Below are 55,572 nucleotides of genomic sequence, written 5' to 3' on the forward strand. Positions count from 1 at the left end.
GCCGGCTTCCAGAAAGCGCTCGACGCTGCCGTCGGCGCTGGTGGTGTCGTGAAGGCAGGCGGTTCGCGCGTCGACATCTTCGGCGAGTACGCCTACTACGTCCAGCCGACGGTGGTGACGATGCCTGCGCAGACGGACATCGTGCGTCACGAGACGTTCGCGCCGATTCTGTACGTTCTCACCTACGAGACGCTCGACGAGGCCATCGCGCTGCACAACGATGTGCCACAGGGTCTTTCGTCGTCGATCTTCACGACGGATCTGCGTGAGGCCGAGCGGTTCCTGTCCGCCGCCGGATCCGACTGCGGCATCGCCAACGTCAACATCGGACCGTCGGGAGCGGAGATCGGCGGCGCGTTCGGCGGCGAGAAGGAAACCGGTGGCGGACGCGAATCCGGTTCGGACGCCTGGAAGTCCTACATGCGACGGGCAACCAACACTGTGAACTACTCCAACGAGCTGCCTCTCGCGCAGGGAGTCGAGTTCACCTGAGCAGGCCGTTCACCAAATCGTCGACGATGTCGTCGGTCGAGGTCTCCGGGTCGATCGGGTAGGTCAGTCGGTCGAACAGGAGACCGTCTATCGCGTAGTGGAACAACGCGATCTCCTTGGCGCCGCCGGGAAGTCCCGCGGCAAGGTTGAATTCGACGTCGCCGCGGAAGTTCGACCGTTGCCACGTGCCGAGAACGGCGCCGATCTCCGGCCGTCTCGACGCCTCGAGTCGCAGTTCGAACAACGCCAGCGTCACTTCTCGGTTGGTCAGGAGCCGCGCGACGATGTCGCGGGTGTACTCAGCGAACAGTTCCGCGCTCGGAGCTTTGGCGGCGAGCGGGGCATGCACGTCGGGATCCGGGGCGAGCCGTTCGCCGATGCGCTCGATCAATCCGGCGATGACATCTTCGCGCGTCTTGAAATAGTTCGACGTGGTGCCTTTCGGTACTCCTGCCTGCACATCGATGGCACGGTGGGTGAGTCCGCGTGCGCCTTCGGCGGCCAGGATCGAAATGCCGGCGTCGGCGAGATCGGATCTGCGTTGCGAATTGCGAGCCATGGAAAAAGACTAGCGCAACCACGACAGGTGTCGTACTCTCTGATTCGAACCACTACATCCGTCGTGATTGGAGATTCTCATGCGTGAACTGGTCTATTACGTAGCCGCCAGCCTCGACGGCTTCATCGCCGCCCCGGACGACACGTTCGATGCTTTCCCCCAGACGGGCGATCACATCGACATGATCCTGCGCGAGTACACCGACACGATCCCGACGCTCGGCCTTCGCGCCACCGGACTGACGCCGCCTCTGACGAGGTTCGACACGGTGATGATGGGATGGGGAACCTATGCGGCCGAGGGTGAACACCGGCGCGGCGGACCGTACGAGCATCTGAAGCAGTACGTGTTCTCTCGCAACCACACCGCCGACGATGCGGTGCCGGAGGTGACCGTGACGGACGAGGATCCGGTTGCCCTTGCGCTGGAGCTGAAGCAGCAGAGCGGATCGGACATCTGGTTGGCCGGTGGAGGGGTCTTCGCGTCCGCACTCGTCGACGAGATCGACCGGATCATCCTCAAGATCAACCCGATTCTGCTGGGATCGGGCAAGCGGCTCTTCGCCGACCGCGACTATTCGGTTGCGGACTTGAATCTCGTCGCCAGCACGCCGTATCGATCCGGGGTGGTCATCAACGAGTACACGCTCGACCGATCCTCGTAGGTCACACCAGGATGCTGTGCGCGCGCAGCCGTTCGACGATGTCCGGCGGTGGCCAGGCGGGAACGCGATAGCGAGCCGGGTCCAGGCCTGCCATCGGTTGGACACCACTGATGGACGCCACGTCGGCGAACTGGACGAAGAACGGCTCGACGCCCTCGCGGCAGAACGCCACGAGGTCGGTCTCCGGCAACGTGCAGTCCACCTCGTCGGCCCAGATGGTGACCGTACGGGGACCGAACGGAGTCGACTTGACGGTGACCGTGCCGATCTCGGAGTGCACACGATCCAGCTCGTACTGACGCTGTAGCCAGTCCGACTGTGCTGCATATTCTTTCGAGATGTGCACGCAACGGGCCCGTGCGCTGCCGGGATTGTCCGGCGCCGTGACGTCGAGCGTCACCACAGCACCCGAGTCGTCGACGGTGTACGCCTGCGGAGACAGGAACCGCGACGTGTGCAGATACTGCTCCTCGGCCAGACGGAAATGCTTGGCCAGCAGGTCCTCGTCGTCGCTGGGCACGACGTAGAGCGTGTCCACCGTGGGGACGAACGCCACTGGTGCACAACCGAACCGCGACCTGTGCGACTCGAGCCACCCCGAATCCAACAGCCACGACGTGTAGTACTGCCCGCCGCGGTCGACCAACCGTTGAGTGGCGCGGCCCTTCGTGGGGTCGGCATACCGGGTGACGGTGGCCAGATTCGACCGGGCCGCGGCGAACACCGTCGACGGATCCACACCCCATGTCTCGATCGACTCCCACGACACGATCGAGCTGTGGAAGGGCATGTCCACCGCCACGAGCTCGTCGACCAACGGGAACACGCGCCGCGACAACAGCAAACCCGACGGTGCGCCCAACGTGTACGTCGATGGTTTCAACACCGGACGCAGCCTCGGCAGCGCCTCGTGCCAGTCACCGGGCCAGAAGTTCGACGACATCTTCGTCGATACGAAATGCGCGACATGCGACTCCAGCGCCAGATCCGACGCTCCCGCCGTGTCGTGGAACAGGTGATCGAGCGGAAGGACCGACGACTCGTCGTACCTCACCGCGAACGCCGACGAATCCAGCCGAGCCCCAGCTCCACCCTCGACCGTGACACGTTCGATCACCAGACGCGCCAAACGCTGCCTCGGATCCTCGATCTCCCCCATCCCCGGAATGGTAACGCGGCATCGTCGTATTGGGGACACTCATCCGTCTGCGGGGGATTCGCCCGGGGGCCCGATGGTCGTGGCGCGGCGCTCTCGACGCTCAGGCACGGGTTGTTGCAGGCATGGGTGTGAGCGGCACAGGTGGTGGTTGTGCTGCTCACGGGTGGGTGTTCGATTCGATGGTCCCGGGGGTCCGGGGCTATCCGGTCCGGGTCTCGGGGTCGGGATCGTCTGATGGGTAGAGGTATTCCTGCGGGTGGTGGTAGTGGTTGACGAGCCCGTTGCGTCGGGGGTCGACGGATTCTGGTGGATGCCAGGCGGTGCGGCCGGGTTGGGGATGATCGGGTCCGGTGGTGGTGGTCGCCCACTGATTCGGTCCGTCGCCGACGAGGGGGTGATGGCAGTCGCACCCGAAGGTCAGGTCGTCGATGTCGGTGTTGCCGCCATCGGCCCATTCGTCGATGTGGTGGACCTGGCTCCAGGTGGCGGGGCGCGTGCAATTGGGGAAACTGCAGCCGCGGTCGCGTGCGATGAGGACGATGCGTTGATCGGCCGAGGCGAGCCGTTTCCCGCGCCCGAGGTAGAGGGCGCGTCCGTCGTCGTCGAAGACCGCGAGGTAATGGTGGGCGTGGGCGGCCATGCGGATGGCATCGCGAATCGAGACCAGCGATCCGGTGCCGGTGACGGCATGCCCGGACGCGGTGGCCAGATCGGAGGCGGACATCGAAATCACCGCGGTGACCGGAAGTCCGCGATGAGTTCCGAGGGTGCCGGCTGCGAGGGTCTGACGGAACACCGCTTTGACGGCATCGTGGTTGCGTTGGCCCTGGGTGCGCAGGTCCCGGCCGGCGCGTGCCTCCAACTCCGCGCCAGCAGCAGTCTCCTCGGGACCGAACAGCGTCAGCGGACCCGGCGACCCCACAGAAGCCGTACCCGACCTGGCAGCAGCAGTACCCGCCCCAGGATCACCTGATCCCGCCGTACCGAAACTCGTGGCGTCGCAATCCTGCTCGTCCGCGCCGTCACCGTCCGGGTTCGGTTCGTTCTGCCCATCACCGTCGGCGCTGTCGGCGCTGTCGGTGCTGTCGGGGGTGGTGCCGGGGTAGGCGGTGCTCAGGTCGGTGTCGTGGACGGGTTTGGGTTCGTCGGGGTTCAGCACTCCCTTGCGGGCGAGTTTGGCGAGAACCGGCTCCAGATAGGCACGGAACTCAGCGTCGATGACACCGGCCATCTTCGAGGTCCCGTCGACCTCCTGCGGCCCGAGCCGAACAAAGCATTTCCTCGCGATGTCCTTCTTGTCCCGCAGTTCCCCATCCGGATCCAACAACGCCGTCAACCGGTGCGCCGCGACCGTCAACTGCTCCGGCGAGACCTGTTTCGCCAAGTCCACCAACAAGATCTCCGACTGCACCAACGACTCGTGATCGATCCCGGCGGGCAGGGTGTCGAAGAACTTCTCGATCACCCGCACATGCGCAGCATCGAGATGACCCTCGCACTGCGCTCGCGCAGTCACCGGCAACAACGCATCGAGCTGCTCCCCGGTCAATGACCGCCGCCGCGCCAATTTCCCCGCGATCTTGATGCGTCTACCCGCGACTGCGGAATCGATCCGCAACAAACACGCCAACCGCGACGGATTCGACCGCTCCGGCAGCACCGCCAACCCGTCACCGTCCACCAACTCCGTCAACCACGTGTGCGACGTCCCGTACATCGCCCGCGACACCGACTCCATCCGCACCAACACCGCACGCCGATCCGCATCACCGACAACCCGACCATCCAACGACGCCTCCGCAACCGCACCCCACGCGGACTCCATCTCCTCCACCGCAGCACGCAACGCAGGGTCCTCGATCGGCAACACACCACGCGCCGTGTCGACCCGAAGGTCCCCGGCTACATCGTCGACGCTCTCCCCCAAAAGCATGGCTCCATCATAACCCGAAAACCACTAATTGTCGAACATATATTCGAATCACATTGTATGCCAATTCGCTCCGTGGAACTGGTGACCGCCCGACGGGTGCTCCACGATGCGAGCGGACGGCAACAACGCCGCGTTCGACGCCAGGTGCTCGAACGGAACCACCTCGTCGTCGCGGCAATGATGAAGCGCCAGAGAGGTAGTGGGCTCGGGTCCGTCGAACGCGTATTCGGGAACGTCCCACCCGCCGACCCCCCAATCCGGCATGGCCAGAAGGGTGGCCGGCTCATGGAAGCCCCACTGCCGCTCCGCGAGGACGCGTAGTAATACGGACGCACCGAACGAGTGCGCCACGAGGATGTCGGACGGGTCCAGCGATTCCAATCGAGCTCGCAGTGGACGCGCCCATGCTTCGAAAGACATGTCCTCGTCGGAGAACTCGGGCATGTCCACGTCGACACTCGACGCCCCCGCAAGGGCGTCGGCCATCGATCTGTCCTCCAGGAAACCACCGGCGCCGTGTACGAACAACAGTGTCGTCATGCGCTCGATTCTGCCCCGAAACCGGGCGTGCCGTCAGCTCCCCACGTAGGCAGCCAGGTGCTGCCCGGTGAGCGTCGAACCGTCGGCGACGAGATCAGCAGGCGTTCCCTCGAACACGACGCGGCCGCCGTCGTGGCCTGCACCGGGGCCGAGGTCGATGATCCAGTCGGCGTGGGCCATCACGGCCTGGTGATGTTCGATGACGATGACGGATTTACCGGACTCGACCAGGCGATCGAGCAGTCCGAGCAATTGCTCGACGTCGGCGAGGTGTAGTCCTGTTGTCGGCTCGTCGAGGACGTAGATTCCGCCCTTGTCGGCCATGTGGACTGCCAGCTTGAGGCGTTGGCGTTCACCGCCGGACAGGGTCGTCAGGGGCTGGCCGAGCTTGATGTAGCCCAGGCCGACGTCGGCGAGCCGGACCAGAATCTTGTGAGCAGCAAGCAGTTTCACCTCGTTGCCGAAGAAGTCCTCGGCCTGCGCCACGGACATGGCGAGCACTTTGCTGATGTTCTTACCGCCGAGGTGATATTCGAGCACCGACGCCTGGAACCGCTTTCCTTCGCACTCCTCGCACATCGTGGCGACGCCCGCCATCATCGCGAGATCCGAGTAGATGACGCCGTTGCCGTTGCAGACCTGGCACGCACCCTCCGAATTGGCCGAGAATAGAGCAGGTTTGACGCCGTTCTCCTTCGCGAACGCTTTGCGGATCGGCTCGAGCAGGCCGGTGTACGTCGCAGGATTGCTGCGACGGGACCCGCGGATGGCACCTTGGTCGACCGCGACGACGTCGTCGAGTTCGCCGAGCGAGCCGTGTATCAGTGAACTCTTGCCGGAGCCGGCTACGCCGGTCACGACGACCAGGATGCCCAGGGGCACGTCGACGTCGACGCTCTGCAAATTGTGCGAGTCCGCACCGCGGATCTCGATGACCTCGGAGTACTCGCGTACCGAATCCTTGACCGCCGCACGGTCGTCGAAGTGGTGGCCGGTGACGGTGTCGCTCGTGCGGAGGTCGTCGACGGACCCCTCGAAGCAGATCTGACCGCCGTTGGTCCCGGCGCCGGGGCCGATGTCGACGATGTGGTCCGCGATGACGATGGTTTCCGGCTTGTGCTCGACGACCAGAACCGTGTTCCCCTTGTCTCGCAACTGCAGAAGGAGCTGGTTCATGTTCTCGATGTCGTGGGGGTGTAGGCCTGTCGTCGGTTCGTCGAACACGTAGGTGACGTCGGTGAGCGACGATCCGAGATGGCGAATCATCTTGGTGCGCTGGGCCTCGCCGCCGGACAGGGTTCCGGCGGGCCGTTCCAGGGACAGGTAGCCCAGCCCGATCTGCACGAACGACTCCAACGTTTCCCGCAGAGATTCGAGCAGCGGCGCCACCGACGGCTCCTTCAGACCGCTGACCCAGGCGGCGAGGTCGCTGATCTGCATGGAACAGGCGTCGGCGATGGAGATTCCCTTGATCTTCGAGGACCGAGCGCCCTCGTTGAGGCGGGTACCGTCGCATTCGGGACAAGTCTGGAACGTCACGGCGCGTTCGACGAAGGCACGAATGTGCGGCTGCATCGCGTCGACGTCCTTGGACAGCATGGATTTCTGCATTTGCGGGACCAGCCCGAGGTAGGTGATGTTGATGCCCTCGACCTTGATCTTCGTCGGCTCGCGGTACAGAAGGTCGTTCAGTTCCTTCTTGTTGTACTTGGCAATCGGCTTGTCCGGGTCGAAGTATCCACTGCCACGAAAGATCCGGCCGTACCAGCCGTCCATGCTGTAGCCGGGGATGGTGATGGCGGACTCGTTGAGAGACTTGCTGTCGTCGTACAGAGCGGTCAGGTCGATGTCGCTGACCGATCCGCGCCCCTCGCAGCGCAGGCACATGCCGCCGGTGATCGAGAAGGTCCGTTTCTCGGTGGTCTGACGCCCGCCCTTCTCGACCTTCACCGCGCCCGCCCCGGACGCCGATGCGACGTTGAACGAAAATGCCTGAGCCGAACCGATGTAGGGCTTTCCGACGCGGCTGAACAGGATTCGCAGCATCGCATTCGCATCGGTGGCGGTGCCGACGGTCGAGTGCGGATTGGCACCCATTCGCTGCTGGTCGACGATGATGGCCGTTGTCAACCCGTCGAGCAGGTCCACGTCCGGCCGCGCGAGCGACGGCATGAACCCCTGCACGAACGCGCTGTACGTCTCGTTGATCATCCGCTGGGATTCCGCGGCGATCGTGGAGAACACCAACGACGACTTGCCGGACCCCGAAACGCCGGTGAACACCGTCAACCGGCGCTTGGGGATCTCGACGCTGATGTCACGGAGGTTGTTCACCCTCGCGCCCTGCACACGGATCAGATCGTGGCTGTCGGCCTTGTGGACCTCGGTCGTCGAACTGGCGCGTCGGGCCATCAGGACATCTCCGTTTCTCGGGGGGACTGGCATCCAATCATGCGAATTCAAGCATGTTCGTCAGCTGCGGGCCTGTTGGATACGCAGCAGATTCCCTGCAGGGTCGCGGACGGCGCAATCGCGAAGACCGTACGGCTGATCGATGGGCTCCTGCACGATGTCGGCGCCCCCGGCCTGCAATGCGTCGAACGTGGCATCCAGGTCGGGCGTCGCCAACTGCAGGCCCGCGTACGTGCCCTTCGCCATCATCTCCAGGATGGTTTTCTTCTCGTCGTCGGTGATGCCGGGATCGACCGCAGGTGGCGTCAGGACAATCGCCGTGTCCGGCTGTCCGACAGGCCCGACGGTGAGCCAGCGCATGCCGTCGTACCCGACATCCAGGCGCACCTCGAAACCGAGGAGATCGCGATAGAACCCCAGCGCCGCATCGGCATCGTCATGGGGAAGGAACGAGGAATGAATGGTGATGTTCATGTGGAAAGACGCTAGTAGGCCTCGGCGTCGGACACTTCTCGATTCCTGATCGGTCCGGACCTTTCCGGACAGTTCCCTTGGAAGACCGAAAGCGCCGTTCGGTCAGTCAGACTGACCGAACGGCGCTTTCGCTCCGAATGGGAAAGGGAGTACGACTACCCAGCCGGTACGACGGTGGTGGTGGGGACGGCTGTGGTGGTCGGGGCTGCTGAGGTGGCAGCGGGTGGGGTGGTGACGACCGAGCCGTCGACGACTGCGCCTGCGGCGTCGGGAGCGGGTACGAGAGGTACTGCGGTCAGGTTCGGATCGACGGGAGCGGCCGGGTCGACGATCGGGGCGGGAACGCCAACCTCCGGGACCACAGGTGCGACGTAGGGGGCGACGACGGGAGCAGCTGTGGAGGTGCTCGTCGGCGCGGTCGTGGTGGGGGTCGCGGTGGCGGACAGAACGGTCAGGCGGGCCTGCTCCTGAACTTCCTTGGACTTGATGGGCTTGCCGGCCTGGGCGTCCTTGGCGAGCTGGGTCAGCCATGCGGCTGCGTATTCGGCCGAGGTCAGCGGCTTGCCGTTGGCGTTGTCGGCGTCGCGCCAGTAGTCGAAGTGGTGTCCCGAGCCCGGTCCGAGGGTCTGACCGTACGGATCGTTCATCGCGACGGGGATGGTGTCGGTGTTGGATCCGATGAAGCCGATGATTTCCTTGGCGATCTTCGACGGCAGGTAGGCGAGGTTGACTGCGCTCTCGGCGGGCAGCGGTTCGCCGTTCTCGTCCGTTTCGGGCTTCGCGGCGACCTTGGTGGTCGGGTCGGCAGGCTTGTAGCCGGGCTCGGAGACCTTGATGAGCACGTCGAGGAATGTCTCGTCGCCGGCGAGCCAGTTGTCCTGGCTGGTGATGTCGGCGAAGGCGGCGACGGCGATCTTGCCGAGGACCATGGCGAGGTCGGCGCCGGTGGCGGGGGTCAGGGTGTTGTCGCGCTGGATGGCATCGACGTCGAGTTGGCGTCCGACGTTGGCGGCCAGGTGCAGCAGCGAGGTGTTCTTGGGCATCGCGCACGTCAGGTCGCCCTGCGAGCAGAACGAGGCGACGCGGCCCTCGAGTACGCCGAAGCTGCCCTGCGTGGACGGTAGAGCGCCGGCGCCGGCGGGGCCGGAGCCGTTCTGGTACTTGGTGTCGAAGCCGTCGGGGTTGGTGCCCGACGCGGAACCGGGGAATGCGGTCTCGCCGTCCTTGCGGCCTGCATCGGCGAGAATGACGACACCGACCACGTTGCCCGGGTCGACAATGCCGAACTTGCCGTTGGTGTCGGCCTGCTGGTTGCCGATCTCCATCGCTGCGCGACGCGTGACGTCGGCGCCTTCGCTGTAGCCGACGATGGCGAAGCGGGTCTTGGGGCACGACGCGGCGATGGCGTTCATGACCGTCTTGGTGTTCGCGACGCCGGTCTCGACCGAGGATTCGTAGGTGGCCATGTTGGCCGGGTACTCGATGTAGACGGCTGCGTAGGAGCCGTCCTTCACCTGGCCGTTGGGAGCGCCGACCATCTGGTCGATCCAGTCGCTCTCGAAGTCACCGGCGAGCGCTGCGGGCAGTCGCGTTCCGGTGGGGGTTTCGAGCATCTTGGTCTTGCCGGCCTCGGGCGAGTCGCCTCGGCCACCGACGGCGATGCTGACCATGTCGTAGCAGGTGGCGGTCGATGCGAGCTCGACCTCGGCGTCCGACGACGTCAGCTTGTCGGTGGTGAGGACGGCGGCACCGACGGCCAGGGCGCCCAGAGATACGAACGCAACGGCGCTGGTGACGAGCCGTCGACGATTCGCAGGTCTGCGATTCGAAACGCGTAGAGACATGGCTTCCCAATCAGTTGTTCCCCGAACCGATTACACCGCCGCTGCACTACGCGGTGGCTACACGGAAGTCGCCGCGGAGGTACCCCGCGTTACACCGTGACCGGATCGAGACCCCCCGATACCCTAGGGGGGTATGGTAGAACGGGTGAGACGAAAGAGGTGCTTCGCGTGAACACGACGATCAAACTGGCAGGCTTCGTACTCGGAATCACATTGGTGTTCTTTGCCGCATTCCTGATCGGCGGAGCGGTCGGCCCTGTCGGTGAGGCACCTACGAGTCACGAACACGCGCAGGTGGACCATGAGTGAGACGGAGTTGATTCTGGGCGGCATGACGTGCGCGTCGTGTGCCAACAGAATCGAGCGGAAACTCAACAAGCTCGACGGCGTGACCGCGACGGTGAACTACGCGACCGAGAAAGCGCGTGTTCGGTCCGACGGCGTGCCCGTCGAGGATCTGATCGGCGCTGTCGAGGCCGCGGGGTACACCGCGACACTCCCCGCTGCCGACCCGGACTCCACGCCCGAGACGGATCCGCTGAAGCAGCGTCTGATCGTCTCGGCGGTTCTGTCGGTGCCGGTGATCGCGATGGCGATGATTCCGGCTCTGCAGTTCACCAACTGGCAATGGTTGTCGCTGACGCTGGCGGCACCGGTCGTCGTGTGGGGTGCCTATCCCTTCCACAAGTCCGCGTGGACGAACCTGCGGCACGGCACATCGACCATGGACACCCTCGTGTCCATGGGAACGCTGGCTGCGCTGGGATGGTCGCTGTACGCACTGTTCTTCGGCGCCGCGGGCGTTCCCGGCATGAAGCACCCGTTCGAGCTCACCATCGACCGGATGGACGGCTCGGCCAACATCTATCTCGAGGTCGCAGCAGGCGTCACCACGTTCATTCTGGCCGGCCGGTACTTCGAGTCTCGGTCCAAGCGCCGGGCAGGTGCAGCGTTGCGCGCCCTGCTCGATCTCGGTGCCAAGGACGTGACGGTGCTGCGCGACGGCGTCGAGAAGCAGTTTCCCATCGACGATCTCGCGGTGGGCGACACGTTCGTGGTCCGGCCGGGCGAGAAGATCGCGACGGACGGAACCGTCGAATCCGGATCCTCCGCCGTCGACGCATCGATGGTGACCGGTGAGTCGGTTCCGGTGGAGGTGTCGCCGGGCGACACGGTCGTCGGTGCGACGGTGAACGTCGGCGGCCGGTTGGTCGTGACGGCCACCCGCGTCGGCTCGGACACCCAGCTGGCCCAGATGGCCAAGCTCGTCGAAGACGCGCAGACCGGGAAAGCGCAGGCGCAGAAGCTCGCCGACCGGATCTCGGGAATCTTCGTTCCGATCGTCATCGCGATCGCCGCCGGCACACTCGGATTCTGGCTCGGCACCGGCGGATCCGTCGCCGCGGCCTTCACGGCTACCGTCGCCGTTCTGATCATCGCGTGCCCGTGCGCGCTCGGCCTCGCGACGCCGACGGCACTGATGGTCGGGACCGGCCGCGCCGCGCAGCTGGGCATCTTGATCAAGGGACCGGAAATCCTGGAGTCCACCAAACGCATCGACACCGTCGTACTCGACAAGACCGGCACCGTCACCACCGGCCAGATGTCCTTGCTCTCGGTGACTCCCGAGAACGACGAGCTGCTTCTCGTGGCCGGGGCTCTGGAGGCAGGCTCGGAGCATCCCATCGGCAAAGCCATCGCCGACGCCGCCCGCCGCAGCGGCTCGGTGCCGGACGTCGAGAACTTCGCGGCCGTGCCCGGCCTCGGCGTGACGGGAATCGTCGACGGTCGGGCCGTGGTTCTGGGGCGTGCCTCGTTGCTGGCGGAGTGGTCCATGACCCTTCCCGCGGACCTTGCCGCGGCTTTCGCCGACGCCGAACGCGACGGCCGCACCGCTGTCGCGGTCGGGTGGGACGGACAGGCGCGCGGAGTGCTCGTCGTCGCCGACTCGGTGAAGCCCACGTCGAAGCAGGCGGTCGCGGAACTGCGTGAACTCGGACTGACCCCGGTGATGCTGACCGGTGACAACGAGGCGGCCGCGAGGAAGATCGCGGCCGACGTCGGGATCGAGGAAGTCTTCGCCGGAGTGCTCCCGCAGGGAAAGGTCGACGTCGTCGCGCAGCTGCAGTCCGAGGGCCGGGTCGTGGCGATGGTCGGTGACGGCATCAACGACGCCGCCGCGTTGGCCACCGCCGACCTGGGGCTGTCCTTGGGTACCGGCACCGACGTCGCCATCGAGGCAAGCGACCTGACGCTGGTGCGCGGGGACCTCCGAGCCGTCGGCGACGCCATCAGGTTGTCGCGAAAGACTCTCGCGACGATCAAGGGCAACCTGTTCTGGGCGTTCGCCTATAACGTCGCGGCCATTCCGCTGGCGGCTGCGGGCCTGCTCAACCCCATGCTTGCGGGTGCGGCAATGGCCTTCTCTTCGGTGTTCGTGGTGACCAACAGTCTGCGATTGCGGCGCTTCGCTCCCGCATGAGTCAAGATGGGGGCATGGCTGATGCAGTGGACGTACCGATCAGAGACGAGTCGATTCGGCTCGGGCAATTCCTGAAGCTCGCGAACCTGATCGAATCCGGCGCCGAAGCGAAGAGCTTCATCGCCGACGGGGTGGTCAGCGTCAACGGTGAGGTGGATCTTCGTCGCGGCCGGCAGCTGCATCAGGGCGACATCGTCTCGATCGAGGGAGGCCCGTCTGCTCGGGTCGTCAACGGTGGTGGCTGGTGAGCGTAGGCCGACGGGGTCTGCCCCGTGACCAGGTGCCCAGCGCGTTCGATCAGGACGCGAAATCGTACGACCGGCTCGTCGGAGCCAACCCCGGTTACCACGCGCATCTCGCGAAGTCGGCCGAGCGGCTGCGGCTTCCCGGGCTCGGCGCCGGTCTGCGTCTGCTCGACATAGGCTGCGGCACTGGTGCTTCCACAGCTGCGCTGCTGAAGGCCGCGCCTCATGCGGAGATCATCGCGGCCGATGCGTCGTCGGAGATGCTCGAGGTGGCGCGGAGCAAGCAGTGGCCACCGAACGTCACATTTGTTCACTCGCGGGTCGAGGACCTTGCCTCCCACGGCGTCGAAGGGCCCTTCGACGGGATTCTGGCGGCGTATCTGGTTCGGAACGTGGGTGATCCGGACGCCGTTCTCGGGTCGTTGCTGTCCCTGCTGAAGCCAGGATCGTCCATTGCGTTCCACGAGTACTCGGTCAAGGAGTCGCTGCGCGCGAAGATCGTCTGGACGCTGGTCTGCTGGGCCATCATCATCCCGCTCGGGTACGCCGCGACCCGCGACTTCACGCTCTACCGCCACCTGTGGCGCAGTGTCACCAGTTTCGACGGTGTCTCGGAATTCGCTCGACGCATGCAGCACGCAGGCTTCACCTCGCTCGACACCGAAACGATGACGGGGTGGCAGAACGGCATCGTGCACACCTTCCTGGGGGCGCGGCCACGTGATTGACAAGAAGAGCGTTCTGCATCCAGCGGCGCCGGGGTACGCGTCGGCGTCGTCGTTGGCGTCGGTTCCGCGCGTCGCGGTGGTCGGCGGCGGTATCGCCGGACTGTCGGCGGCAGCTGCTCTGGCGGAACGTGGTGTGTCCGTGGAGGTCTTCGAGAAGGAGAACTTCCTCGGCGGCCGCGTCGGCGGATGGTCCACCACGTTGGACGACGGTTCGACGGCCACCATGAGCAGAGGCTTCCACGCGTTCTTCCGGCAGTACTACAACCTCCGCAATGTGTTGAAGCGCACCGATCCGGGTCTGCAGCGCCTGCATGCCGTCGAGGACTACCCGCTGATCGACGCGGACGGCCGAATCGACGGATTCAAAGGCCTGCCGTCGACGCCGGGGTTGAACGCCGTCGCCTTCGTCGGGAAGAGTCCGACGTTCCGGTGGCGGGACCTCAAGGCGCTGAACGGTATTGCCGCGCTGCCGCTCATGACCGTGAGCGTTCCCGAGACGTACGAGCAGCTCGACGAGGTCCCGGCAGCAGAATTCCTGCGACGCATCAACTTCCCCGAGGCTGCACGGCACCTGGCCTTCGGAGTGTTCTCGCGGAGCTTCTTCGCCGATCCCGAGGAGATGTCGGCCGCCGAGCTGGCGATGATGTTCCACCTGTACTTCCTCGGCTCGTCCGAGGGGCTCGTGTTCGACGTGCCTACCGGCCCGTACCCGCAGACTCTGTGGGAACCGTTGGGCGAGTATCTGCGTGGGCTCGGAGTCGGTTTCCGGATGGGCACGTCGGTGTCGTCGATCGAACGCGGATTCTCCGTCGACGGCGAGAAGTTCGACGGTGTCGTCCTGGCTGCCGACATCAAGGGGCTGCAGAGTCTCGTCGGCTCACTCGGCACCGACGAATGGCGCGAGGATGTCGCAGCGTTGCAGAACACTCCGCCCTTCCTCGTACACCGAGTCTGGCTCGACAAGCCGGTCGACGCAGACCGTCCACCGTTCATCGGCACCGGTGGAATGCCGCCCATCGACAACATCAGCGTCCTCGAACGATTCGAGGACGAAGCAGCGGAGTGGGCCTCCCGCACCGGCGGATCCGTCGTCGAGTTGCACGCCTACGCAGCAACCGAATCCGAGGACGTCACGCGCGAACAGTTGATGGCGCGGATGCACGAGATCTATCCGGAAACCCGGGATGCCACCGTGATCGCGGCTCGGTCGGAATGGCGCAACGACTGTCCGTTGTTCGGCCTGGGTGATTTCGCCCGGAGGCCGACGGTGCGTACGCCCGAACCTGGACTCGTGCTGGCCGGCGACGGAATCCGCATCGACCTGCCGGTCGCCCTCATGGAACGCGCCGCAACCACCGGTCTGCACGCCGCCAACACCCTGCTGCAGAGCTGGGGCCTCGCCGGGCACGACATCTGGACCGTCCCGACCCGCGGGCGATACCGAGTTTTCGACAAAATCGCGCGCGTCGTCTGAGCGACGCTCAACGGCGAAGCGCCGCGACGTAGCGATCGGTGATCCGCTGCTGCGCCCAACGACCCACCGGACCGGCCAGCTGCGCGTACCAGGTCCCGGGCCGGGAGAAGGCTGTGATCACGACGTAGACATCGCCGGCGTCGAACTCGACCAGGAAAGACTCTTCGCCGCATTCGGGGTGGCCGCCCAAGGTGCCGTAGGCGAAGCCGATGCGGTCGGGCTCGTCCACAACGTAGACGACCTCACACCTGAACCCCGTGACCATCGACACCGTCGACCCGACTTCCACCCGACCACGAGACGGCTGCACCCGAGGCAACGATTGCCGGTGCATCTCCCAGGTCATCAGCGTGTCAGCTGCAGCGTCGAAGGCGGTGCGTCCCGAGCCGATCAGTTCACGTCGACGGACGTGGTGATAGCCGTCGGGCAAGATCCCGGAACGCGTGGCGCCGACCTCGTCGTAGTTCAGTCTTCCGTCAGAGCCCCTTCGACCGGAGCATGTAGCGACGCTCTGCGTAATCGAGGTCGTCTTTCCACAGCCTGGCGGCTGTCCAGCCCATCGGCGGACGCAACAACGGCGCCACGCGTCGGGCAATCCGGAAGCCCTTGCGGTCGGAACTGGCGACGGTGGCTTCGATGACGGCGGTGCGGGGCTTGCCGTCGGGGCCGGGGCCAATCGGGGTCGCGTGGGTTTCGACGACGCTGCCGGCGCCCTCGCCGTCGACGATGCGCATGACGATGGTGCGTGGGCCCGGGCAGACGAATTCGGCTGTCACCGGGACGCCGACGCCGCGGCTGACGCGGAAGGTGACGTCGACGAGGAAGCGGTCGTCCTCGTCGGGGACGTCGATGTCGGTGGGGGCGTCGAGTACGCGGAGCCGGGCGAACGAGTACGGGTGGAACCACGCACCGTGCCACGGGTCGAGTCGGTTGGCGACGACGTCGTCGGGCTCGCAGATGCCGGTCAGGGTGATCACGGCGTCGACGCTCGTGGCGGCGGGCGGCCGGACGGGTACGAGGGGCGCATCCGTGGGTTCTTCACCGCCGAGGTCGTCGAGGCGAACCCAGACGAGGATGCCGTCGTCGAAGGCAGGGAAGGGGCGCCAGCCGGGGCGTCCCTTCGGTCCGAGTGGCATGCCGTGCCAGAGGCAGATGAGGGTGTCGCACTCGATCTTCGCCTTGTCGAGCGGCGCACCGAGGTGCGGGCAGGATCCGGGTGCGATGTGGATGCCGCGGTTCTCGTCGCGCCAGGCCACCAGCTCCATTCCGTCGACTGTCCTGCCGAAAGGTTCCTTGGTCCCGACATCGCGGCTCGCGGCGAAGACGAACCAGTTACCCGACGGCCGGGTCTTGGCTCGCTTCAACGCCGATTCGATGACTTGGGGATTGGCACCCTTCCACGTGGGCTCTTGTTTTGCCCATGATTCGGAGGGAAGCGGCTGCAGCGGGAGGCTCTTGGGCCAGCGAGCGCGGACGACCATGACTCCAGTATGCCCGTGTGTAGTTGCGTGTACCTGGAGACGGCGTCCCGCGGGCGCCGTTGACAGTGTCCTGTCGTGGCCGTAGATTGACAGGACACTGTCAATCACGGAGGTAGTCATGCCGAAGAACATCGTTCTCTACGCGACCGACACGATGGCGGACTGGGAGTATTCGTATCTCGTCGCCGGCATTGCCATGGCCAACGAGCAGGGCGACGAGCGCTACCGCCTGCGGGTCCTGTCCGACGGTGGCGGACAGGTCACCAGCCTCGGCGGAATCAGGATCCTGCCCGACGGCGACCTCGCGGATCTCGACACGGCGGATGTCGCGGCGTTGATTCTTCCCGGCGGTGCCACGTGGGGTGAAGGACACGACAAGGTTCTGGGCCTGGCCGTGGACTTGCTGGACCGCGGCGTCACCGTCGGCGGCATCTGCGGTGCGACGCTGGGGCTCGCACGGTTCGGCGTGTTGAACTCCCGGCCGCACACGAGCAATGCTCCGGAATTCCTCACGGCAGCACAGCAGTACACCGGCACCGATCGGTACCGCGACGAGCGCACCGTCGCCGACGGCACTCTGATCACTGCTCCGGGAACGGCGCCGCTCGAGTTCGCCAAGGCTGTGTTCGAAGCGTTGGAACTGTTCCCGCAGAGCATCATCGACGCCTGGTACGGGCTCTACACGACCGGCGAGAAGAGGTACTACGAGCAGTTGGCCGGGGCATGACCAGAACTCCCGCCGGTGATGCGTTGACGTCCATCGTGCTTCCCGCCTTCGAGCTGAACGGTGAATTCCTCGCTGCTGCACAGGACATCGCAGCACCCGCAGGTCTGACGCCTGCCTGGTGGCAGGTATTGGGCGCGACCCTCGACGAACCTCTCGCCGTAGCCGAGATCGCCCGTCGCGTCGGCCTGGGGTTGGCACGCCAGAGTGTGCAACGCACCGCGGACATCCTCGTCGATAATGGATGGGCGGAATACGTCGACAATCCCCGGCATCGACGGGCGAAGCTGCTGCAGCCGACCGAGCGCGGGCGCGAGACGGTGGCCACGTTGCGAGACGATCAGCATGCCTGGGCGGACGCCGTCGGCGAGGAGGTCGGCGCCGACGAGATCGCGCGCGTCGCCGAGGGCATCGCCAGGATCATCGCTGCCTCGCGGCGCTACCGGGGAGTGAGCGACTCGTAGTACCCCTTCTGGGCGGGGTAGTACTCCTCGAATGTCGGTAGCTCGGCGCCTGTCCGTGATGCGATCAGCAGGTCGAGGTAGTACTCCCAGCCGGGCCCGATCTCACCGACTCCGTCGGTGCTCTCGCGATGGTGAATCAGGGTGACGGTGGTGATCGGACCATCCCCGGTCAGGACGAGTTCGAGCGCCCATCCGTCGGTGGTGGAGACCGCAAGTCGCCGCGGTGGCTCGCAGGCGTCGATGTTCATCTCCATCCACGGCTCGCCGTCTTCGAACACCATCTGGACGCGGATTCGATTGTCCGCGAGCCGCTCCCACGGTCCGAACCACAGGGCCGTCCGATCGGAAACGGTGGCGCTGCTCCACACGTCGTCGCGGCTGGACGTGATCTCGCGGATGATCTCCACGTCGACGCCCGATGCGGTGGCGCGGAGGAGGCCGGTGGGGGTGGGATTCATGGCGCCCATTATCACGCAACTCCGAACCATCGGAGCGTTGCTGTCGTCGCGGCAGCAGCCACGACGATCGTCACGAACGATGCTGTGCGCCAAGCAAGGACCGCGGCGACAAGCACTCCGGCCGGGCAGGCGAACCCGGCGAAACCGTAGTCCACGATCAGTGCGGACGTCGCGATCAACGCCACGAAGATGACGGCCACCGCGATGGACACCAGTCGCTCGACGCGGGGCGAGATCGTCGTTCGGCTGCGGAGGTACGGTCCGACGAGCCGAAACGCCAGGGTTCCCGCCGCGAGCCCGACCATGGGAAGCACGTAATTCATGCCGTTGCCTTCGTTGCGACGAACGCGGGCACCACCGCTGCCAGCGCGAGCAACACCGGCAGGCCCGGCGGCAGAATCAACGCCGCGGCTACGGCGATCACCGCGCCGAGCAGAGCGGTGTTCCTCGTGAGTGGATCGCGGAGTGCTGGAGCAACGAGCGCGATGAGCACCGCCGGAAACGCTGCGTCCAGTCCGAGAGCAGCGGTGTCGGTGATCCTGCCACCGAGAAATGCCCCACCCAGCACGCCGATGTTCCACGCGACGAACAGGCCGACGCCGCACAACCAGAACGTGGATCGTCGACGCTGGGGGTCGGGCTCGGCGGCCGCGAACGCCACGCTTTCGTCGGTCACGAGGTGCGCCCCCAGGATCTTGCGAGGCCAGGACACTCCACCCAACGAATCTCCGACGGAGTACCCGAGCGGAATCAGCCGTGCGTTCACCAGTAGTGCGCCGGCCATCGCGGCGAGCGGATTTCCCCCTGCTGCGAGCACTCCGACGACGATGAACTGGGCCGCACCGGCGAAGACCAGTACCGACATCGCCAGGGGAACCCACATCGGAAGGCCTGCGCCGACGGCGATGGCCCCGAACGACGCACCGACGAGGCCGTCGGCGAGGCAGACGAGACCGATGTCGCGGCGGGTTCGCCAGATCGAACGCATGGACAGAATAATGAACCCCGTGTGCTGTGTTCGTCAAGATGGACGCTTGTACCGATAGAGTGAACAACTATGTCCGCCCCGATCGCCGCCATCGCCGCGTCACTGCACCGCGAACGAACGAGGATGGGACTGTCGCTGGCCGAGCTCGCCCGACGCGCAGGAGTAGCCAAGTCGACCTTGTCCCAGCTCGAATCGGGAACAGGCAACCCCAGCGTGGAAACGCTGTGGGCGCTGAGCGTGGCACTGAACGTCCCGTTCGCTCGGCTGGTCGAGCCGGTGAAGCCACGCGTGCAGCTGATCCGAGCAGGTGACGGGCCGAAGTTCTCCTCCGACACAGCCGACTACGTAGCGACGCTGCTCGCCTCCTGCCCACCGAACGCACGCCGCGACATCTATTTCGTCAGCGCACAGATCGGCGAGCCTCGAAGGTCCGACCCACATTCACCCGGCGTCGTCGAGCACGTGATCCTGTCCGCCGGCCGAGCACTCGTGGGGCCCACCGACGAGCCCGTCGAGCTCCACCCGGGCGACTACATCAGCTACCCCGGCGACGCGCCCCACATCTTCGAAGCCATGAACGCCGACACCACAGCAGTTCTGGTGTCCGAGCACGTGTGAACAAAGAGCCGGCCGTCACAGCGTCTGCGACGGCCGGCTCATGGGGGCGCGGGATCAGACGACGGCCGTCTCCGATTCGTCGTGCTTCTGCATCGTGCTGTCCACCAGACGCCTACGTACGACGAACAGCAGGGCGACGGACATCGCCATGAAGCCGCCGACGACCCACAGTCCCGCCTTCGAACTTCCGGTCGTGTCGAGGAGCCAACCGGTCATGTACGGGGCGGCCAGCCCTGCGGAAGCGCCGATGGTGTTCACCAGAGCGATGCCCGCGGCAGCTCCGGCGCCGGTCAGGAAGGTGGTCGGCAGGTACCAGAAGATCGGGAGGGCAGAGAAGATACCGACAGCGGTGATCGTGATGACGACCATCGTCAGGAACGGCGAATTCATGTACATGGCTACCGGAACGCTGACTGTCGCAAGCGCGGTCGGTGCGATGAGGTGCCACATACGTTCGCGCAGACGGTCGGAGCGACGAGTCCACAGAATCATCGATACCGAGGCAATCAGGAACGGCACGGCGACGATCAAGCCGTTCTCGGCGATGGAGAACGTCGTGTCGAACTGCTGCGCGAATCCAGCCACGATCGTGGGCAGGAAGAAGCTGATGGCGAACAGACCGTAGCCGATGCCGAAGTACGTCAGTCCGAGAAGCCAGACTGTCGAGTTGCGCAGAGATTCGCGTACCGAGACGTGGCCGGTGGTTGCGGTCTGCGACTGTTCCGTCTCGATACGGCGGTCCAGCCAGTTGCGCTCGTCCGCGGTCAACCATTTGGCGTCCCGCGGGCGATCGGTGAGGTAGAACCACGCGGCGATGCCGAGCAGCACCGTCGGGATTCCCTCGACGAGGAACATCACCCGCCAACCCTCCAGTCCGAACAGACCGTGCCAGTACTGGATGATCGCGCCGGAAATCGGAGCGCCCAGCGCGCTCGACAGCGGCAGGGCGACCATGAACACACCGACCAGTCGAACTCGAACTGCACGCGGGAACCAGAACGTCAGGTAGAGCATGATGCCGGGGAAGAAGCCGGCCTCGGCGATACCGAGGGCGACGCGAGCGATGTTGAGCCAGGTCGCATTGGGAACGAACGCCATGAGGGCCGCGATCAGACCCCACGAGACGAGGATGCGAGCGATCCAACGCCTGGCGCCGAACTTGTGCAGTGCCAAGTTGCTCGGAACCTCGAGGAGTATGTAGCCGACGAAGAATAGACCGCTGGCCAAGCCGTACATCGTCTCGGTAAGGCCGAGGTCCTCGCTCATCGTCAGCTTCGCGAACGAGATGTTCGTACGGTCGATGTAGTTGAGGAAGTACGCGAGTCCGAGGAACGGGATCAGCCGCAGCGCAACCTTGCGCATGACGCGGTTGGCCATCTGATTCTCCGGCACCGACTCGTCGGGTAGGTGGGTGCGTGACGCCATTGCATCGCTCCAGTCTCGTTCTACGAAGCCCGTCGAATTGTGGCGGGCTCACACACCTTGCTCCCATAGTGACCTGTGTCACGACCGTTGCGTGACGAAGCTCGAGGGATCAGTTTCCTCTATTTGTCGAACCCTGGCACTCGGGGTTCGACGAAGTCGTGAGGGCTACGCTTTGCCCATGTCGCGAGACGCCGTTCAAGCAGTCGTCGACCGGTTCGCCGACGAGCTCGGCAGGTCGGTCGTGGTGAACGACCCGGAAGTCCGGATGCTGTTCGCGAGCCGCCACTTCGGCGACGAGGACCCGGTCCGAATCCGCGCGATGCTCAATCGGGACGCCGGGAGCGAGGCCATCGGGTTTCTACTGTCCAGCGGGATTGCCCAGTGGACTCGGCCAGGCCACGTCCCAGGGTCGGAGGCGCTCGGTCTGCACGCCCGTGTGGGAGTTCCGATTCGCTGGCGGGGTGAGATGCTCGGAATGATTCTGGTGATGGACGCCGGCAGCACCATCACCGACGAGGACCTCGGGCGCATTGCTGAGGTGGCTGCTGAAATCGCACCGCTGATGGTCGGTGATCGCACGCCCGAGGACTCGGCGCGCTCGGAAGCTCTCGTTGCTGATCTGCTCGGAACGGACGAGGCAGCCAGGGATGTGGCACTCGCCGAATCGACCGTCGCGGCCGGGTCTGTGCGGGTCGTCGCAATTTCGCTACGCAACGTCAAAGATGCCGAGCTGACGGCGATCGCCCTTCGTCACGCCCTGGTAGCCGCGCGTTCTCGAAGCCGTGGTGACGCGCTGCACAGCGTTGTCGGTGAGGTCGGTTACTTGGTGTACCTCTCGACGGCCGCGCGAGATCTGGAGACCGTTCTCGCCGAGACCAGGACGATGGCGCGCGACGCCGGGGACGTGGCGGGCAAGGGGGCGACAGTCCACGCTGGGGTCGGGGCTCCCGCTTCAGGACTGTCCGAAGCCTGGATTTCGGCGCGTCAGGCCGGACTGGCGGCGACGGTCGCGCGCCGCATCGGTGACGATCACGTCGTTGCATGGGAACGTGCAGGGGTCCTGGGAGTGCTCGCGAGGATTCCGTTCCCCGAACTCGACATCACAGCTGTACCGGACGAGCTGCGCCGTCTCGCAGAGGTCGATCGCTCGGGCCGGCTGATCGAGACGCTGCGCGCGTTTCTCGATCATGCGGGGTCCGGTCCGGGTGCGGCGGAGGCGCTGTTCATCCACCGCACGACGTTGTACTACCGTCTCGACCGGATCCGCGAGGCAGTCGGTGTCGACTTGGACGACGGAACGGTCAGGTTGCACCTACACCTCGGGTTGCGGGTGGCGGATTTGATGCGAGCCGAGGGAATCGACCCGTTCCCGGCGCTCACCGCGCGCTGAGTGCTCCTTCTGACAAGTGGCGGTGTGCCGGTACACCTTGCGGATAGAGAACCACCTTGCACGCGTTGCCAGTGAGCAATTCGATTGCGGTGTCCACCTTTTCGAGTTCCAGGCGGTGCGAGATCAGCGAGTCCAGATCGACTCCGCCAGAGGCGACCAAAGCGGTCAGCTCGGTCCAGGAATCCCAGATACGGCGCCCGAAACTGCCTTTGAGAGTGAGGCCGCGGCTGATGAGATGGCGAGTGGCGCTGACCTCCAGCGCCCGGTTCGTCAACCCGATGCTCATCACGGTGCCTTCTCGACGAGTCACCTCCAGTGCGGTCTCCAAGGCAGGCATTGCTCCTGAGCACTCGAGGACGAGGTCGACGCCCCCTGCCGCCCCGGTCAGATCCCGCACCCGATCGACGAGACCTTCGCCCGAGTTCACGAGTGTTGCGCCCAAGGACTCGGCCATCGCACCGCGGTGAGGATTGGGCTCGACCACCAACACCTCGGCGCCCTTCGCTCGCGCGATCTGAAGTGCGGCGAGCCCGATCGGCCCGGCTCCGCTGACCAGTACGTGCGCGCCGTCGAGGCTCATCCCACTGCGTTGGACGGCATGCATGGCACTGCCCGCGGGCTCGAGAAGTGCCGCCGCTTCGAGGCTCAGCTCGTCCGGTAGACGAAAGCAGGTCGACGCGGGCAGCACGACCTGTTCAGCGAACGCACCGTCGATCGTCAGACCCAGAAGGTCCATGCGGAGGCAGTTGTGCGCGTTTCCGCGAACACACTGGAAGCACTCCAAACACGCGACGTGAGTTTCGACGGCCACTCGGTCGCCGACCCTGAAACGTTGGACATCGGGAGCAACCTCGACGACGGTGCCTGCGCATTCGTGACCGGTGACGACGGGTAGACGAAGACCGAGATCTCTGACGGCTGGACCGTAGTCGAATGTTTCTCGGTCGGTACCGCATACCGATACCGCCCCCACCTCGATCCGTACCTGCCCTCGGCCGAGTTCGGGCTCGGGGTGGTCGGTCACCAGGTCGAAGCCTGGTGCAGGTTCGGTCTTGAGCACTGCGCGCACGTCATACCCCTCGTCGTGAATCGGTGTGGGCTCAGTGTGGGCGTGACGCCGATCACGGGGCATCGAGCGCGGAGTGAGGAATCGGGGCGCCGTTTCCTCCCGCTGTAGAAACGGCGAAATTCGACAACGGGAGGAATTCGGTGCTCGGCCTCTCGTCCGGCGGCGGTGCACCTGGCTCCGATTCGCGACGAACATGACAGGCATCGAGGACGTGACCTGCCTCACGCTCCGTACGCACCGCAACGAGAGGTTCCACCGTGACTGCACCGCACATCATCGGTTGGGCGCATACGCGCTTCGGAAAGAGTGAAAGTCCGGACGTCGAATCGCTGATCGCCGAGGTGTCCCTAGCCGCCATCCAGGACGCCGGTCTCGACGACGCGGATGTGGACATCGTCACGGTCGGAGTCTTCAACAACGGCTTCTCGCGTCAGGGATTCGAAGGCGCACTGGTCGGGGCAGGCCAACCCCGTCTCGCTCTCGTGCCGTCCACCCATGTCGAAAATGCTTGTGCAACGGGGTCTTCGGCGCTGTACACGGCACTCGACAGCCTCCAGGCCGGTCGCGGACGGGTGGCACTCGTCGTCGGCGCGGAGAAGATGACCGCCACCGCGAACGACACCGTCAACGACATCCTGCTGTCCGGTTCGCACCGGGCCACCGAGGAGCAAGCGGGCAGCTTCGCCGGAGTGTTCGCGGGCCTGGCCGACCAGTACGCCGACCGCTACGACGATCCGCGTGATGCAATGGCGCGGATCGCGGCCAAGAACCACCGCAACGGCGTCGACAACCCGTATGCGCACCTGCGACGCGACCTGGGATACGAGTTCTGCTCCACCGAGTCGTCCAAGAACCCAGCCGTGGTCGGACGACTACGACGCACCGACTGCTCGCTCGTCAGCGACGGCGCAGCGGCAATGATCGTGGCACTGCCAGAGGTGGCTTCCGCTGCCCGGCGGTCGGTGCGCATCATCGGCCGTGCGCATGCCAACGATCATCTGGCCATCGCACGGCGAGCGGATGCGCTGGCATTCGACGGCGCGGCGCGGGCGTTTCGCGGTGCACTGCTCGACGCGGGTGTCACTCTCGACGACCTGGATCTGTTGGAGACGCACGACTGCTTCACCATCGCCGAGCTTCTCCAATACGAGGCGTTCGGGTTAGCTGCACCGGGCAAGGGCGCCGAGGTGTTGGCCGAGGGCCGTACCGAACGCGACGGGATACTGCCGGTCAATCGATCCGGCGGGCTGAAGGCGAAAGGCCACCCGCTCGGCGCCACCGGCGTGTCGCAGCACGTCATGGCAGCGATGCAATTGGTCGGAGAAGCAGGCGACATGCAGTTGCCGTCACCGCAGCGCGCAGCGGTCTTCAACATGGGCGGCGCAGCCGTCGCCAACTACGCAACAGTATTGGAGACGGTCGGATGAGATCCCTACGTAGAGCAGCGAACCTGGCCGAAGTACTCCGTCAGACCGCGCGACGGTTGCCGGACGGCATCGCCCTTGTCCACGGAGACGTCCGCTGGACGTGGCACGACCTGGACCGGCGTGTCGACTCATTGGCCGCTGAACTGGAGCGCCGAGGCGTCGGCAAGGGCGACGTCGTCATGCTCGACAGCCCGAACCATCCCGAGTTCGTCCAAGCGATGTATGCGACGTGGCGAATCGGAGCTGTTCTCGCGCCGGTCAATTCGCGCCTACACGACGACGATGTCGCGGTCATCGCCGGGGTCTGTCGTCCCAGTGCAATCGTCGCCCACAGCTCGACAGCATCACATGTCGACGCCGTGCGTGCGTGTGGTGGGCTGAGCGCGGGTGTGTTGTGGATCGAGGGTAGCGACGCCGATGCGGTTGCAGCCGTCGACGAATCGACGCCAGCCGCGCCAGTGGCAACCTACGAGGGCGAACCGGCTTGGTACTTCTTCACTTCGGGTACCAGCGGGACACCGAAGGCCGCGATCCTCACGCATGATCAGCTGGGCTTCGTCGTCAACAATCATCTGGCCGACTTGATGCCCACCACAGATCGTCACTGCGTCTCCCTGGTCGTGGCACCGCTCTCCCACGGTGCGGGTGTACACATGCTGCCGCAGGTGGCCCGCGGTGCGGCGACGGTGCTACCTCCGTCGGGGAGTCTCGTGCCCGCGGAGGTGTGGGGCCTCGTCGAGTCCGAACGAGTGACCAACATGTTCACCGTGCCGACGATCCTGAAGGTGCTCGTCGATCATCCGTCGGTGCACCAGCACGATCACTCGTCGTTGCGACACGTCATCTACGCGGGCGCGCCGATGTACGCACCCGATCAGAAGAAAGCTCGGGAGACCCTGGGAGAGGTTCTCGTGCAGTACTACGGGCTCGCCGAGGTGACGGGGAACATCACCGTGCTGCCCAGTGCCGAACACGGTCGCCCAGTGCCGGAGGGGCTTTCGGCAGGAACGTGCGGCTATCCACGGACGGGGATGCTGGTGAGTGTGCAGGACGAGACGGGCTCAGAACTTGGACCAGGAGAAATCGGCGAGCTGTGCGTCGCCGGGCCCGCAGTGTTCGCCGGCTACCTCGACAACGACAACGCGAACGCAGAGGCGTTCCGCGACGGATGGTTCCGCACGGGCGATCTGGGTGTCGTCGACGAAGACGGTTTCGTGTACGTCACCGGCCGATCCTCCGACATGTACATCTCGGGCGGTTCCAATATCCACCCGCGGGATATCGAGGAGAAGATCCTGACGCACGACGCGGTCGACGAAGTTGCAGTCCTCGGTGTGCCGGACCCCAAATGGGGTGAAGTCGGCGTCGCGATCTGCGTGCTGCGAGAGGGTGCAGATCTCACCGCCGACCAGCTCTCCGACTGGCTCGGCGAGCGTATGGCCCGGTACAAACTCCCACGTCACATCTTGTTCCGTGATTCTCTCCCGAAGTCGGGTTACGGCAAGATCGTCAAGCGCACCATTCGAGACGAGCTCGCCGCGCAGGGGTGGGGGCCGTACTCGCAGACGTTGGTGAGCGCGTCGTGACCACCTCGACTGTCCTTGCAGCCCTGGTCCACCCAGGTCCCGTTGCCGACCACCGGCTCGAATCCGTGTCCAGCGCAGTACTCGTGAAGCGGGCATCGCTTCCGCCGGGAAGCAGGCTCGTCGACGCCATCGACGGCGAACTGGCCGAACTCGGTGTCGATTCTGCGCAGGTGGAGATACTCGGTGGACCGCTCGCACGGGTGTCCTACTGCGTCCCTGCTCTGTGTACCGACGGCTCTCGCGCGGCGTGGTACAGCGACACGATCGAGGCGACTGCGCCTGCCACCATCGTCGCAGGAAGCGCAACCGTCGGTCGCCGCGAGGGCGAGCGTTTCATGCACTGCCACGCCGCCTGGTACGACGCTCACGGTTCGCTGCGAGGTGGCCACTTGTGGCCGGACACGGTTGTAGGTGCGACTTCTGTCGAGGTGGTGATACGCGGATTCGCCTCCTGCGAGCTACGCAGCAAGCAAGACGACGAAACACTCATGCCGGTGTTCACGCCGTCAGCTGGTGACGGTTCGAGTACCGGGTCGGCGCGAGCGGTGATGACCCGCGTCCGCCCGGGAGTCGAGATTCACGATGCTGTACGAGAAGTGATGTCTCGAAACGGGTTCCGCCGTGCATCGGTCCGCGGCAGCCTCGGAAGTCTGGTCGGTGCGACCCTGCGGCGCGATGACGACATCGCCGTGGCGCCCGGCCCGGCCACCGAGGTGACGATGTCGGGTCATGTCGTCTGCGAGGGTGGCCGGCTCGTGGAGGTTCACCTCCCCACCTTCGTCGTCGACCGCTACGGGAAGGTTCACATGGGCGAGCTTGTCGAGGACGGAAATCTTGTCGCCGTGACGTTCGAGCTGTTGTTGGAAGAGCTCTTGTGAGCGGGCGGTTGGAAGGCAAGATCGCGCTGGTGTTCGGCGCAGGATCCAGTGGTGCCGCGGTCAGCAACGGTCGCGCCGCCGCGCTGACCTACGCGCGCGAAGGGGCCCTGGTGGCGGCGATCGATCGCAATGGCGACGAGGCCGAGCTGACAGCCGAGGAGATCGTCGGCGAGGGCGGAATCGCGGTCGCCTTGGTCGCTGACGTCACCGACGAAGAGCAGGTCCAAGAGGCAGTCGCACTGGCCACCGACAGATTCGGGCCGCCGGATGTGCTGCACAACAACGTCGGAGCGGCCACCGTCGGCGATATCACCGAGATGGACCGAGGCAGCTGGGACACGGCGATGGCGGTGAACGCGACGGGTGTTTTCCTCACCTGCAAACACACGCTTCCCGCGATGCTCGCGCGCAGGAGCGGATCTGTCGTGAACGTCTCGTCCACCGCGGGCATGCGGTACACCGGTTTCGACTACCCGAGCTACAGTGCGTCGAAGGGCGCGGTGAATCAGTTGACGGTTGCGCTGGCGCTGCAGTACGCGGCGCAAGGAATCCGGGTCAACGCGGTAGTGCCGGGACTGATCGACACCCCGCTCGTGTCGAGTCAGTTGGTCACCGATCCCGAGGTGTTGGCGGCGCGCCACGCGAGTAGTCCCACCGGACGCATGGGAACTCCGTGGGACGTCGCGAACGCTGCGGCGTTCCTCGCATCGGACGATGCGGCGTACATCAACGGGGTGTGCTTGCCCGTCGACGGTGGATTGGCGATGAGGGTTCTGTGACCATGCTCGTGCAGTCGATGATCGACACGTTGCCCGCGGACATCGTCGTCGACGACCCGGACATCGTCGCGGCGTACGCCCGTGATCAATCCAAGTTCACCGACGGCGGAATGCCCTTCGCCGTTCTGGTTCCGCGTACCACCGCCGAAGTCTCGGTGTGCATGGCCGCCGCGCATCGACACCGTGTCGCAGTGGTCCCACGTGGAGCAGGAAGCGGCCTGAGCGGGGCAGCGAACGCCACTGCGGGATCGGTAGTGCTGAGTCTGCATCGGATGAACACCATCCGTGAGATCGACGTAGCCAATCGACTGGCAGTGATCGAACCGGGAGTGATCACAGCAGACCTCCGTGCACGTGTCTCCGAAGCCGGATTGTTCTATCCCCCCGACCCCGGCAGCGTGGAGTTCAGCACGGTGGGGGGAAACGTCGCTACGAACGCCGGCGGAATGTGCTGCGTCAAATACGGAGTGACGGGTGACTTCGTACTGGGTCTCGAGGTGGTGCTGGCGGACGGCCGTGTGTTGCGCACAGGAAGAAGGACCGTGAAAGGTGTTGCCGGGTACGACCTCACGCATCTCCTGGTCGGGTCGGAAGGCACCCTCGGTGTCATCACCGAGATCACCGTCGAACTACTTGCTGCACCTCGCCCGGCGCAGACTCTGGTGGCATCGTTCCCGACGCTGGACGGCGCAGGTCGTGCGGTCGCGGAGATCACGTCGTCGGATCGCACGCCGTCGATGCTCGAAATCCTGGATCGCACCACTGTTCTCGCGGTGGACCGAATGTCGAAGATGGGTATCGAGCCGGGAACGGCTGCATTGTTGCTTGTCCAAAGCGACGACGTCGACGCCGAGGTTGTGCTCGCCTCGATCGAGACGATGTGCTCGCAGCACGGTGCGGTGGACGTGGTGGTCAGTGCGGACCAGGGGGAGGCCGCTTTGTTGTTGGAGGCGCGCAGGTTGGCGCTTCCAGCGCTCGAGCTCCTCGGCGACTGGCTCCTCGACGATGTGGCAGTTCCGCGTTCACGTGTCACCGATCTGATTGCCTCCATCGAGACGATCGCAGAGGAGGCCGGTCTGACGATCGGTGTTTTCGGCCACGCAGGTGACGGCAACCTGCATCCGACGATCATCTACGACGATGCCGACGCCGACAGCCGCGCGGCGGCGATGTCGGCGTTCGACGCGATCACGCGACGCGCGCTCGAGCTGGGTGGCACTATCACCGGTGAACACGGTGTCGGGAGGCTCAAGACCGGGTGGCTGACAATCGAGCACGACGAGACGTCGATGGCAGTGCAGCGGTCGGTGAAGGACGCCCTGGATCCTTCCGGAATTCTCAATCCCGGAGCGGTATTGCGATAGCTCTTCATCTGGCACAGTGGAGATCATGCAGCGGTGCACGGGCGAGAGTCGGTCCGCTGGGCCGATCTCAGGGGTAACCCCTGGGCGAGACAGAAGAACTGGTCACTGCGTCCGACGCCGGTCCGCACGCTCCGCGTGCTCGGCGGCGCCGAGTACACAAGATTCAGGTCGCCCGGCGCCGCTGCATGTACACCGGGTGCCTCGATGAGCCGTCAATTCAGCCCGCAGATGGCGGCGTGGCTCGCGTCGCTCGCTGCGGATGCTCTGTGGACGCGTAGTGGTCTGGAAGAGGCGTTCCTGCCGATTCTGGGTGAGAAGGCGCCGCGTCTGGCGGATCGTCTGATCGACCTGTCGCCGGTCGCGCCGTACGATCCGGAATCGCTCCGCGGACTCATCGCCGGACTCCCACTGCTACCCGAGCCTGCCACCGTCGAACCATCGCGTCGCACAGATGGTTTCAAGCCGTGGTTGTTCGAAGTCCCCCGGTACGCGAGTACCGGAGACCTGGCAGAATCGCTCGATCTGACGATCAGCGAAATCGAGTGGTTCACCGACGCACAGTCCCGGCTCCGGACGGCCGCGACGCCGCTTCGGCATTACCGCGTCACGCCCGTACCCAAGCGAGTCGGATTCCGAATTCTCGAAATACCCAAACCGCGGTTGCGTGAAATCCAGCGAAAGATGCTGCGACGCATACTCGACAACGTTCCAGCTCACAGTGCAGCGCACGGATTCGTCACAGGTCGAAGCCCACGCACGTTCGGAATTCCACATGCGGGGCACACCGTCGTGGTCTCGGTGGATCTGAAGGACTACTTTCCCTCGATCGGAATCGAGCGTGTCGTCGCGGTGTTCGATGCGCTCGGCTACCCGAAATCCGTGGCATGGAGCCTCGCCTACCTCTGTACGACGGCAACGCCCGCGGAACAGCTCGGCGGATTCCCCTACGCCACTGCATCGTTGCTGCGCACACGCCACCTGCCGCAAGGCGCGCCGACGTCCCCTGCGCTTGCCAACCTCGTCTCGCGGCGGCTCGACATTCGGCTGACCGCGCTGGCGAAGTCCCTGGGCGCGAGGTACACCCGGTACGCCGACGACCTGGCATTCTCCGGTGACATCGACGCGGACAAGATCATCTGGAGCGCGAGCAAGATCATCGCCGACGAAGGATTCGCGGTCCATCCGTACAAGACCCGCGTGCGTCGTGCACACAAGCGCCAGCAGCTCACCGGCCTGGTGGTGAACAACTGGCCGTCGGTGCCGCGGAAAGAGTACGACGCACTGCGCGCAATCCTGCACAACTGCGCCGTCACGGGGCCGGATCCGCAGAACCTGTCCGCGATCCCCGATTTCCGTGCGCACCTCTACGGGCGGATCGCACGAATCGGCGCGACGAGCGGAGTGAGGCGTCGGAAACTGCTCGAGTTGGCGGAACGAATCGACTGGGAGTGACCGCTGCGCTCTCGTCCCGTCAACCGCCGGTGCGTCGAGGCGTCTCCGGCGACACGGGCAGGCATGCGAACACCAGGCAACCAGGTGGGGCGTCGGACAGTGGCGGCGCTACCGGCCCGGTCGGAACGGCGGCGTCAGGGCCGAGCCCGAGAGTGCCGAGGAGGATGTCGGGGTCGAAGAAGCTGCTGACGTCGATGTCGCGGTTGAACGTCGGCTCGTAGGGGATCGACGGAAGGTCCTCGTCGGGCAGCGCTTCCCCGAGTGCACGAAAGAAGTTGGTGTAGAGCTCGCTGTTGGTGCTGGCGCTCAGAATGGTCGACAGGTCCGGAGAGACGTCACCGAGGACCCCGTTCCAGGTCACCTGGATGCCCAGGCTCGGAATGATGAAGTTGTTCTGCTGCAGGAAGCCCACCATGGCATAGGCGTCGTCGGGCATGCCTGCGAGCATCGGTGTGTTCAGCGTCTGTTGCGACGGGAAACTCGGACCGATGCACGGAGTGTTGTTCAGCCAGAACAAGTATCCGTAACACTGGTTGGCTTCTGACGGAGTCCGCAACTGCCGGATGTACTCACTGCCGATGATGCGCCGTCCGTTCCACGCGCCGTCGTTCGCCATGAGCATGCCCAGCCGTGCGAAATCGTTGGGCGGCAGGAACATCAGTGCAAAACCGTACGTGTGGCCCGTGCGATCGCGAGCCCAGTAGTAATCCTGCGGAGCAATGCCGATGGGATCGAACAGCTCTCGCTGCGCGAACGCCTGAAGATCCTCACCGACGGCATTCTCGACCACGTAGGCGAGCAGGTCAGGGCCTAGCTGTGAGTACTGGAACCGGCCCGGCTGCGAGATCGGCAGTGTCAGCGCCTGCGCTGGTGCGTCGACGCCGAATCCGAGGCCAGGAACGATGCCCTCGGCGACTATCCCTTGATCCATACCCGAACTCTGGGTGAGCAGCGCACGTACGGTGATCGCGCGGTGTGCGTCGTCGCCCTCGCCGGCGGGGAGGTACCGACCGATGGGTGAGTCCACGTCCAGCCGCCCCTGAGTGACAGCGACGCCGGCGAGCATCGAGACGATGCTCTTGGTCGAGCTCCACAGATGCCAGGGGGTGTTGCCGGTGACGTCGTTGAGCGGACCCGATCCGACGAGGCAGTTGTTTCTGAAGATCTGGATGTTCGTTCGCAACCTCGACGACGCGAAGTCGACCGCCCGCTGCACCGCGGCCGCATCCATGCCGACCTCCGCTGCCGAGGCACGCTCGAAACCATCGGCCGCGGCCTCGGGCGCAGAGCACGACCGTTTATCCGGCGGCGCTGCCTGACCCGGAACGGTCGTGCCGATTGCAAGCAGTGCCGTCGACACCGTCGTGACCAGTAGAAGTCGGAAGGCACGTCGCACCGAAACCCCCTGTGAGCCGAATCACTGTCGATCAGGTCTAGCACACAGCGCACGCGCGTACGGGCAGGATCGGCTTACGACGCCTCGGCCAGTTCGATCACGCCGACGCACTGGCATCCGCCGGTGATCTCCTCGCAGTCCAGCACCAGGAAATGACGGACGTACTCCATGTCCACGCAGTCCGGCTCCGTGCACTCGGCGTCGCCGACTGCGTGGATGACGAGCGTTCCTTCACAACGATCTTCGACGGTTCGCATCGACACTCCCTTCTCTTGCACGTCTTGGCCTGTAGCTCCATTGGTATCACCGGAGTCCGACAAGTTCGGGAGAAGGAAGGCGTGTTCGACGCCCGGAGCGATCAGTAACGCGCCCCCGCCGGGTCCGGGAGGTCGTCGAGAGTCTGCAGCTGAGAGGGGGTCAGGCGTACCGACGCGGCGCCTGCGTTCTCGTCCAGGCGTGACGAGCGCCGCGTACCGGGAATGGGGACGACGTGCTCACCCTGCGCCAGTACCCACGCCAGAGCAACCTGCGCAGGGGTGGCTCCCACCTCGTGACCGACGGCTGCGACGGCGTCGACGATGACGAGGTTCGCATCCAGGTTCTCCTGCTTGAACCTGGGTAGTTGTGCACGGAAGTCGTCTGCGGCAGGGGCCGTTCCACGGAAATTTCCGGTGAGAAAACCGCGACCGAGGGGTGAGAACGGGACGAAGGCGGCGCCGTTTCGTTCGGTCCACGCCAGCGACGTCGCGAGATGATCCCGCGTCCACAACGACAGTTCCGACTGCACCGCTGAAATGGGATGTACCGACTGCGCCCGATCCAGCTGTTCGACGGTGAACTCCGAAACGCCCAGTGCGCGAACCTTGCCGGCCTGCACCATTTCCGACATCGCGCCGATGCTGTCCTCGACGGGCACCGCCGGATCGGGGCGATGCAGGTAATAGAGGTCCACGTGGTCAACCCCGAGTCGCCTGAGCGAGTCGTCGATGGCCGAACGGAGGTGGTCCGGGTGACCGTTGGGGCCCGAAATGACCGGTTCCCCAGCGTCGCCGACGTGTGATTCGAGCCCGCCTTTGGTTGCCAGGGTCACCTCGTCGCGACGGGAGCCGATGGCTGCACCCACTACTTCCTCGTTGGTGAACGGTCCGTAGACGTCGGCGGTGTCGATGAAGTTCACCCCGAGATCGAGTGCGTGGCCGATGACGCGGTCGGGACTCTCGGAGTGCTCGTCCGCTTTGTATGCCCAGGTCATACCCATGCAGCCGAGGCCGATTGCGCCGACGCTCGGGCCGTTCTTCCACAGTGTTCGGGTGGGGACCATGACTACAGACCCTACGCCCGATATTCGCTGTCGCCCGTGCTGCGGCTGCCGATACCATCGCCGCATGGCTACTCCTCACGGCAAAGTGTTCTTCGGAAACGGCATCGTCGATGCCCACGACGCGAAGCTGGGGGTCGCCACTTCCGCAGTCCTGTACGGGCTCAGCGTGTATACGGTGTTCCCGGTGTACGTATCGGCGCAGACGCGCACGGCGTTCAGGCTGCAGGACCACTTTCAGCGACTTCTGGAGTCCTGCAGAATAATCGGGATCGACACGTTTGCGCAGCAGTGGACGTACGAGCGGTTCACCCAGGTCGTGCGTGAGGTCGTTCAGGCCAACGACCCTCAGCGCGAGGTGTACGTCAGAGCGACCGTCCACGTGGACGAGTCCATTCCGGGGACACGAGTCCGTGGTTTGAGCACCACGGTGTCCATCTTCCTGTACGACGCGGTGCCCATCGTCCCGCAAGACGGAATGCGCCTCAAAACCAGTGTGTGGCGCCGAATCCCGGACAACGCCATCCCATCGAGAGCCAAGGTCAACGGCGCGTACGTCAACTCCGTGCTCGCCAAGCAGGACGCCATCGACAGCGGGTTCGACGACTGCATCTTCCTCGATATCAACGGCCACGTCTGCGAGCTCAGCGCCGCGAACATCTTCCTGGTCAGAAACGGTGTCCTGATTACTCCCGACGTCACGAGCGACATCCTCGACGGCATCAACCGCCGGACCATCCTCACGCTGGCCCGCGAGGAAGGACTCGAAGTGCGGGAACGCGTCGTCGACCTCACCGAGCTGTACATCGCCGACGAGGTGTTCGTGTGCGGCACGTCAGCAGGAGTGGCGCCCGTCTTCCAGATCGACGGCCGAGCCGTCGGATCCGCTCCCGTGCTCGGCCCGGTCTCGGCGACACTGCGCAAGCGACATCAGGACGCGTTGACCGGAGACCAGGCGCACGGCTGGGTCACCGTCCTCTGACGTTCACGACGGGCAGGTGGCGGCGAGCCCGGCCACGAGACCGTTCAGGGCGGGTTGCTCCAACGGATCCGTCGCCGGGTCGATGGCCGACGCCGTCCATCCGAGAGTGACCTGCCTGCTGCCGTCGGGACTCGAGAACGACAGTGTGCGGTACCCGAAACCGTTACCGCGCTGACCGAACACCACCTCGGCCGCCCCCGGATTGCACGCGTCACCGCCGACGAGCAACCCCAGGCCGTACCCCGACGGGGTCACCTGCTGCATCTGGTCGACGAGCGTTCGCGGTAGCAGGGTCTCGTCGAAGAGAGCGCGAAAGAACGTGTTGACGTCGCCGACGGTGGAGACGACAGCTGCGCTTGCCGACCAGATCGACGGATCGACATCGCTGATGTCGACGAGGGTGTCACCTTCGAGGATGTACCCGTGCAGTCCGTCCTCCGGAATGGCGGCGACGCTCGGATAGGACGTCGACGTCATCTGTAGGGGTTCGAACACCCGCTCGTGCAACGAATCTGCGATGCTCCTGCCGTCGAGCTGAGCAACGATCTTGCCGAGTACGACGTAGTTGGTGTTGGAGTAGGAGAATTGGGCACCGGGAGCCGCGGGCCACGGCTGTGCCAGCGCGAGCGCGATCAGTTCGTCGTCGGAATAGGTGTCGTCGGCGGCCGCGACGAGCCCCGCCACGTCGGACGGCACGAGAGTCTCGAGATAGTTCGGCAGACCGCTGGTGTGATCGAGCAGCTGACGGACGGTCACCGGCTTGGGCAGAAGACCGGGAAGCACGTCGTCGACGGTTGTCTCCAGGGTCAATTTCCCCTCGTCGACCAACTGCAGAACAACGGCCGCCACCATGGATTTGGTGATACTGGCGATTCTCAGAGGATCCTCGGCGGACGCGGCCTCGTCGGACCCGCGTTCGACGACGCCCGCCGCGCCTTCCCACTCACTGTCGCCGTCCCGAAGGGCGATGACCGCGGCCGGCGCTCCGGCGCTCACCAACTGGTCGACGACGGCCTGGGCGTCGGCAGTGCGAATGGTTCCTGGATCGGTGGGTGCAGGCGAGCTCTGCTCAGCAGAACACGAGACAAGCACAAGGGCAGCTGCAAGGGGGAGTACTGCCGAGCGAAGGTTCACACTTCGGACATTACCGGCGGACTTCGTCAGACACGGAAAAATGCGAGCGCAGAGGTCACCAGGTCGGAGTTTCCGGTGGCAGGAGAGCCGTCGGGCATGGTCAGGGTGTCTTCCAGGCCGATGCGAGTGGCCAATCCCTGTGCGACGGCCGATCGTAGTGTGGCCCAACATGTGTCGTCCTGGCCGTGCAGCAGCAGCGGGACTCCGCTCGTGTCGGTGAGTGTGATCAGTTCGTCGGCGACGTCCGGGCTATCTCCCGGCTGGACTTCCAGTAAGGCCCGTATGCAGTCTCCGGTGAGGCCGGAGGCCAGCCATGCGCGTGCGGATGCGGCGGTCCACAGACCCGCCTCGACGCCGACGCCTCGGCGCATCAGCAGTCTTGCCAGATCCGCTGCGCCCTCCTCGTGCCAGTTGACCGACGCGAAATCGGGCAGGGTGGTCCAGGATTCGACTGCGGCCAGCCGGGATACGGCGCCGGGTGTGCTCCACGCTCCGGTAGTCACGCCGACCGGAACTCCGGCTGCGCGGGCAGCGCGAACTGCGGCGGCCACGTGTTCTGCGGCAAGCGAATCGGTGCCGTCCGGAGTCTTCGGATGTACGTGAATTGCCTCGGCGCCTGCGTTCACTGCGGTGATGGATTCTGCCCTGATCTGGTCCGGGGTGATCGGAATTGCGCTGTGCTCGGCCGGTGTTCGAGGGCCGTTGATGCACGCCTTCAGTCTCATCGGCCCAGACGCGCTCATCGGCCCAGACGCGCTCATCGGCCCAGCCGCGCTCATCGGCTGGCCGCGTCGAGGAGGACCGTCGCGGCTCGCTTTGCCGCGACGGCGGACTCGGGAGATTCCGAGATGGCTGCGGTGGTCTGCGCGCCCTCGGCAAGTAATGCGATCTGAAGGCCGAGATCCTGCGGGCATCCTGCCTCGACGGCCAGATCGGTCACGTACTCGACGAATTCGCGTTTGTGCTGGTGTGCAGCGTCGGCGACAGCCGGCATGGTTGCACCGAGCTCGCCGAACGAGTTGATGAAAGCGCAGCCGCGGAAGTTGTCTTCACGAAACCAGGCGTCCAGGAAGTCGAAGATGGAGAGGACCTTGTCTCGCGGCGAATCGTGCTTGGAGGCCTCCATCAGGATGCGCTCGTTCCACACCGCGGTCCGGCCGGCAAGTACCGCGGCGACGATGTCCGACTTGGACGGGAACAGCGAGTACATGCGTTTGAGCGAGATCCCGGCGGCGGTCCGCAGTTCGTCCATGCCCACTGCTTGAACGCCACGTGTGTAGAAGAGCTCGTCAGCGGCTACCAAGACGGCCGATCGTGCGTCGCTCGCTTCCACTGCCACCACCTCCTTGCGCAGAGAACCATCGTTCTCTACCGTAGTCCATGACGGGAGAACGACCGTTCTCCGACCGGAAGATCCCGAGGGAAAGGCAACAACATGGCTTTCGTCAATGTGGGCACGGAAAACAGCACACCTGTGGACGTCTACTACGAGGATCACGGCAGCGGGCAGGCAGTGGTGCTCATTCACGGCTACCCGCTCGACGGCAACTCCTGGGAGCGCCAGAGCCGGGAGCTTCTGAAAGCCGGCTACCGGGTCATCACGTACGACCGTCGCGGATTCGGCAAGTCCAGCAAGCCCGTGACCGGCTACGACTACGACACCTTCGCCGCCGACCTGAACGCGGTCCTCACCGAACTCGACCTGACCGACGTCATCCTCGTCGGCTTCTCGATGGGTACCGGGGAACTGGCACGCTACGCCGCCAAGTACGGCACGGACCGCGTCGCGAAGTTCGCGTTCCTCGCATCGCTCGAGCCGTTCCTGCTGCAGACCGACGACAACCCGGCAGGCGTCCCGCAGTCCGTGTTCGACGGAATCGACGCAGCCGCTCGCGAAGACCGCTTCGCGTGGTTCGACAACTTCTACAAGGACTTCTACAACCTCGATGAGAACCTGGGCAGCCGCATCAGCGAAGCAACCGTGCGCGCCAACTTCGCCACCGCGGCAGGAAGCGCACCGGTAGCGGCCTACGCCGTGGTCCCGACGTGGCTCGAGGACTTCCGCGCAGACGTGCAGAAGGTGCGCGAATCCGGCAAGCCCACTCTGATCCTGCACGGCACCAAAGACAACATTCTTCCCATCGACTCGACGGGACGCGAATTCACCAAGGCATTCCCCGAGGCTCGGTACGTCGAGGTCGACGGTGCCCCGCACGGACTTCTGTGGACCCACTACCAGGAAGTCAACGAGGCTCTGCTGAACTTCGTCAAGTAACCAATATGAGTGGAAATGTAGGCCAGAGCCTACATTTCCACTCACGAAGCGGGGTAGCATCCGGCCGTGCCGGAAGACACTCCACAGCCGGTCGTGACGTCGGAGTCCGTGCGACTCGGCGTCCTTCTGGCGGCAGTCGGCGGGTTCGTCGACGTCTACACCTTCATGACGCGCGACGGCGTGTTCGCGAACGCTCAGACCGCCAACGTGGTCCTCTTCGGTATCGATGCCGCAGGGGGCCATTGGCGGTCCGCGGCGGGATACCTCCCGCCCTTGGTGGCATTCGTTTTCGGTGTCTTCGTCGCCGAGTCCATGTCCAGCCCCGGCTTGACGCGGGTCGTTCGTCGGCCGATCCGTGCCGTCCTCGTGATCGAGATCCTGGTGCTGTTCGTCGTGGGCTTCGTCCCGGAGTCGGCACCGAATGCCGTTGTCACGGTGTCCATTTCCTTCGTTGCCGCTCTGCAGGTGACGACATTCAGGGTGCTCGTCGACCAGGCCTTCAGCACGACGATGACCACCGGCAACCTTCGTAGCTTCTCTCAGGCGATCTACCACCGACTGTCCGACGGTGACACCGCCGCCGGACTGCGTGCCGTCAACTTCGGATCGGTCATCGCGGGGTTCCTCGCCGGTGCCGTGCTCGGCGCCTTCGCGGTACGAGTCCTCGGCGTGGGCGCGGCCTGGGTCGCGTCGGGAATGCTCGTCGTCGCGCTCGCCCTGTTCCTGTTCGACGAATGGCGTGGGGTTCCGCGGGTGCGCCGCTGATTGACGCCGTCCACACGTCGGTCTACTCTACTGAACATGTTCACTGAACGTGTTCAGTCACGGAATCATCAGAAGGAAGCGACACGTCAGAGGGTTCTGACCGCGGCGGACGCGCTGTTTCGGGAGATCGGTTTCGACGCAACCACCATCCGGTCCATCGCCGCATCCGCGCAGGTCAGTGTCGGCACCGTGATGGCCGTTGGCGACAAGAACGCCATTCTGGTCGCTGTCTACGACGAATGGATTGCCGACGTCCACCGACAACGCAGCGTCGCCGGACGGGCCGATGTCTCTGCTCAGGACAATGCTCCCGCCGAGGTGCTGGGGCTGTTCCTGCCGTTCCTGGAACACTTCGCGCGCGACACCGCCCTCTCTCGGGTGTACGCGTCGATCATCGTCGGAGGGCGCGTCGACTCAGAAATCTTCAGATCGTTGGGCCTCGCTCTGACCGACGAAATCGAGCAGACGCTTCGGCGTGCGGGTCACGATTCCACCCGTGCAGTCCAGGGCGCCCAGGTCATCTATTTCGCGTACCTCGGAATGCTTATGTCCGTCGGAGTAGGCGACGACCTGAATCGACTCAAGGGAGTCATCGACTTCGTGACCAACCAATCCGATGGGGGAGAAAGATGATCGACTACTGGTGGCTCACAGCGCTTCTCGCGATGGTACTGCTGATCGACGCGCTGATGTCCATACGGCCGCCGATGTTCATCGTGAAATGCCTCGACGGGGTCGGGTTTCCGCGTGACTGGTGGTGGACGCTGATAGTAGTCAAGCTCGCCGCAGCCGCCGGCCTCGCCGTCGGACTCGCATACCCCGGTGTCGCGTCGGCCGCGAACGCCGGAGTGATCGTCTATTTCCTCTGTGCAGCCTACGCACACTACCGCGCACGGTTCATGACACAAGAGTTCTGGATCAATTGCCTTGGCATGCTGGGGTTCTCGATCGTCGTTCTGGTTCTGTCCAACGTATGACCGATCCGAAGCGGAATCCACCCACCTGTTGTGCGTTCCGAGGGCTGACGGACGCACAACAGGAGGGTGAATGTTCGGCAAATTACACGACGACCACGCCGTCGGAGTCGCTGTAGACGATCTCGCCCGGATTGAACGTGACACCGCCGATTTCGACCGGAACGTTCTTCTCTCCGGAGCCCGTCTGGGTGCTCTTGCGGGGATTGGTGCCGAGTGCCTTCACACCGATGTCGAGAGTCCGCAGAATCGCCGAGTCCCGGATGGCACCGTTGACGATGACCCCGGCCCAGCCGTTGGAGACTCCCTTGCCTGCGATGATGTCGCCGACGAGCGCGGTGTGAACGCTCGCATCGCCATCCACCACCAGGACTCCACCGTTACCCGGCTCACCGAGAGTCTGCTTGACGAGCAGGTTGTCCTGGAAGCACTTGATCGTCGTGATCGGTCCGGCGAACTCGGTGTTCTTGCCGAACTGAATGAATTGTGCATCGCAGCTGCGGATTTCAGGCCCGATCTCGTCGGCCAGGTCAGCAGTTGCCTTGAATTCGACGGAAGTCATACCGGACAGCATAAGTGCGTCGTTCCTGCAGGCTCACTCCTGCCCATCGGAGTCGTTCCTGCGGGCTCCACTCCTGCCCATCGGAGTCGTTCCTGCGGGCTCCACTCCTGCCTAGTCCAGCCTTCCGTGACGCCTCTCGTAGTCGTTCCGGGTGCGATCCAACTTCGCCTGGGTGCTGGCACCCAGCAGCTGCGGATCCAGGTCGTGCACCAGCAGCCGGTGGCGTCGGTACACGTTCATGAGCGCGATCGCGAAGTAGACCAGCGGAATGAACAGCAGCGCCATCATCGCCAACCCGATCCACAACGGTCCGGGAACCAACAGGAACAGGCACAGGAATGGGATCACCGGCAGCGTGAAGCGGATCAGGTAGCGAGCCTGGGCACCGTGACCGACCAGATCCTCGCGAACCCAATCCTGCATCGACGGCGGCAGCACTCGGCCGAACTGGTAGCCCAGGTACTGCCAGAAGTTCGGTTTCACGTCACGGACCTTACGCTCCGATTTCCTTCAGAACGACCGCACCGATCGACAGCGCGACGACGTCCTCCACCAGCGCGGCGGCGACAGGCGGAACCCGCTTCGACGCCCATGCGCGGTATGCGTGGCCGGCGTAGGAACCGGCGACGGCCGACACGCCCCCGACTACGGCCGCCGGGATCGGATGGTCGCCCGAGCGTCGGGCAATCGCGTAGGCCGCCCCGGCGCCGGCCACGATACGGCCACCCAGGGGCGCCGGATCGAGACGTGACGGCGTCGACGGCAACTTGTCCCCGACGAGTTCTCCCGCCGTGGCCACGGCTGATCCACCGATCGCCCAACGCTCGTACTTCGACCCTCGGAACCAGGTCAGCAGCCCGACGCTGATTCCCACGGAACTGCGAAACCCACTTGCCTTACCGACAGCGGCGGACAGAACGGCCGAGCGAATCGTCAGGTTCATGTCCACGAGTATCCACCCAGGGTTGTCGCTCCGGCGTGTTAGCGTGTGCCGACTTCGGGGGGAGTGAACATGGGGCTGAAGAAGCAGCTGCTGCGCACGGCGCTGGTTCTGGCGTTGCTGTATGCCGCTGTCGCGCTGCTGCCCAGATTGGGGCCGCAGGCACCGGGCAGGTTCGAAGGCGTCGCGGCACCGCCTACCTCCCGTCCTTCGTCGACGGCGGCACCGGCACCGGCACCTACCGCGACCCTGCCACCGGGCTTCCCGTCGATGGAATTCGCGCCGCCGGAAATCGAGGTGCCCGAGGGTGACCCGATCCCCATCGACACCAAATACGGACTCAGCTACACAGTGCCGGGGGATTGGAGGAATGCCTCAGGTGGAGTAGCGGGCTGGGAGGGAACACGAGGGTCGGTTACATACGGCGCGATCGCAATGTACGGGTACGACTACTGTCCGGAACATCGAGACGGGGCGCGGAAAGCTGTTTCAGGAATGACGGGCCGCAACGGTGTCGACGTTCCCACAGCAGCCTTCGAGGCAAGCCGCCAGGCCGAGATCATCTTTCGGGATGCTCCCGATGACGCCGTGACACTCGACTACTCGGAGCCGATCCAATTCGACATTGGTGGAGCTCCCGCCGTCAGATACTCGGTGAAAGCATCGAATCTCGCCCAGGATTTCGATTGCGATCCAACGGAAGCAACATTCGACGTGGTTGCGACGGAGGGTTATTCGAATGCGACCGTCGCTGTATTCATGATTCAAACCGACCAGCAGATCGACGAGTCCTTGCCGCCGGATGTCGTAGACCGGATTGTGTCGACGCTCCGCCGAACCGAATAAGACAGGTGCCTGGACATGAGTGAAACATTTTTCGCGGACCCAAGGCAGGTCGCCGGGCTCGGCCGGCTTACGGCCGAGATCGGACAGCAGACGCTGACGTCCTATCGGTATTTCAATGACCACGGACAATTGACAGGGGTCGACAACGGGGAATTGTTCGGTTCGTTGGCCGTCACGTTCGATGCTCTCCGCGATGTGTGGCGTGATCGGCATGTCCATTTGGCAACGAACTGCGCCGGATTGGGTGACGAACTCAATACCGCGGCCTGGCTTTACGCGGATCAGGAAAAGAAGAACTACGAGGCGCTCAACGCACACACGGACCTGGTACCGGTGCCGTACCCGGACCCGGGTGACGCAGATCGACCGGCGCGGGGGAATGCCGAACCTTACAGCGACTGTGCACATTACGGGTCTCCGGAGGGTATGGATTACCCGGCTCCCGCACACTTCCCCGACGACGTAGCCGACGTCATCGCCGATGCAGCAGGGTGGCTGGGGGACCTCGATTACGCGATCGAGGAGCTGATCGGGCACAGTCCGCTTCGCGAACTCATCGATCCAATAGGCGGAAACTGGAACGATCTGAGACGTCTCGGTGCGGCATACCGGATTGCAGGGGAGGCTATGTCCGCCGGCGGTGATTCTCTCGCCGAAGGGACTTCGCGCGTCGACGAGTTCTGGGACGGGTTGGCTGCCGTCGCGTACAAAGACTACGCCGCACGGCAGATCGCAGCGATGCGCTGGGAGGGTTCGTGCGGTCGCGTCATCGAAGCTGTCGCGGACAGAGCCGCCGACGAAATTCGCAAGTCGGTGTTCACACTCGTGACTACGATGAGAGAACGTCTCGAAGCGCAAGTCGATGTGTCCAGCCCCGCCAAGGTTGCCGAGTTCTTGTCGAAAAAGGTATCGCCGCTGGGGAGCCTTTACCAGATATACAAGATCGCCGACATCTTGTACTCGGGATACACCCTCGCCAAGAAGCTGCTCGATGACATTCGGATGGTCACCGACGCGTTCAACGAATTCCTTTCGCTCGTTGCCAGTCCCAGCGGCTACTTGAACGAGCAGTTCCAGCAGAAACTCGAACCGATCACCAAGGGAATCCACAACGCTCGACTGGTGAAGGACGTGTACGACACCGCGTCCGCCGAGCCCGTCTACAACGTTCCGAAGGATTCTTTCTCGGTCGGAACAGGTAGACAACCATGGGAAGATGCATGAACGCACCGGACGACCCGATCCTGCGCCGCGCGGTACAGAAGATGACCGATGCCTTCGACCGTATGGCACAGACGCGGGCCGTGGTCGAACGGACCCCGCTCTCGTCCATCGACGAACCGCGAAACGTCGACAGTGCTCTGATGTTCGCCATCGCGTCGCTGGCGAGTGCGTCACCCGAACTGAGGGCGTACGCCGGGCGCGTAGCGGCTGGAGAGTGCTCATGGGACGAGATCGAAACCCTGTCCAGGCCTGTACCGCCCGAAATCGGCGAGCTGAAACGAGATCCAGCGCTGATTTGGTTCCCGGCCAAGCAGACTCCACCACCGGACGACGAAGAGCCCTACAGGATTCCGTGGCAATGACCGGCGATCTACCCCCCGATTGTGCGTTTCCGAGGCTCGAGAACGCACAACTAGGGGGTAAATTGCCTACTTGCCCGCAGCATTCGCGACGATGGCGTCGCGAATGTACTGCGCAAGCCCGGGCGTGATGTCGTCGTAGTGCTTGGTGAAGCGCTCGTCGGCGATGTACATCTCGCCGATACAGACCTGCATGTCGTATCCGCAGTCGTAGAAATTCTCGATGCCGGCGCGGTGACGTTCGGCCAAAGCCGCCGCCTGTGGTGAGTCGGTAGCCACTCCCGAGGCCAACGCCGTAGCGAAATCTGCTTCCAGCGCATCGGTTTCGGACTTGATGCGCTTCCAGTCGTCCTTCGTGAACGACGCCGTACGCGCCTGGGACTGCTTCCACTCGTCGGTCTGGCCCCAACGCTGTTCTGCCTCATCGGCGTACTGTTCGCCGGTCCAGTTCTCCCCGAACACTTCGCGTTGCTCTTCGGGACTCAACTGAATTCCCATCTTCTTTGCCTCCATCATCTTGTCCACGGCCGCAGCCATCTGATGCAAGCGATCGATCCGTGCGTCGAGTAGCTCCCGCTGACGCTGCAGATGCGCCATCGCGTCGACCGACGGGTCGTCCAGCAGGGCGGCGATGTCGTCCAGCGCGAAACCGAGTTCGCGGTAGGTCAACACCTGATGCAACCGTTCGACGTCTACTGCCGAATAACTGCGGTAGCCCTTCGCCGTGCGTCCGGACGGCACCACCAGCGAAATCTCGTCGTAGTGGTGCAACGTCCGCACGCTGATTCCGACGAGGCGGGCCACTTCGCCCACCAACATCGTTTCCGAATCGCTCACAGAGGACACTGTGCAGCCTCCCGTGGCGTGAGGGTCAAGAGTTACCGGACCACTCTCTCGCATCCTCCGGTGGGAACGCCGGCCAGACGCTGAGAAAGCCACTCGAACGCGCCCGGCCTACCGCCGCCCTCGGCCACCGTGTGGTCTCCGGGGATCTCTTCCAGATGGACCGACGCACCGGCCGCACACCACTGATCCTGGACGGCCTCGGCGCCTTCCTTCGGGATCAGGAAGTCCTGCAGGCCCTGGTAGATGTAGATCGGTGCCTCGGGCGCGATCTGACCCATCCGGTTCTCCTCGACCACCGCGCGGGTGATCGGATGGTTGAACACGTCGGGCACGTTGGACAGGTTCTGCTGGTCGAACAGTGCGAGTCCGCTGTAGGACAAGACGTCCACACACTGATCCTTCTGCACCAGAGCGAGCCGCTTACCGTTGTCGTTGGCCAGCGACCGCATCTCCGGGTACTCGCGGCTCAGACCGATTGTCGCGGCGGTGAACAGCCCGGAGCCGATACCGCCGTTCAGCGAACGCTGCAGGATCTTGTAGTCGGTAGGAGGCCCGCCGAAGGCCACTCCGACGATGTTCAACTCGGGCGCATACGACGGCGCCAACTGCGCCGCCCATCCCGACGCGATCGCACCGCCCGAGTATCCGGTGATCGCGACGGGGGCGTCCGGTGCGATGCCGACTGCCCGGGACGCTCGCAGCCCGTCGAGCACGGTGTGACCGGAGACCAGACCGGCGGAGTACGCCTGGCGGGGACCTTGATAGTCGGTGACGACGACGGCATACCCGCGAGCCAGCAACTCCTGCATCCGGTCGAGTTCCTTGTTGGTGCCGCGCGGCAGCGTCGACGACGGCGCACACGCGTTGCCCAAGGAATCCGTTGCCTCGTTGTAGGCGACGACGGGCCTGGGGCCTCCGCCGGTCCACGGCGCGTCGGGAACCAGGACCGTCGTCGCGGCCGCAATGGGATTGTTCTTCGAGTCCGTCGAACGGAACAGCAACTGCGTCGAGGTAGCGCCGGGTTGTACCGCAACACTTCTCGTGTTCAGAACGGTCCCGGGTTCACTGCTCTCGAAACCCGCCGGAGGGGTGAACCAGGGGTCACCCAACGGAGTGGGTAGGTAGGCGTCGGGATTGGCGGGAGGGGCGACGAGGTCACCCACTGGATCTGCCTGCGCCGACGGTGCCATCGCGAGCGCTACAGCTGCTGCGCAGGCGACGACGAGTCCCCTGCGTGTGGTCGTTCTCATGAGATTGCCCCACCCTGCTTCGTCTCCAGTGCGCCCCGACGCCTAGGAAAGACCACCGCCCATGGTGCCACACGTCGACGGGTGCCGACCAGGGCAGCGGAATCGGCACTGTGATCCCAGCCACCGACGATGTAGGTTATGTGTAACTCCAAGAACTACTCACCAGTAGGGGTACCGAAATGCCAGCTCCGAGCGCTGCGACCTTCTCGCGGCTCGCCGACTTGATCGCCATTCCCGACGCCGACGCGCGGCCGACGAAATCCATCACGGAGGTGTTCACCGGCAAGGAGCTCGCGACCATTCCCGTCGGGACCGCCGAGGACGTCGTCGGTGCCATCGCTCGTGCTCGGGTCGCGCAGAAGGCATGGGCCAAGCGCCCGGTGTCCGAGCGCGCCGAGATCTTCCACCGGTACCGCGACCTGGTGCTCGCTCATCGCGAGGAACTGATGGACATGGCGCAGGCGGAGACCGGCAAGTCCCGCGCCGCCGCGCAGGAAGAAGTGCTCGACATCGCGATGACGTCGCGTCACTACGCCCGCACCGCAGCCAAGCTGCTGTCACCCAAGCGGGTGGCCGGCATGCTCCCCGTGCTGACGAAGACGACGGTGCGGTACCAGCCCAAGGGCGTCGTCGGGGTCATCTCGCCGTGGAACTACCCGATGACTCTCGCGGTGTCCGACGCCATCGCCGCGCTGCTCGCCGGCAACGGAGTGGTGCTCAAGCCGGATTCGCAGACTCCGTACTGTGCGCTGGCCGTCGTAGAACTCCTCTACAAAGCAGGTCTGCCGCGTGATCTGTTCGCCGTGGTGCCCGGCCCCGGCTCGGTCGTCGGCACCGCCATCGTCGAGAACACCGAATACCTCATGTTCACCGGTTCCACCGCAACGGGCCAGCTCCTCGCCGAGCAGGCCGGGCGTCGGCTCATCGGTTTCTCGGCCGAGCTCGGCGGCAAGAACGCGATGATCGTCGCGCGCGGGGCGAACCTCAGGGAAGTGTCCGACGCCGCCGTGCGCGCGTGCTTCTCCAACTCGGGCCAGCTGTGCATTTCCATCGAGCGCATCTACGTCGAACAGTCCATCGCCGACGAGTTCACCGCGAAATTCGGTCAGCGGGTGCGGGACATGACCCTCGGTGCGGACTACGAGTTCGGCATCGAAATGGGCAGCCTCATCTCCGAGGACCAAGTCAAGACGGTCTCCGCGCACGTAGACGACGCAAAGGTCAAGGGCGCCAAGGTCATCGCGGGAGGAAACGCACGCCCCGACATCGGTCCGCTCTTCTACGAGCCGACCGTCCTGACGAACGTGCCCGCCGACGCGGAGTGTGCCGCGAGCGAGACCTTCGGGCCGCTCGTGTCGATCTACCCGGTGGCCGACGTCGACGAAGCCATCGCGAAGGCCAACGACACCGAATACGGACTCAACGCCAGCGTCTGGGCGAAGACTAAGGCTCAGGGCGAAGCCATTGCAGCTCAGCTGCATTCGGGAACGGTCAACGTCGACGAAGGGTACGCACCCGCTTGGGGCACCACCGGCGCACCGATGGGCGGAATGGGCGTTTCGGGAATGGGCCGACGCCACGGACCCGACGGCCTGCTCAAGTACACCGAATCGCAGACCATCGCCACGACGCGTCTGCTGAACCTCGGCGGCCCCCGCGGATTGCCTCCGAAGTTGTGGGCGAAGATCATGCCTCCCTTCGTGAAGGCACTGAAGTACCTTCCGGGGCGGTAGTCCGGCCCTCTTCGCGCACCGAACGTACCGTTCGGTCACTCCAAGTGACCGAACGTCACGTTCGGTCCGGAAAGGCGGGGAGTGCTCCGACACCGAAAGAGCCCGCACACCGGGGGGTGTGCGGGCTCTTTCGTGTTGTCGAACTAGTTGACGCTGTGGCCGTTCAGTCCGGAGTTGACGTAGTGCTGATGAGGATCAGGGACGTGTGCGTCGCCGAGTACTCGGGCTATTTGATCTTCGCTGAGTCCGAGGCGACGGAGTCGCTCGCAGACGGCGTCGAAGTCGAGCATTTTCGCGTCGAGTTCCTGCTGCAGTGCGACGACTTCGGCGCGGATGGCCTCGGCTTCGTCGAGTGCTTCGAGGGTGTCCTTGGGTTCGGGGAGCAGGAGGTTCAGCAGTCGATCACGTGCATCGGTGCTGAGGCCCTCGAACGGTGCCGAACCTGCTGGTGCTTCGTGGCGCCCGGTTCCGTCGAGCTCTGCTGCGACGTACTCGCGGGTGTCACCGAAGGACGGGACCTCGATGGTCTCTTCGCCTTCGACAGGTGCCTGGGCGAAGTCGATCGTCTTACGCAGCGGGCGGTTCGGGATCATGATGACCGCGAGCAGCGTGACGATGGCGACGAATCCGGCGATCATGAAGATCCGTCCGGTGGCATCGCCGTAGGCGGTGCGGACGACGGCGAGGATCGGTGCGGGCAGCGAGCTCAGGTCGAGTGATCCTCCGCCTGCGCTTCCGGAGCTGTCCACGCCCAGCTGGGCGAGGCCGGCTGCGGACTTCTCGGCGACGCGGGTCGCGAGGAGCGATCCGAGAACCGAGACGCCGATCGCGCCACCGAAGGTGCGGAAGAACGCGACGGTCGACGACGCTGCGCCGATGTTGTGGACGCTGACCGTGTTCTGGACTGCCAGAACGAGGTTCTGCATCAACATGCCGGTTCCGAGTCCGACGATGGTGATGAAGACGCCGACGGTCCACAGGCTGGTTGCGTGGTCGATGGTTCCGAGAAGCAGGAATCCGATGACCAGCAGTACCGATCCGGTGACGATGAACGGCTTCCACTTTCCGAACTTGGTGATGAGCTGGCCGGATCCGACGGAGGCGACGAGCATTCCGAACACCAGTGGGATGGAAAGCAGTCCGGCTTCGGTGGGGGTGTAGCCGCGTGCGGTCTGGAAGTACTGGCCGAGGAAGGTGGTGGCGCCGAACAGGCCGACACCGACTGCGATGGAGGCGATGATGGCGAGGCCGGTGGTGCGCTCGGTGACGATCTTCAGCGGGATGATCGGCGACTTGGCCTTGGCTTCGACGATGACGGTCAGGACGAGCAGCAGAACTCCGCCGCCGACGAGGTAGGCGGTCTCACGGGAGATCCATGCGTAGTAGTCCGCCTTGCCTGCGAACGAAACCCAGACCAGCAGGACCGAGACGCCCGCGGTGAGCAGGAGCGCGCCGAGCCAGTCGATGGAGACGTTCTCCTTGCGTTCGGTCTTGATGTGGAGCGTCTTCTGGAGCAGTCCGAGGGCGATGACGGCCAGCGGAACGCAGACGAAGAAGCACCAGCGCCAGCCGAGGGGGCTGTCGACGATCACGCCGCCGAGGATCGGTCCGCCGGACATGGACACAGCCATGACAGCGCCGGTGTAACCGGAGTAACGGCCGCGGTCACGCGGGGAGACGATGGTGCCGATGATGGCGATGACGAGTGCCGTCAGACCACCCATGCCGATGCCCTGGATGACACGGGCTACGAGCAGCAGTGGCACGTTGTGTGCAAAGCCTGCGATGAGCGAACCAGCGACGAAGATGACGATCGCGCTCTGGACCAGGACCTTCTTGTTGAACAGGTCGGCGAGCTTGCCCCAGATGGGCGTCGATGCTGCGTTGGCGAGCAGAGCGGTGGTGATGACCCAGGAATATGCGGTCTGCGAACCCTGTAGGTCACCGATGATGGTGGGCAGTGCCGTCGAGACGATGGTGGTGCTCAGCAGCGCGGTGAACAGCGCGGCGAGCAGTCCGGTGAGGGCCTCGAGGATCTGCCGGTGGGACATGGCGTCGGGATCGGCCTGTTGAATATTGGGCGGAGCTTCGGTGGTTGACATTGTTCTATCTCGCAATCAGTTTCAAGTGCGCTGTGTCCTGCGCGTCTTCGTTGAATGTGTTGTTGAGTTTCTGAATCGAATCGAGGGCGGCCAGCGCCTCCGTTTCGCTCCAGTCGCTCAACATCTCGCGCAGTCGATTCGCGCGACGGTCCCAGATGACCTTGAGCTTCTCGCCGCCGTGGGACGAGACACGCACGCGTGATGCGCGTTTGTCGTCGGGATCGGGCGTTCGGTCGATGTATCCGAGATCCACCAGGTCTGCGATCTGCCGGCTGAGGGCGGACTGGCTGACGCAGAGCCTGTTGGCGAGGTCGGTCTGTCTGCATTCACCCTCCGTCGCGAGGATGGCCAGAACTCCGGTCAGTGCCTGCGGCAGGGGTGACTCCTCATCTCCGGTGGTCACGGCCCGCTTCAGCGCACGACCGAAGAGAAATACCTCTTCGACCAACGCTTCCGCGGTGGTAGTTCTTACTGCCATGAGGGCTCCAACGGTTCGAGTCAATTACTTGCTGTCCGCAACCATATAGATAAATAGATGAGGTAAACAACTATTTTACCTATCTCGTGGGTCACACCGACGGCGAGAACGGACAATCCGATCGACACCGCGTGCGACGGTAGGGACTACCCCGAAGTCGGCGTGAACATTCCGCGCTCGATGGTCATGATGACGCCGTCGCCCACTGCGGGGCGCGGACCGCGCACCGAGCAGCGGAAGTCGACCCCGTGCGAGTCGACGACGACGTCGCTTGCCTCCCTGCCGAACAGAGACGACGTGATCACGCCTGCGCCACAGTCGTGAGGTGAACCTGGACCGAGGGCGATGTCCGACGGCATGACGGTCAACGTTCCACGGCCCTGCCTAGCGCCTTCGACGACGTCGAGCACTATTTCCAGCGGGTGATCGTCGGCGTGGAATCTGCCGCCGTCGACGACGCCGGTGATGATGTTGGCGTCGGACAGGAACCGTGCGACGAACGCCGAGGAAGGCTGCTGCACCAGTTCCTCAGGGGTGCCGATCTGCGCGATCGAACCACCGTCGAGCACCGCGACACGGTCGGCCAGCGCCAAGGCTTCGTTCCGGTCGTGCGTGACATGGATGACGGTCAGTCCGGCGGCGCGCGTCAGCGAGCGAAGTTCCAGTCTGAGTCGGTCGCGCAGAGGCTCGTCGAGCGCGGAGAGCGCCTCGTCCAGCAACAGTGCCCGCGGCGTCCTCGCCAGAGCCCGCGCCAAGGCAACTCGCTGCCGTTGACCTCCGGACAACGTCGAAGGATCTCTCGATTCGAGACCGGGTAGGCCGACGAGTTCGAGGACTTCGCTCACACGCCGCTTGCGATCCGAGCGCGACATCCCGGCGAGCTCCAACGGGTAGGAGACGTTCTTCCCGACGGTGCGGTGCGGCCACAGAGCGTGCTGCTGGAACACCATGCCCAGTCCGCGATGCTCGGGTGCGATCGGGCGACGCCCACCTGCGACGACGTCGCCGCCGATGGTGATGGTGCCCGACGTCGGCGTCAGAAATCCCGCGACCGTGCGCAGCAGGGTCGTCTTACCGGAGCCGGACGGACCGACCAAGGCGAGGAATTCGCCGTCGGCGATGCGGAGGTCGATGCCGCGCAGACCGACGGCGCCACCGGGATATTCGAGGTCGACGGCATCGAGGGAGATGGCGGACATCAGGCATTCTTCTTTCGGTCGGAGACACCCGCGACGAGGCCGAGTCCGGCGATCCCGACCAGGGCGACGAGAAGGGACAGGGCCGATGCCGCGTTGTAGTCGCCCGCCTGCTGCAGGTTGAAGATCGACACTCCGAGGGTCTGCGTGCCGGGGGCGACGAGGAGAACCGACATGGTGAGCTCGCGCACCGCCGTCAAGCCCACCAGAACGGCACCGGAGGTGGCAGCGGGAATCGTCATCTTCCACGAGACGTCGTACAAGGCTCGTGCGGGTGAGGCGCCGGAGGAGCGGGCGACCTCTTCGAGTTGGAGCGGCGTGGAGAGCAGCGGCGCTCGGACGGCCTGCACGACGATCGCGAGGAACGCCATGACGTAAGCGCACAGGATCACCCAGCGGGTGTCGAACAGGCCGGTCCAACGTCCGACGATCAGCCATCCGACTGCGATGACCAGGCCCGGTATGGCCTGCGGGAGCATCGCGACGAGGTCGAGGCCGGTATTGTCCCGTGAGCGGGTGCGCGTCGTGACGACACCCAGAGTCAGGCCGACCACTCCGCAGATCACCGCGGCGCCGATCGCCAGCATCAGCGAATTCTGGATACCGACAACCGTTCCAGGGGCAGTGACGGCTGCGACGATGGAATCGAGAGTGAGGTTGGCCCACGTCAGGGGAACGCCGGGCGCGGGCAGCAATGCCTGGGTGGCGAGCGCGAAGATCGGCAGGGCCGTGATACTTAGTGCGAGAAGCCAGGTGGCGACGCCCACCGCCGACCGGCTGCGCCCCAGCGCGAGCCGAGTCGGGGGAGTGACCGGTCCGTCGAGAGCTGCACTGCCGCGGCTGAGTCCTCGGTCCACCGCAACCGCGACCACTGCCAGCAGCAACAGGACGATGCCGATGGCCGAGACCACCTCCAACGGCTGTGCGACGGTTCCCGATTGGATGAACCGGTACACCATCGTCGACAACGTCACGTACCGGTCCGGCAGTCCGACGAGGGCGGGAATCCCGAAATCCGCCAGATTCGAGACCGCAACCAACGTGAACGACGCGACCGCGGCCGGCCGAAGCAACGGCAATGTCACGTACGTCAGTGCGCGCAGCGGGCGTGCCCCGGACATCCGCGCAGCCTCTTCGAGGTCACCGGGAATGCGGCGCAGTGCTGCTGCGACGATCAAGTACGCAATGGGATAGGAGTGGATGGTCAGGAGGAAGACCACGCCGTCTCCGCCGTAGACGTTCCACAGTGGTCCGCCGAACCGTTCGGCCCAGAACTTGTTGATCATCCCGCTCGGCCCGAGCAGGCCGGTCCACGCGATCGCCCCGACGAACGGCGGAATCAGCAACGGCGACAGCAGGACGAGCCGCAGCACCGAGCGACCGGGAAGATCCGTCCGGTCGAGCAGCAGGGCCATCGCGACGGCGATCACCACGGCGAACAATGCCGACAGTCCCGCCGACACGACGCTGTTCACGGCGGCGTGGACGATCCCGCCGTCGATCAGTTCACGAACATGGTTGCCGCCCAGCCCGATCGATACCACGGCAGCAATGGGCGCCAGGATCGACACCGACACCACGACCCACAGGAGCAGTCTGAGGGACACCAGACCACTCACATAGGGGTTACCCGACAAGTTCGTTGAACCTCTCGACCGCCTCGGGCTGAGATGCCGTGATCTCGGCGAGATCGGGGTTCAGCAGGTTCAGATCGTCGAGAGCCGGTGCGCCGTCGGGGGTTCCGACGTCACCGCGCACGGGAAGGTACTGTTGCTCGACCGCGAGTTCCTGGCCTTGCTTGCTGACGAGGAAGTCGACGTACTTCTTCGCCGCGTCCTGATTCTTCGAATCGGCGAAGATGCCCGCAGGCTGGGAGATGTACGGAACACCGTCCGTCGGGTACTCGAGCGCGATGGGCGAACCCTTCTCCGCCAGTTCGCGAACCAGATAGTCGACGACGATCCCGATCGGCTGAGTGCCGGCCGCAACGGACTGCCCGACGGGACCGTTGCTCTCGGCGACGATCGGTTCGTTCGCGGCCAGGCCTTCGAGCCACGGCTGACCGAGCGACTCCTCGTTCAACCACACCGCCGTGTTGAATGCCGCCGCACCGGAGACATCCGGATTGGGAAGAGTGATCTGCCCCTTGTACTTCGGGTCGGCGAGTTGCTGCCACGACGTCGGCGGCTCCGACACGGCACCCGTGTTGTAGGCGATCACCGTGGGGATGATGCGGGTTCCGACGTAATATCCGTCCGGATCGACGATTTCCTGGTTCAACGCGGACACGTCCGCGGGGGTGTACTGGAGCAGCAGGTTCTCGTCCTTGTACCCCTCGAACGTCGGTGCGTCCGCAGCCAGGAGCACATCTGCGCCGATCGAACCCGTCTCACGCTCGGAAGCGATGCGCGCATTGAGATCTCCGGTGCCGGCACGGTAGACCTGCACCTCGATGTCCGGATTCGCAGCAGTGAACTCCGCGTTGAGTGCGTCGATCTTCGCCTGCGGTTCGGAGGTGTACACCGTGAGGGTCCCGCCGCTGGACTCCGTGCTGTCGACAGCCGGGTCGGCAGGCTCGGAGCACGCGGACAGCGCAGCTATCGAGGCAATCGAAACGAGGACGCCCACGACCGGGCGGCGAAAAGGTATCACGTGACAAGCTCCTGACGAACGACGAAGCTGACATCGTGACCGTCCCGAACGACGCGAGTCGGTCGCCGCGGGAAACGCGAAGTGGACGGGGCGTGAAGGACTACGCCGTCGTTGCCAGAGCCGCAGCCGAACCGAACGCGACAGCAAGCACGCAGACGTGGAGAGCAGCACGCACGGTCGACTCGTCGGCCTTCGTGCGATGCGCGGCCACCGACACCAGCCAGGTCGCGCGCAACCGTCGGGCAAGCACCACGAGGACGACGAGAAGAACGGTCTTGCCGAGGACGATACGGCCGTATCCGGTGTCGAACAGGGCAGGCAGACCACCGAGTTTCACAGCAGCGTTGACGGTTCCGCTCACGGCGAGAGTCCACACCGACCACCACGCCAGGCGCGAATACACGGGCAACACTGCGGCCCAGGCGCCCCGGGCACGCAAGGTCAGGGCCATCGCGGCCAGAACGCCGATCCACACCGACGCCGCCACGGTGTGCACGGACACGAACAACGCGCCGAGGACCTGCTGCGACATGTGCCCGGTGACGGGACGCGCCACGAGCGCGACGACGATGAGGACGACGACGGGTACCGGGGACAGATCGCGCCGACGCCGCTGCATCGGCGCCGAAGGTGGTGCCGTCCGATACGCGAACAGCGAATACGTCACTGCCGCGGCGGTGCAGAGGATCGTCACCACACCCAACTGCCCGACGGTGATGTCGGTCAGGAACGTCGCGAAGTTCGACACCGACAATCTTGCGATACCGCCCCCGAACGACTCGGTTGCTGCCGTCGCCAGCAGTGCCGTTTCCACCGCGGTCCACGTCCCGCCGACGACGACGGCGGTACGCCACACCGAAGGCTTCGATCGATCCGGAAACAGGTCCGTGCGCAGCAGCGCGAGTCCGAGCATCGTCGCGCCGAGGCAGTCCGCGACGACACGGAGCACCGACGACGGGTCGGGGCCGTCGGGGTGGGCGAGCAACCATGCCAGCCCCACCCCGACGATGCCCGCCGCCCCCGCGGCGAGCACCCACCACCGGCGGAACGCGTTCAGCTACTTGTCCTTCGGCTTGCGCAACGCGTAGGCGAGTCCGCCTGCGAAGACGAGGACACCCGCGACGAGGAAGATCCAGACGGGAATTCCCCCGCCGCTGCCGTCGTCGGACTCACCCTCCGTGGCGGCGGATGCGGCGGCGCCCGGCGTGCCGGATCCTTCCGCGGTCAACGTGAATCCCAGTGTCCCACTGATGGGGTGACCGTCGGCCGACGTCACGCGATAGGCGATCGTGTACTCGCCGACCGGTCCGAGTTCGCCGACGTCGACGACGATGCTCTGTCCCTCGATGCGCGGGTCGCCCTTGGACCACAGGTTGCCGTCGGGTCCGACGACGTTCAAGGTCGCGAACTGCGACTGCGGAACCTCGTTGA

The 55,572-nt window shown here is 64.8% G+C and carries 58 protein-coding genes (2 of these 58 only partly in view); 26 read left to right on the forward strand and 32 right to left on the reverse strand.

Going from position 1 to position 55,572, the window contains the following annotated elements:
• Nucleotides 1–492 carry the end of an L-piperidine-6-carboxylate dehydrogenase gene (gene amaB, locus H292_RS0118025; protein WP_020112292.1) on the forward strand. 1,044 nt of this gene lie to the left of the window's left edge, so 492 of the gene's 1,536 nt are visible here — the last part of the coding sequence; its start codon lies beyond the left edge, outside the window; it ends in the stop codon at nt 490–492.
• Here amaB and H292_RS0118030 read toward each other — a convergent pair.
• Nucleotides 485–1,051: a TetR/AcrR family transcriptional regulator gene (locus H292_RS0118030; protein ID WP_019664988.1), complete on the reverse strand. Its 567-nt coding sequence runs from the start codon at nt 1,049–1,051 to the stop codon at nt 485–487. The genes amaB and H292_RS0118030 overlap by 8 nt on opposite strands.
• Before the next feature lie 79 nt (nt 1,052–1,130).
• Between H292_RS0118030 and H292_RS0118035 the strand changes: the two genes are divergently transcribed.
• Nucleotides 1,131–1,715, forward strand: coding sequence for a dihydrofolate reductase family protein (locus tag H292_RS0118035; RefSeq protein WP_020112293.1), 585 nt, complete (start codon nt 1,131–1,133; stop codon nt 1,713–1,715).
• 1 nt (nt 1,716) lies between these two features.
• On the opposite strand, the gene H292_RS0118040 is transcribed toward H292_RS0118035, so the two are convergent.
• From H292_RS0118040 to H292_RS0118065, 6 genes are all read right to left on the reverse strand, one after another.
• The gene (locus H292_RS0118040) at nt 1,717–2,874 is read right to left on the reverse strand and encodes a hypothetical protein (RefSeq protein WP_020112294.1); all 1,158 of its coding nucleotides are present in this window, start codon (nt 2,872–2,874) and stop codon (nt 1,717–1,719) included.
• A gap of 199 nt (nt 2,875–3,073) precedes the next feature.
• Nucleotides 3,074–4,807 (reverse strand): HNH endonuclease signature motif containing protein, encoded by a 1,734-nt coding sequence (locus tag H292_RS27250; protein WP_020112295.1) that lies wholly within the window; start codon nt 4,805–4,807, stop codon nt 3,074–3,076.
• A 48-nt stretch (nt 4,808–4,855) separates the two neighbouring features.
• Nucleotides 4,856–5,347: an alpha/beta fold hydrolase gene (locus tag H292_RS0118050; RefSeq protein WP_020112296.1), complete on the reverse strand. Its 492-nt coding sequence runs from the start codon at nt 5,345–5,347 to the stop codon at nt 4,856–4,858.
• A 33-nt stretch (nt 5,348–5,380) separates the two neighbouring features.
• Nucleotides 5,381–7,759 carry an ATP-binding cassette domain-containing protein gene (locus H292_RS0118055; protein WP_020112297.1) on the reverse strand — a complete coding sequence of 793 codons (2,379 nt, stop codon included), beginning with the start codon at nt 7,757–7,759 and terminating at the stop codon, nt 5,381–5,383.
• Between the two features lie 60 nt (nt 7,760–7,819).
• Nucleotides 7,820–8,233 (reverse strand): VOC family protein, encoded by a 414-nt coding sequence (locus H292_RS0118060; protein WP_019667013.1) that lies wholly within the window; start codon nt 8,231–8,233, stop codon nt 7,820–7,822.
• A 155-nt stretch (nt 8,234–8,388) separates the two neighbouring features.
• A complete protein-coding gene (locus H292_RS0118065) occupies nt 8,389–10,077 on the reverse strand; it encodes a cutinase family protein (protein ID WP_020112298.1) in 1,689 nt (562 codons plus the stop codon).
• A 168-nt stretch (nt 10,078–10,245) separates the two neighbouring features.
• On the opposite strand from H292_RS0118065, the gene H292_RS28455 reads away from it, so the two are divergent.
• Genes H292_RS28455 through H292_RS0118090 form a run of 5 tightly spaced genes read left to right on the forward strand, consistent with a single transcriptional unit; the run spans nt 10,246 to nt 15,006 of the window.
• Nucleotides 10,246–10,386 carry a hypothetical protein gene (locus H292_RS28455; RefSeq protein ID WP_167336905.1) on the forward strand — a complete coding sequence of 47 codons (141 nt, stop codon included), beginning with the start codon at nt 10,246–10,248 and terminating at the stop codon, nt 10,384–10,386.
• On the forward strand, nt 10,379–12,559 hold the full coding sequence (locus H292_RS0118075; protein ID WP_019667016.1) for a heavy metal translocating P-type ATPase: 2,181 nt from the start codon (nt 10,379–10,381) through the stop codon (nt 12,557–12,559). Before H292_RS28455 ends, H292_RS0118075 begins: the two co-directional genes overlap by 8 nt.
• Before the next feature lie 14 nt (nt 12,560–12,573).
• A complete protein-coding gene (locus H292_RS0118080; RefSeq protein ID WP_019667017.1) occupies nt 12,574–12,807 on the forward strand; it encodes an RNA-binding S4 domain-containing protein in 234 nt (77 codons plus the stop codon).
• The gene (locus H292_RS0118085) at nt 12,804–13,532 is read left to right on the forward strand and encodes a class I SAM-dependent methyltransferase (RefSeq protein WP_027498905.1); all 729 of its coding nucleotides are present in this window, start codon (nt 12,804–12,806) and stop codon (nt 13,530–13,532) included. The genes H292_RS0118080 and H292_RS0118085 overlap by 4 nt, the downstream gene beginning before the upstream one ends.
• Entirely contained in the window at nt 13,525–15,006 is a 1,482-nt protein-coding gene (locus H292_RS0118090) for an FAD-dependent oxidoreductase (protein WP_020112300.1), read from the forward strand. The genes H292_RS0118085 and H292_RS0118090 overlap by 8 nt, the downstream gene beginning before the upstream one ends.
• Nucleotides 15,007–15,013: 7 nt before the next feature.
• Here H292_RS0118090 and H292_RS0118095 read toward each other — a convergent pair whose 3' ends face one another.
• Both H292_RS0118095 and H292_RS0118100 read right to left on the reverse strand, forming a co-directional pair.
• Entirely contained in the window at nt 15,014–15,526 is a 513-nt protein-coding gene (locus tag H292_RS0118095; protein ID WP_196806182.1) for a DUF1990 family protein, read from the reverse strand.
• Nucleotides 15,483–16,487, reverse strand: a complete 1,005-nt coding sequence (locus H292_RS0118100; RefSeq protein ID WP_027498906.1) for a DUF5914 domain-containing protein — start codon at nt 16,485–16,487, stop codon at nt 15,483–15,485. The genes H292_RS0118095 and H292_RS0118100 overlap by 44 nt, the downstream gene beginning before the upstream one ends.
• A 118-nt stretch (nt 16,488–16,605) precedes the next feature.
• On the opposite strand from H292_RS0118100, the gene H292_RS0118105 reads away from it, so the two are divergent.
• The gene (locus H292_RS0118105) at nt 16,606–17,214 is read left to right on the forward strand and encodes a DJ-1/PfpI family protein (protein ID WP_019667022.1); all 609 of its coding nucleotides are present in this window, start codon (nt 16,606–16,608) and stop codon (nt 17,212–17,214) included.
• Nucleotides 17,211–17,675, forward strand: a complete 465-nt coding sequence (locus H292_RS0118110; RefSeq protein ID WP_020112303.1) for a MarR family winged helix-turn-helix transcriptional regulator — start codon at nt 17,211–17,213, stop codon at nt 17,673–17,675. The genes H292_RS0118105 and H292_RS0118110 overlap by 4 nt, the downstream gene beginning before the upstream one ends.
• On the opposite strand, the gene H292_RS0118115 is transcribed toward H292_RS0118110, so the two are convergent.
• Genes H292_RS0118115 through H292_RS0118125 form a run of 3 tightly spaced genes read right to left on the reverse strand, consistent with a single transcriptional unit; the run spans nt 17,651 to nt 19,121 of the window.
• Nucleotides 17,651–18,133 (reverse strand): SRPBCC domain-containing protein, encoded by a 483-nt coding sequence (locus tag H292_RS0118115; protein WP_026348118.1) that lies wholly within the window; start codon nt 18,131–18,133, stop codon nt 17,651–17,653. The genes H292_RS0118110 and H292_RS0118115 overlap by 25 nt on opposite strands.
• Before the next feature lie 11 nt (nt 18,134–18,144).
• Complete coding sequence (locus tag H292_RS0118120; protein WP_019667025.1) at nt 18,145–18,456, reverse strand: AzlD domain-containing protein; 312 nt, start codon at nt 18,454–18,456, stop codon at nt 18,145–18,147.
• Nucleotides 18,453–19,121, reverse strand: coding sequence for an AzlC family ABC transporter permease (locus H292_RS0118125; RefSeq protein WP_020112304.1), 669 nt, complete (start codon nt 19,119–19,121; stop codon nt 18,453–18,455). Before H292_RS0118125 ends, H292_RS0118120 begins: the two co-directional genes overlap by 4 nt.
• A gap of 69 nt (nt 19,122–19,190) precedes the next feature.
• Between H292_RS0118125 and H292_RS0118130 the strand changes: the two genes are divergently transcribed.
• Nucleotides 19,191–19,739 (forward strand): helix-turn-helix domain-containing protein, encoded by a 549-nt coding sequence (locus tag H292_RS0118130; protein WP_019667027.1) that lies wholly within the window; start codon nt 19,191–19,193, stop codon nt 19,737–19,739.
• Between the two features lie 54 nt (nt 19,740–19,793).
• Here the strand turns inward: H292_RS0118130 and H292_RS0118135 are convergent, their stop codons facing one another.
• Nucleotides 19,794–21,164, reverse strand: coding sequence for an MFS transporter (locus H292_RS0118135; protein ID WP_019667028.1), 1,371 nt, complete (start codon nt 21,162–21,164; stop codon nt 19,794–19,796).
• Between the two features lie 178 nt (nt 21,165–21,342).
• Between H292_RS0118135 and H292_RS0118140 the strand changes: the two genes are divergently transcribed.
• On the forward strand, nt 21,343–22,554 hold the full coding sequence (locus H292_RS0118140) for a PucR family transcriptional regulator (RefSeq protein WP_019667029.1): 1,212 nt from the start codon (nt 21,343–21,345) through the stop codon (nt 22,552–22,554).
• On the opposite strand, the gene H292_RS0118145 is transcribed toward H292_RS0118140, so the two are convergent.
• Nucleotides 22,541–23,623, reverse strand: a complete 1,083-nt coding sequence (locus H292_RS0118145; RefSeq protein WP_020112305.1) for a zinc-dependent alcohol dehydrogenase — start codon at nt 23,621–23,623, stop codon at nt 22,541–22,543. The two genes, H292_RS0118140 and H292_RS0118145, sit on opposite strands and share 14 nt — an antisense overlap.
• A 257-nt stretch (nt 23,624–23,880) precedes the next feature.
• On the opposite strand from H292_RS0118145, the gene H292_RS0118150 reads away from it, so the two are divergent.
• The 6 genes from H292_RS0118150 to H292_RS0118175 all read left to right on the forward strand — a co-directional run bounded on the left by H292_RS0118150 (nt 23,881) and on the right by H292_RS0118175 (nt 31,109).
• On the forward strand, nt 23,881–25,050 hold the full coding sequence (locus H292_RS0118150; protein WP_019667031.1) for a thiolase domain-containing protein: 1,170 nt from the start codon (nt 23,881–23,883) through the stop codon (nt 25,048–25,050).
• Nucleotides 25,047–26,636: an acyl-CoA synthetase gene (locus H292_RS0118155; protein WP_081631876.1), complete on the forward strand. Its 1,590-nt coding sequence runs from the start codon at nt 25,047–25,049 to the stop codon at nt 26,634–26,636. The genes H292_RS0118150 and H292_RS0118155 overlap by 4 nt, the downstream gene beginning before the upstream one ends.
• Nucleotides 26,633–27,514 (forward strand): PCC domain-containing protein, encoded by an 882-nt coding sequence (locus H292_RS0118160; RefSeq protein WP_020112307.1) that lies wholly within the window; start codon nt 26,633–26,635, stop codon nt 27,512–27,514. Before H292_RS0118155 ends, H292_RS0118160 begins: the two co-directional genes overlap by 4 nt.
• On the forward strand, nt 27,511–28,293 hold the full coding sequence (locus H292_RS0118165) for an SDR family NAD(P)-dependent oxidoreductase (protein WP_020112308.1): 783 nt from the start codon (nt 27,511–27,513) through the stop codon (nt 28,291–28,293). Before H292_RS0118160 ends, H292_RS0118165 begins: the two co-directional genes overlap by 4 nt.
• Nucleotides 28,294–28,295: 2 nt before the next feature.
• Nucleotides 28,296–29,657, forward strand: a complete 1,362-nt coding sequence (locus H292_RS0118170) for an FAD-binding oxidoreductase (RefSeq protein WP_212669384.1) — start codon at nt 28,296–28,298, stop codon at nt 29,655–29,657.
• 204 nt (nt 29,658–29,861) lie between these two features.
• Nucleotides 29,862–31,109 carry a reverse transcriptase family protein gene (locus H292_RS0118175; RefSeq protein ID WP_231383868.1) on the forward strand — a complete coding sequence of 416 codons (1,248 nt, stop codon included), beginning with the start codon at nt 29,862–29,864 and terminating at the stop codon, nt 31,107–31,109.
• Nucleotides 31,110–31,128: 19 nt separating this feature from the next.
• On the opposite strand, the gene H292_RS0118180 is transcribed toward H292_RS0118175, so the two are convergent.
• From H292_RS0118180 to H292_RS0118190, 3 genes are all read right to left on the reverse strand, one after another.
• The gene (locus H292_RS0118180) at nt 31,129–32,505 is read right to left on the reverse strand and encodes a serine hydrolase domain-containing protein (RefSeq protein WP_020112311.1); all 1,377 of its coding nucleotides are present in this window, start codon (nt 32,503–32,505) and stop codon (nt 31,129–31,131) included.
• Between the two features lie 74 nt (nt 32,506–32,579).
• Entirely contained in the window at nt 32,580–32,762 is a 183-nt protein-coding gene (locus H292_RS0118185) for a hypothetical protein (protein ID WP_051104983.1), read from the reverse strand.
• A 101-nt stretch (nt 32,763–32,863) separates the two neighbouring features.
• The gene (locus tag H292_RS0118190) at nt 32,864–33,826 is read right to left on the reverse strand and encodes an aldo/keto reductase (RefSeq protein WP_020112312.1); all 963 of its coding nucleotides are present in this window, start codon (nt 33,824–33,826) and stop codon (nt 32,864–32,866) included.
• A 64-nt stretch (nt 33,827–33,890) separates the two neighbouring features.
• Here H292_RS0118190 and H292_RS0118195 point away from each other — a divergent pair, with 64 nt between their 5' ends.
• Nucleotides 33,891–34,805 carry an aminotransferase class IV gene (locus H292_RS0118195; RefSeq protein WP_026348120.1) on the forward strand — a complete coding sequence of 305 codons (915 nt, stop codon included), beginning with the start codon at nt 33,891–33,893 and terminating at the stop codon, nt 34,803–34,805.
• A gap of 3 nt (nt 34,806–34,808) precedes the next feature.
• On the opposite strand, the gene H292_RS0118200 is transcribed toward H292_RS0118195, so the two are convergent.
• The 3 genes from H292_RS0118200 to H292_RS0118210 are packed head-to-tail and all read right to left on the reverse strand — an operon-like array spanning nt 34,809 to nt 37,281.
• Nucleotides 34,809–35,939, reverse strand: a complete 1,131-nt coding sequence (locus H292_RS0118200) for a serine hydrolase domain-containing protein (RefSeq protein WP_230620999.1) — start codon at nt 35,937–35,939, stop codon at nt 34,809–34,811.
• A 26-nt stretch (nt 35,940–35,965) separates the two neighbouring features.
• Nucleotides 35,966–36,664, reverse strand: coding sequence for a 3-keto-5-aminohexanoate cleavage protein (locus H292_RS0118205; protein ID WP_020112314.1), 699 nt, complete (start codon nt 36,662–36,664; stop codon nt 35,966–35,968).
• Nucleotides 36,665–36,714: 50 nt separating this feature from the next.
• The gene (locus H292_RS0118210; RefSeq protein ID WP_020112315.1) at nt 36,715–37,281 is read right to left on the reverse strand and encodes a TetR/AcrR family transcriptional regulator; all 567 of its coding nucleotides are present in this window, start codon (nt 37,279–37,281) and stop codon (nt 36,715–36,717) included.
• A 93-nt stretch (nt 37,282–37,374) separates the two neighbouring features.
• Between H292_RS0118210 and H292_RS0118215 the strand changes: the two genes are divergently transcribed.
• The 4 genes from H292_RS0118215 to H292_RS0118230 all read left to right on the forward strand — a co-directional run bounded on the left by H292_RS0118215 (nt 37,375) and on the right by H292_RS0118230 (nt 39,956).
• A complete protein-coding gene (locus tag H292_RS0118215; RefSeq protein WP_026348123.1) occupies nt 37,375–38,214 on the forward strand; it encodes an alpha/beta fold hydrolase in 840 nt (279 codons plus the stop codon).
• A 66-nt stretch (nt 38,215–38,280) separates the two neighbouring features.
• Nucleotides 38,281–38,979 (forward strand): YoaK family protein, encoded by a 699-nt coding sequence (locus tag H292_RS0118220; protein WP_020112316.1) that lies wholly within the window; start codon nt 38,281–38,283, stop codon nt 38,977–38,979.
• A 36-nt stretch (nt 38,980–39,015) separates the two neighbouring features.
• Nucleotides 39,016–39,612 (forward strand): TetR/AcrR family transcriptional regulator, encoded by a 597-nt coding sequence (locus H292_RS0118225; protein ID WP_020112317.1) that lies wholly within the window; start codon nt 39,016–39,018, stop codon nt 39,610–39,612.
• Nucleotides 39,609–39,956, forward strand: coding sequence for a DoxX family protein (locus tag H292_RS0118230; protein ID WP_019667047.1), 348 nt, complete (start codon nt 39,609–39,611; stop codon nt 39,954–39,956). Before H292_RS0118225 ends, H292_RS0118230 begins: the two co-directional genes overlap by 4 nt.
• An 82-nt stretch (nt 39,957–40,038) precedes the next feature.
• Here the strand turns inward: H292_RS0118230 and rraA are convergent, their stop codons facing one another.
• From rraA to H292_RS0118245, 3 genes are all read right to left on the reverse strand, one after another.
• Complete coding sequence (gene rraA / locus H292_RS0118235) at nt 40,039–40,527, reverse strand: ribonuclease E activity regulator RraA (protein WP_019667048.1); 489 nt, start codon at nt 40,525–40,527, stop codon at nt 40,039–40,041.
• A gap of 99 nt (nt 40,528–40,626) precedes the next feature.
• Nucleotides 40,627–40,998, reverse strand: coding sequence for a DUF5313 family protein (locus H292_RS0118240; RefSeq protein WP_019667049.1), 372 nt, complete (start codon nt 40,996–40,998; stop codon nt 40,627–40,629).
• 10 nt (nt 40,999–41,008) lie between these two features.
• Entirely contained in the window at nt 41,009–41,458 is a 450-nt protein-coding gene (locus tag H292_RS0118245; RefSeq protein WP_231383869.1) for a hypothetical protein, read from the reverse strand.
• 69 nt (nt 41,459–41,527) lie between these two features.
• Between H292_RS0118245 and H292_RS28620 the strand changes: the two genes are divergently transcribed.
• From H292_RS28620 to H292_RS0118265, 3 genes are read left to right on the forward strand one after another with little or no spacing between them, the layout of a single operon-like run.
• Nucleotides 41,528–42,301, forward strand: a complete 774-nt coding sequence (locus tag H292_RS28620; protein ID WP_230594116.1) for a hypothetical protein — start codon at nt 41,528–41,530, stop codon at nt 42,299–42,301.
• A 15-nt stretch (nt 42,302–42,316) separates the two neighbouring features.
• Nucleotides 42,317–43,525 (forward strand): hypothetical protein, encoded by a 1,209-nt coding sequence (locus H292_RS0118260; protein ID WP_019667053.1) that lies wholly within the window; start codon nt 42,317–42,319, stop codon nt 43,523–43,525.
• Complete coding sequence (locus H292_RS0118265) at nt 43,522–43,887, forward strand: hypothetical protein (protein ID WP_019667054.1); 366 nt, start codon at nt 43,522–43,524, stop codon at nt 43,885–43,887. Before H292_RS0118260 ends, H292_RS0118265 begins: the two co-directional genes overlap by 4 nt.
• Before the next feature lie 66 nt (nt 43,888–43,953).
• Here H292_RS0118265 and H292_RS0118270 read toward each other — a convergent pair whose 3' ends face one another.
• Both H292_RS0118270 and H292_RS0118275 read right to left on the reverse strand, forming a co-directional pair.
• Nucleotides 43,954–44,703, reverse strand: coding sequence for a MerR family transcriptional regulator (locus H292_RS0118270; protein ID WP_019667055.1), 750 nt, complete (start codon nt 44,701–44,703; stop codon nt 43,954–43,956).
• 59 nt (nt 44,704–44,762) lie between these two features.
• Nucleotides 44,763–45,980, reverse strand: coding sequence for a lipase family protein (locus tag H292_RS0118275; protein WP_019667056.1), 1,218 nt, complete (start codon nt 45,978–45,980; stop codon nt 44,763–44,765).
• A gap of 179 nt (nt 45,981–46,159) precedes the next feature.
• Here H292_RS0118275 and H292_RS0118280 point away from each other — a divergent pair, with 179 nt between their 5' ends.
• A complete protein-coding gene (locus H292_RS0118280; RefSeq protein ID WP_019667057.1) occupies nt 46,160–47,713 on the forward strand; it encodes a succinic semialdehyde dehydrogenase in 1,554 nt (517 codons plus the stop codon).
• 143 nt (nt 47,714–47,856) lie between these two features.
• Here H292_RS0118280 and H292_RS0118285 read toward each other — a convergent pair whose 3' ends face one another.
• The 7 genes from H292_RS0118285 to H292_RS0118315 form a co-directional block, all read right to left on the reverse strand.
• Entirely contained in the window at nt 47,857–49,815 is a 1,959-nt protein-coding gene (locus tag H292_RS0118285) for an MDR family MFS transporter (RefSeq protein WP_019667058.1), read from the reverse strand.
• A gap of 4 nt (nt 49,816–49,819) precedes the next feature.
• Nucleotides 49,820–50,293, reverse strand: coding sequence for a MarR family winged helix-turn-helix transcriptional regulator (locus tag H292_RS0118290; protein ID WP_020112318.1), 474 nt, complete (start codon nt 50,291–50,293; stop codon nt 49,820–49,822).
• Between the two features lie 146 nt (nt 50,294–50,439).
• Complete coding sequence (locus tag H292_RS0118295) at nt 50,440–51,492, reverse strand: ABC transporter ATP-binding protein (RefSeq protein WP_020112319.1); 1,053 nt, start codon at nt 51,490–51,492, stop codon at nt 50,440–50,442.
• A complete protein-coding gene (locus H292_RS0118300) occupies nt 51,492–53,108 on the reverse strand; it encodes an ABC transporter permease (RefSeq protein WP_020112320.1) in 1,617 nt (538 codons plus the stop codon). Before H292_RS0118300 ends, H292_RS0118295 begins: the two co-directional genes overlap by 1 nt.
• A gap of 7 nt (nt 53,109–53,115) precedes the next feature.
• Complete coding sequence (locus tag H292_RS0118305; protein ID WP_231383870.1) at nt 53,116–54,141, reverse strand: ABC transporter substrate-binding protein; 1,026 nt, start codon at nt 54,139–54,141, stop codon at nt 53,116–53,118.
• Nucleotides 54,142–54,241: 100 nt separating this feature from the next.
• Nucleotides 54,242–55,174: a CopD family protein gene (locus H292_RS0118310; protein WP_020112322.1), complete on the reverse strand. Its 933-nt coding sequence runs from the start codon at nt 55,172–55,174 to the stop codon at nt 54,242–54,244.
• A 24-nt stretch (nt 55,175–55,198) separates the two neighbouring features.
• On the reverse strand, nt 55,199–55,572 hold the 3' portion of the coding sequence (locus tag H292_RS0118315; protein WP_020112323.1) for a copper resistance CopC family protein. The gene runs 145 nt beyond the window's last position; only the last 374 of its 519 coding nucleotides appear in the window; the start codon falls outside the window, past its right edge; its stop codon occupies nt 55,199–55,201.

This window comes from Rhodococcus sp. 114MFTsu3.1 (genome assembly GCF_000383555.1).
Classification (GTDB): domain Bacteria; phylum Actinomycetota; class Actinomycetes; order Mycobacteriales; family Mycobacteriaceae; genus Rhodococcoides; species Rhodococcoides fascians_E.

What these genes read in the sequence shown, in the direction of transcription:
- H292_RS0118030 (WP_019664988.1), bottom strand. Translation starts at nt 1,051, where the DNA reads ATGGCTCGCAATTCGCAACGCAGATCCGATCTCGCCGACGCCGGCATT.
- H292_RS0118035 (WP_020112293.1), top strand. Translation starts at nt 1,131, where the DNA reads ATGCGTGAACTGGTCTATTACGTAGCCGCCAGCCTCGACGGCTTCATC.
- H292_RS0118040 (WP_020112294.1), bottom strand. Translation starts at nt 2,874, where the DNA reads ATGGGGGAGATCGAGGATCCGAGGCAGCGTTTGGCGCGTCTGGTGATC.
- H292_RS27250 (WP_020112295.1), bottom strand. Translation starts at nt 4,807, where the DNA reads ATGCTTTTGGGGGAGAGCGTCGACGATGTAGCCGGGGACCTTCGGGTC.
- H292_RS0118050 (WP_020112296.1), bottom strand. Translation starts at nt 5,347, where the DNA reads ATGACGACACTGTTGTTCGTACACGGCGCCGGTGGTTTCCTGGAGGAC.
- H292_RS0118055 (WP_020112297.1), bottom strand. Translation starts at nt 7,759, where the DNA reads ATGGCCCGACGCGCCAGTTCGACGACCGAGGTCCACAAGGCCGACAGC.
- H292_RS0118060 (WP_019667013.1), bottom strand. Translation starts at nt 8,233, where the DNA reads ATGAACATCACCATTCATTCCTCGTTCCTTCCCCATGACGATGCCGAT.
- H292_RS0118065 (WP_020112298.1), bottom strand. Translation starts at nt 10,077, where the DNA reads ATGTCTCTACGCGTTTCGAATCGCAGACCTGCGAATCGTCGACGGCTC.
- H292_RS0118075 (WP_019667016.1), top strand. Translation starts at nt 10,379, where the DNA reads ATGAGTGAGACGGAGTTGATTCTGGGCGGCATGACGTGCGCGTCGTGT.
- H292_RS0118080 (WP_019667017.1), top strand. Translation starts at nt 12,574, where the DNA reads ATGGCTGATGCAGTGGACGTACCGATCAGAGACGAGTCGATTCGGCTC.
- H292_RS0118100 (WP_027498906.1), bottom strand. Translation starts at nt 16,487, where the DNA reads ATGGTCGTCCGCGCTCGCTGGCCCAAGAGCCTCCCGCTGCAGCCGCTT.
- H292_RS0118105 (WP_019667022.1), top strand. Translation starts at nt 16,606, where the DNA reads ATGCCGAAGAACATCGTTCTCTACGCGACCGACACGATGGCGGACTGG.
- H292_RS0118110 (WP_020112303.1), top strand. Translation starts at nt 17,211, where the DNA reads ATGACCAGAACTCCCGCCGGTGATGCGTTGACGTCCATCGTGCTTCCC.
- H292_RS0118115 (WP_026348118.1), bottom strand. Translation starts at nt 18,133, where the DNA reads ATGAATCCCACCCCCACCGGCCTCCTCCGCGCCACCGCATCGGGCGTC.
- H292_RS0118120 (WP_019667025.1), bottom strand. Translation starts at nt 18,456, where the DNA reads ATGAATTACGTGCTTCCCATGGTCGGGCTCGCGGCGGGAACCCTGGCG.
- H292_RS0118125 (WP_020112304.1), bottom strand. Translation starts at nt 19,121, where the DNA reads ATGCGTTCGATCTGGCGAACCCGCCGCGACATCGGTCTCGTCTGCCTC.
- H292_RS0118130 (WP_019667027.1), top strand. Translation starts at nt 19,191, where the DNA reads ATGTCCGCCCCGATCGCCGCCATCGCCGCGTCACTGCACCGCGAACGA.
- H292_RS0118135 (WP_019667028.1), bottom strand. Translation starts at nt 21,164, where the DNA reads ATGGCGTCACGCACCCACCTACCCGACGAGTCGGTGCCGGAGAATCAG.
- H292_RS0118140 (WP_019667029.1), top strand. Translation starts at nt 21,343, where the DNA reads ATGTCGCGAGACGCCGTTCAAGCAGTCGTCGACCGGTTCGCCGACGAG.
- H292_RS0118155 (WP_081631876.1), top strand. Translation starts at nt 25,047, where the DNA reads ATGAGATCCCTACGTAGAGCAGCGAACCTGGCCGAAGTACTCCGTCAG.
- H292_RS0118170 (WP_212669384.1), top strand. Translation starts at nt 28,296, where the DNA reads ATGCTCGTGCAGTCGATGATCGACACGTTGCCCGCGGACATCGTCGTC.
- H292_RS0118175 (WP_231383868.1), top strand. Translation starts at nt 29,862, where the DNA reads ATGAGCCGTCAATTCAGCCCGCAGATGGCGGCGTGGCTCGCGTCGCTC.
- H292_RS0118185 (WP_051104983.1), bottom strand. Translation starts at nt 32,762, where the DNA reads ATGCGAACCGTCGAAGATCGTTGTGAAGGAACGCTCGTCATCCACGCA.
- H292_RS0118190 (WP_020112312.1), bottom strand. Translation starts at nt 33,826, where the DNA reads ATGGTCCCCACCCGAACACTGTGGAAGAACGGCCCGAGCGTCGGCGCA.
- H292_RS0118195 (WP_026348120.1), top strand. Translation starts at nt 33,891, where the DNA reads ATGGCTACTCCTCACGGCAAAGTGTTCTTCGGAAACGGCATCGTCGAT.
- H292_RS0118205 (WP_020112314.1), bottom strand. Translation starts at nt 36,664, where the DNA reads ATGAGACTGAAGGCGTGCATCAACGGCCCTCGAACACCGGCCGAGCAC.
- H292_RS0118215 (WP_026348123.1), top strand. Translation starts at nt 37,375, where the DNA reads ATGGCTTTCGTCAATGTGGGCACGGAAAACAGCACACCTGTGGACGTC.
- H292_RS0118225 (WP_020112317.1), top strand. Translation starts at nt 39,016, where the DNA reads ATGTTCACTGAACGTGTTCAGTCACGGAATCATCAGAAGGAAGCGACA.
- H292_RS0118230 (WP_019667047.1), top strand. Translation starts at nt 39,609, where the DNA reads ATGATCGACTACTGGTGGCTCACAGCGCTTCTCGCGATGGTACTGCTG.
- rraA (WP_019667048.1), bottom strand. Translation starts at nt 40,527, where the DNA reads ATGCTGTCCGGTATGACTTCCGTCGAATTCAAGGCAACTGCTGACCTG.
- H292_RS0118245 (WP_231383869.1), bottom strand. Translation starts at nt 41,458, where the DNA reads ATGAACCTGACGATTCGCTCGGCCGTTCTGTCCGCCGCTGTCGGTAAG.
- H292_RS28620 (WP_230594116.1), top strand. Translation starts at nt 41,528, where the DNA reads ATGGGGCTGAAGAAGCAGCTGCTGCGCACGGCGCTGGTTCTGGCGTTG.
- H292_RS0118260 (WP_019667053.1), top strand. Translation starts at nt 42,317, where the DNA reads ATGAGTGAAACATTTTTCGCGGACCCAAGGCAGGTCGCCGGGCTCGGC.
- H292_RS0118265 (WP_019667054.1), top strand. Translation starts at nt 43,522, where the DNA reads ATGAACGCACCGGACGACCCGATCCTGCGCCGCGCGGTACAGAAGATG.
- H292_RS0118270 (WP_019667055.1), bottom strand. Translation starts at nt 44,703, where the DNA reads ATGTTGGTGGGCGAAGTGGCCCGCCTCGTCGGAATCAGCGTGCGGACG.
- H292_RS0118275 (WP_019667056.1), bottom strand. Translation starts at nt 45,980, where the DNA reads ATGAGAACGACCACACGCAGGGGACTCGTCGTCGCCTGCGCAGCAGCT.
- H292_RS0118280 (WP_019667057.1), top strand. Translation starts at nt 46,160, where the DNA reads ATGCCAGCTCCGAGCGCTGCGACCTTCTCGCGGCTCGCCGACTTGATC.
- H292_RS0118285 (WP_019667058.1), bottom strand. Translation starts at nt 49,815, where the DNA reads ATGTCAACCACCGAAGCTCCGCCCAATATTCAACAGGCCGATCCCGAC.
- H292_RS0118290 (WP_020112318.1), bottom strand. Translation starts at nt 50,293, where the DNA reads ATGGCAGTAAGAACTACCACCGCGGAAGCGTTGGTCGAAGAGGTATTT.
- H292_RS0118295 (WP_020112319.1), bottom strand. Translation starts at nt 51,492, where the DNA reads ATGTCCGCCATCTCCCTCGATGCCGTCGACCTCGAATATCCCGGTGGC.